Genomic DNA, 57,423 nt, shown 5'->3' on the forward strand with positions numbered 1-57,423 from the left:
AGGGTGGGTGGGAGGGCATGGGTAGTCAGGTGTCGACGAGGATGTCGTAGTTCGGATGGAAGATGGAGTTCTCGCGGACGCCGCGGTAGTGCGGGACCGCGCGCCACTCGACTGCGGCGTAGTGTTCCTCGCGGGCGCGGACGTACCGGGTCGCACCGTCGCCGGTAAGTCGGGGGCGCTCGCCGGGGGCGAGCACGTAGAACTGCTCGACGCGTTCGGTCTCGCCGTCGTCGTCGAGGTCCTCGCGCACCCAGTACGAAAGCTCGTTGGTGAAACCCGCGGCCCCGACGGTGTTGACGAACGCTTTGTGGTGTTCCGGGTAGGCGTCGGGGGAGTAGCCCCACGTCACCGCGACGCCGTCCTCGGAGAGGTGGGTCCGGACGGAGCGGTAGAACTCGGTCGAGTAGAGCGTGAGCAGGTCGTCGTCGGTCGCGCCGGGCACGTCGAGCAACACGAGGTCGTACGTCTCGTTCGTCTCCTGGAGGTAGCGGTAGCCGTCGGCGACCGTCGTGTTCAGCCGGTCGTACTCGTAGGCGTCGTCGTGCCAGCGGCCGAAGAACGGGTCCGTCTTCGCGTCGCGCATGAACTCGCCGTCGAGGTCGACGTGGTCGACGGTGACCCCGTACTCCCGCAGGTGGTCGATAGCGATCCAGTCGCCGCCGCCGACGACGAGCACCTTGGTGTCGGGGCCGGGGTCGACCAGCGACATCGGCACGTCGACCAGCCCTTCATGGTAGCTGTCGGCCCAACTCTCGCAGAGTTGGACGGCCGCGCCGAGGCGGAGACACCGCTCTGTCCGCCCGTCGAAGTGCGGGTTCGGGCCGGTACCGGTCCACGTGCGGTTGTACCGGATGACGTGCTGGTAGGCGGTCGTCTCCTGCGAGGTGACCGTCGCGCGCATCGCGCCCGGCGGGTACTCGTTTTCTATCTGTTGTTCGAGGTAGAGTTGCGACAGGCGCTCGTCGGCGGCGTCGTGCTTGGCGACGACGCCCGCGTAGGTCGCCGTCAGGAGCAGACAGACGACGAGGAGCGCCTTCGAGACGCGGGCGGCCGAAAGCGAGCGGTCGGCTCGGGCGCTGTCGGTCGTGTCGGTCGCGTTCCCCCCGGTGGCGGCGCTTACGGACGCGCCGGCGTCGCTGAAGGGCCACCACGACCACTCGCCGAAGTGAGCGACGAAGACGAGCGCGGCGACCCCGTTGAGGAGCGCCAGCACGAATATCGTCGGGATGAGGCCGATACCCGGGTAGAGGACGCGGGCGTAGACGACGGCACCGGCGAGGCCACCGACGTAGTCCATCGCGAGGATGACGGAGAGCCCGCTTCTGCGGCCCTCCGTCCGCTCGACGGTCCAGAGGGTGCCAACGGCGGCCACGACGAAATCGTGGATTCGCGTGCCGGCGGTTCGGAGCCACGAGGGCGTCGCCGACCCGTCGTCGTCGAGTTCGTCGAACATGCGGGTCAAAAGCGGGAGTTCGAACCCGGAGAGGAACCCGACGACGACGACGGGAAGGCGGGCGACGGTCCAGATGACCTCCGCGGGCACCGCCTGCGGGATGCGGACGCTGTTGAGGCCGACGATGAGCAGGAAGCCCGCGGGCGCGGCGGCCGCGAGAAGCACTTCAGTGCGGAAGAAGTTCCCGCCGAGGTTCGCGCCGTCGAGGTCGTCGGAGAGCGCCGCGCCGATGCCGAGGCTGAAGAAGTACAGGCCGACCGTGATGACGTACTGGGTGACCGTCCCGCCGTACATCACCGTCAGCAGTTCCGAGTAGACAAACTCGTAGGCGAAGCTACAAAAGGACACCACGAAGGTGAGCGTCAGGAGCGTCGCCGTGTCGGTTCGTGTGTCAGACATCGATGGAGGGCAAGTCGGTCGCGGCGGGTGCGACGACGCCGCCGCGGCCGTTGTCGTGGTTCGTCCCGCTCAGATGCGCGGGGAGACTTTCCACTCTTCCTCGATGGAGTACCCCGCGTCGCCGATGCCGTCGGTGACTTCGAGGTCGTAACACTCCCAGCGGAAGTCGTGGTTCACGTCGTCGCCGACGATGTGCGCGCCGACGCGGTACCAGCCGTCTCGACCGAGTTGGCTCCCGTCCGACAGGTCGTACTCGGCGGTGCCGCTCGGGTCCTGTATCTCGCGGTCCCACGGCACCGGGCCGGCCTCGGGCGCGTCGTCGCGCATCGCCGTGGTCGACCCGAGGTAGGCGATGCCGAGCGCGGCGACGCCGACGGGGAACCGGCTCACTTGGTTGGCGTTGTTCTCGTACCAGTCGTCGGCGTAGTCGCCGCCGTGGTACCACGCGTGGCCGTGGACCGTCCGCGGAGCGGAGGCGTACCCGCCCGTGCCGCGACCGGTCGCACCACGGCCGCCGCCGCCGCCGCCACCGCTTTTCGCCGCGCTCGCGACGCCGACGGGGCTGAGCGCGGCCAGCGACTGGGGACTGAAGCCCGACAGCGACGACTGGTCGGCGGCTTCGTAGCGCGACATCACCCACGTCTGGTCGGCGAGGTCGACGACGAGCGAGCCGTCGGACACCTCGAAGTCGGAGACCACGCTCGACTTTCGCGGGGGAGGGGAGTTCGAGCCGAGACAGCCGGCGAGTCCGCCGGCGGCCCCGAGACCGGTCAGTTGGAGGAACGTGCGGCGCTTCATGGGGACTCTCGTCTCTGTCAATCAGAAAACTAGGATAACAGTCTTGTGGTTCGATACGTCTCGTGAGAAAGAAAATCCCGTCGGCTGACGAGTTCTACGGGAGAACCGCCGCGAACGCGACCCTGACGCTCCCCACGAGGAGCCTGTCGAGCGAGTGCGTCGCCGCGCCGAACGCGACGAAGAAGACGACCATCGCGAGGAACTCGACGAGCGGGAACGCGCCGACCGGGAATACGCCGACGCCGACGCCCGCGACGAGTCGGATGAGCGCGATGCCCGCGTCGACGGCGCGGTCGAAGGTGAACGCGGCGATAGAGCCGCCGATGGCGGCGACGACAGCGTAGACCAGAAGCCACGGAATGGACGGGACCACCCGTCCCGACCCGGCGCGGTCGGCGCGCCCGCTTTCTCCGGCGACGACGCCGAGCGCCGCGAGTTGTCGGCGGAGTTGGTCGAGCGTCGTCACGACGAAGATGAACCACAAGAACGCCGCGAGACCGAAGCCGACCGCCGACGCCGAGAGCCCGGGGACGACGCCCGTCATGATTTCGACGATAGTCGGCGTGGCGCGCTCGACGAACAGGTAGAAGACGACGAACCCGAGCGCCGCGTCCACGGGCCCGTACGCGGGGAAGGGCCCGTGTTTCCGGGTGCGGTCGGGGCCGGTGTTCGCGTGCGCGTTCATGCGCGAGAAGACGCGCCGTGAGCGCATCAATCGGCGACTCGATTGTCACGGCGCGGGAGCCAGCCCCCGGAGGGTCGTCGGCGACCCAGACCGCGGCCCGAGGGCGGGGCGACCACGAGAGAGAACGCCCGACTGCGACGGTTCACGGCCGATCAAACACTCGCACTACGACACCCCCAACGGTTCGCTACGCGGCGAGCGGGATGACGATGACGAGGAGTTTCGCGTAGACGACCATGAACAGGAGCGCGAAGGGGTAGGTGTTGCCGTAGCCCGCCGCGACCTCGTCTGCGCCGGTGGCGTCGACGGCGGCCGCGAGCCCCTTCGTGTCGGTGTGCCCGCCGGTGATACCGCCGGCGGCGCTAATCCAGTCCATCCCCCAGACGTACCGCGTGAGCGCGAGGCCCGCGAGGATGGCGACGAAGCTCGTGAGCGCCGAGGCCGCCACGATTTGGAGACCGTACTCGGCGATGGTCGCGAGGAAGCCGCCGCCGGCGCCGATGCCGACGACCGCGAGGAACATCGCGAGCGTGAACGCCCGAATCTCCGAGAGGATGGTCGTGTCCATGCGCGTCGGTACGGGACCGACCCGGCCGAAGTAGCCGAAGACGAGCGCGGCGACGAGGACGCCGCCGGTCGTCCCGAGCGAGGGCGTTCCGAACGGCCCCATCGGAATCGGAATCGAGCCGACGACCGCGCCAGCGACGATGACGAGCGCGTAGCCCATCACGCTGAACGTCACCTCTGAGACGGACGACTCCGACGCCGCGTCGTCGTCGGTCCCGCCGATGGCCTCGTCGAAACGGCGTTTTTCGTCGTCGAGGTTCAGTCGGGCGATGACGGGGTACAACTGCTGGAACACGACGATGACGAGGACGCCGACGACGTAGCCGACGGAGTGGCCGATTTGGTAGTCCTGCCGGGCGGCCGCGGGGAGGGCCTCGATGGCCGACCCCAGCCCGGGACTGCTCGTCAGCGCGCCCGAGAACGACCCCATGATGAGCGGCGTGGACGCGTTGGGGAAGACGAACTGCGTCCAGACGTAGGTGAGCGCCAGCGCGACGGTCGGCATCAGCACCGCGACGGCGACGAAGTTGAGCCCGTACGCCTTGACGGTCCCCTCGATTTCGTGGGCCGCGATGAGGCCGACCGCGGCGACGAACAGCGCCAGCGTGAGGCCGCTGTACGCGTCGGGGACGGTGAAGCCGAAGTGGCCGAGCACCAACCCCGCGAAGAGCGGGCCCGCGACGCCGAACTTGACGCCGCGGATACTGATTTTGCCGAGACCCATCCCGACGAGCACCGCGAGAAACAGGACGAACAGCCCGTTTCCGACGAGCGACTCGATTACCGCCACGGGCGCTCACCCCCGGTCCCGAGACGGTGCACGCGGGCCGTCGGGCCGGCCCCGGCCGAACGACGTGAACGATGATGACAAAATTGTCTTCTCGATGACATACAGGTGGAGGTTCGCGGCTGCGATGGATAAGGCTTGATTCGATTCCCACGAGGTGGCGATGCACAGAATCGATAGACAGTACCGCCAAGTACGCTGTATTTAGCGGGATATTATTTGGGGTCACTCCAGGAACGATGCGGTCCGAACGGCCCGCGATTAATCATCAGATATGTGAAAAGATTCCCGGAGTTCGCTCGTAACGCGGTTCATATCCAGATGTTCGGGGAGGTCGTTGCGCCCGTCGTGTTCCGTGAGCGAACCGGATTCGAACGCGGGGTTGCGCTCTTCGACCGTCTCCAGCGCCACCTTGGTCGTGACGGCGAAGTGCTCGACCGGAGCGACGAATCCCCAGAGCGCGCCCGCGGTGTTGAGGACGACGAGAATCGGCGTCCACGGGACCGCGAGGAGCGTGAGTTTCGACTCGGACCAGTAGCTTGCGACGCCGACGCCGGTGACGACGAACAGCGTGGCGAACTCGAGGAGCGAGCCGATTCGATAGAGCATCAGGTCGGGCAGCGCGCCGGGGACGAGGAACGTGATGAGGGTTATCAGCGGGATGAGCGGCGAAAAGCCCCACGCGACGAGGCGGAACTGCAGGAACACCTGATAGTGGAGCGGCAACAGGTCGGAGTCCTGCCGCGTCCCCGAGAACCACCGCCGGCGCTGTTTGAGCATCGTCATGACCGACGGCGGGGCCTGATTGCGGAACTTGCAGTTCAGCACGTTGAAATCGAGGTCGGTGTCGGCTGCCGCGCGCCACGCGAAGTCCGTGTCCTCGGTGATGGTCTTCGAGTCCCACGTGATGCGGTTTTCGAGACTCGTCCGAACCGCGATGCCGCCGCCCCACGCGTACAGCGGGAAGCTGAATCGGCCGAACGCCCGCTGTTCGCGCTGGTAGCCGATTCGGAACACCTCCGAGAGATACGTCACCCACGACCCGGTGTACAGCGGGAGTTCCGTAATCTGGACGATGTCGCCCTCCGGCAACCCCTCGAAGTTCGCCATCAGCGTGTCCTCGTCGAGGTAGAGGACGAACTCCTTGTCGCAGGGAATCTCGCGGCGCGCCCATTCGAGCGCACGGCCCTTGTGTGACGCCGTGCAGGTGAACTCCTCCGGAACGGCGTGGACCGTCGCGCCGTCGACCGAAATCGGCTTCTCGGCGACGACCCGAACGTCGTCGAGGCCGTCGGGGACGGCGTTGACCGTCGATTGGACGATGTTGGCCGCGTCGATGGTGATGATGCGCACTTGGATGTCGTCGTAGCCGTAGGCGACGTCGCCGGCGGCGATAGTCTGTCGCCACGCGAGGACGAGCACCTCGACGAACCACGTGAAGACCGACGCCGAGTAGAGCACGAAGACGGTCCAGACGAGCATCAGGAGGACGAATATCGCCAGCTCGGACTGGACCTCGAACATGTAGATTAGAAATACATTCTTGGAATAATGAATGTACGGACTCCGGAATCGACCGACTCGGCGCGAGTCGACGCACGTTCCGTCTCGGTTTAAAAGAATTAATCACCGAAGGTTACATACATCGTTAGAGTAAACCGATATCGGACTAGTGAGTACGCATGCACGCACAACACGACCGGTCGGGGCCGGTGATCCCCCTCTCCGAGCCGATTCTCGTCCGCGGCGACAGCAGCGTGACGCTGTCCGGCCCGGAGCTACGCGGGTTGCCCGCCGAAGACCGAACGGTGACGGTCGCGTGCGCGTCGGGGACGCGGCACACCGCGACGTGGACCGGGGTTCCGGTCCTCGACCTCTTCGAAGCCGCCGGTCTCGACGACGAGACGACGCATCTCGTGGTCGAGAGTACCGACGGCTATCGGGTCTGCATCGACGTGTACGCCGCCCTCGACGCCGTCGTCTCCTACACCCGCGACGGGACGCCCATCGGGGAGGAACACGACTACGAGACGCGCTTTATCGCGCCCGACGTCGACGGGTCGCGAACGGTGAAAGGCGTCCGAGCCGTCGAGGCGCGCGCCCTCGACCCCGCCACCGACCCCGAATCGCTCGAAGACATCTTCAAGAAGCCCTGACCAGATGACGCGAGACAGACGGAACCGACCGAGCCGAACGAACGCGGCGGTGAAGACTAGCGAGCCCGCGAACGGGTCGAGCAGACGGGCGTTTCTCGCATCCGTCGGCGGGGTCGCGGCGACCGGCCTCGCGGCGACAGCGGGCTGTCTCGGACGCGCGGGGGCGACGCCGACCGTGTCGATTCTCGCCGCCGGGAGCCTCCAGCAGGCGCTCACCACCGAGTTCGAAGCGCCCGAGGGAACCCGCGTCGAGGTCGAGGCACACGGCTCCGCGCGCGTGGCTCGGATGGTCGCCGACGACCAACGCGACCCCGACATCGTCGCCCTCGCGGACCCGACGCTGTTCGACGCGCCGCTTTCGGTCCCGTGGTACGCGACGTTCGCCAACAACGCGCTCGTCGTCGCGTACAACCCCCAGACCACCGGCGGGACGCGGGTTGCAGAGGCCACGTCGTGGCCCGACGCCCTCCTCGACGACGACGTCAGCCTCGGGCGAACCGACCCCGACCTCGACCCACTCGGCTACCGGACGCGGTTCGCGCTCGCGCTCGCGGCCGACTACTACGACTGGCCGGCGCTCGCCGACGACCTGCTCCGCCGCGACCAGATTTACCCCGAGACGCAACTGCTCGCGCAGTTCGACGCCGGCGGCATCGACGCGGCGTTCGTCTACCGGAGCATGGCCGTCGAGCGCGACTACCCGTACCTCGAACTCCCGGCCGAAATCAACCTGAGCGACCCCGAACACGCGTCGGCGTACGCGTCGGTCTCCTACACGCTCCCGGAGGGCGTCACCGTCCGCGGCGGCCCCATCCGGTACGCCGCGACGCGCCGCACCGACGCGACGGCGGCGAAGTCGGTGTTCGAAGCGCTCGTCGGGACCGCCGGCGAGCTCCTCGAACCCTCCGGGTTCACCGTGCGCGAGAGCCACCCACACTACTTCGGAGATGTCCCACCGAGAACGTAACCGCCGCGAGAGCGGCGTCACGCGACTCCTGCCCGAGACGTGGCGAGGCCTGACGCTGCTTCTCGCCGGGATGCTCCTCGTCTACTACCTGCTACCCATCGGCGCGCTCGTCCTCGCGCAGTCGCCGGCGTCGCTGGTCGGCGACGTGACGAGCGAGGTCGTCCTGACCGCCGCCACCAACTCCGTCGTCGCGGCGACGCTGAGCACGCTGGTCGCCGTCGCCTTCGGCGTCCCCTTGGCCTACTGGCTCTCGCGCACGTCGTTCCGCGGCCGCGACGTGATTCTGGCGACGGTGATGCTCCCGCTGGTGCTCCCGCCGGTCGTCAGCGGGATGTTACTGCTCAAACTCGTCGGCCCCGCGGGCCTCGGCCAACTGACGAGCGTCCCGCTGACGCGCTCGCTGGTCGGAGTCGTCCTCGCGCAGACGTACGTCGCCTCGCCGTTTCTGGTCGTGACCGCGAAGACGGCCTTCGACGGCGTGGACCGGCAACTCGAAGCGGCGGCCCGCTCGCTCGGCGAGGACCGCGTCGGGAGCGTCCGGCGCGTGACGCTCCCGCTGGCGAAGCAGGGCATCCTCGCCGGCGTGACCCTGACGTTCGCGCGGGCGATGGGAGAGTTCGGCGCGACGCTCATGCTGGCGTACTACCCGCGGACGCTCCCGGTGCAAATCTGGGTGTCGTATCTCTCGACCGGCCTCGACGCCGCGTTCCCGGTCGCGCTCGTCCTCGTCGCCATCGCCGTGGGGGCGATTCTGCTGGTCCACGCGCTGGGGACGAACCCATGGGAGTGAGCGGACTGAAACCCACCGTCGCGCCGCACCCGAGGATTGAGTGCGGCGGCCATCGAAGCGACCGTATGCCAGTCGCGACCGTCGGCGACCGCGCGGTATCGGAGCGTTCCGTGACCGAGGAGGCAATCGACCGATTCGCCGAGGTGTCGGGCGACGAGAACCCGATTCACCTCGACGAGGAGTACGCCGCCGAGACGATGTTCTGCGGGCGCATCGCCCACGGGATGCTCGCCGCCTCGGTCGTCAGCGCCGCGCTCGCGCGGCTTCCGGGCGACATCATCTACCTCTCGCAGGACCTGCGCTTCGAGAACCCGGTCCGTCCCGGTGACACGGTCGTCGCAGAGGTCGCCGTGGTCGAATCGCTCGGCGGCGACCGACTCACCGTCGAGACGACCGCGACCGTCGGCGACGAGACGGTCGTCTCCGGCGAAGCCGTCGTGTTGTCGGTGCCGCACGACGGGGCGTGAGAGGAAGAGACGGAGAGACGAGGTGGGTCACCGACCGCAGTTCGCTCTCAGACCGGCGTCGTCCGGCTTACAGCGGGTAGTCGCGGGGTTCGTGCTGGAGCGAAATCCACTTCTCCTCCGTGATTTCGTCGAGGAAGGCGTCGCTGTTGTAGGTGCCGACGCCGGAGGCTCCGATACCGCTGAACGGGACGTGCGCCTCGTCGTTGATGGGTTGGTCGTTGACGTGGACGTTGCCGGTCTCCATCCGGGTGGCGATTTCCTTGCCGGTGGCGAGGTCGCCGGCGTGGACCGACCCGGAGAGCCCGTAGTCGGTCTCGTTGGCGAGTTCGACCGCCTCGTCCACGTCCGAGAACGGGATGACGGGCGCGATGGGCCCGAAGTGCTCGTTGCAGGCCGCGGCCATGTCGTTCGTCACGTCCGAGAGGACGGTCGGTTCGACGACCAGCGAGTCGTCGACGCCGTCGATATCGGCCGTCGAGCCGCCGGTTTCCAGCGTCGCGCCGGCGTCGACCGTCTCCTCGACGTAGCCCAGCATCTCGTCGCGCTGGGACTCGTCGATGATGGGGCCGACCACCGTGTCGTCCTCGTGGGCGGTGCCGACGGGTAGCTCCGCGGCCCGCTCGGCCAACTTCTCGACGTACTCGTCGTAGACTGACTCGTGGACGATGTGGCGGTTGATGGAGATACAGACCTGTCCCTGGTGGACGAAGCTCCCGAAGACCGCGGCGTCGACCGCCCGGTCGACGTCAGCGTCCTCGGTCACGACGTGGGCGTTGTTGCCGCCGAGTTCCATCGCGGGCACGGCGAGGTTCTCGCCGGCGATGCCCGAGACGCGCTTGCCGACCTCGGTCGACCCGGTGAACGCCACCACGTCGCTCTCGGGGTGGCCGGCGACGCGGTCGCCGATTTCGGAGCCGCGGCCGGTGACGACGTTGACGACGCCCTCGGGGAGGTCGGTCTCCTCGAACAGTTTGGCGAACAGCAGCCCGCCCGTGATGGGGGAGTTGGTCGACGGCTTCAGTACGACCGCGTTCCCCGCGGCGACGGCGGGCGCGACCGCCCGCATCGACAGATTCAGCGGGAAGTTCCACGGCGAGATGACCGTGACCACGCCCTTCGGGTTCTTCTGAACGATGTTCTCCTTGCCGGGGACGTTGGAATCGACGTGTTCTCCCCGCATCCGTCGGGGCAGCGTCGCGGCCTCACTCGCGTGGTCGGAGGCGATTTGGATGGACGTCTCGCCCATGATGCGCGAGCCACCGACCTCGTGTGCGAGCAGGTCGATGATTTCCTCTTCGTACTCGTTCAGCGCCCCGAGGAACTGCTCGACGACCTCCTGTCGTCGTGCGGGCGGCGTCTCGGCCCACGATTCCTGTGCTTCGGCGGCCGCTTCGTAGGCGGCATCGACGTCATTCTCCGTCCCGCGAGGGACGTGCGAAATCGTCTCGCGGGTCGACGGGTCCTCGACTGCGATGCTCTCACCGCTCTCACTCTCGGTCCACTCGCCGTCGATGTACAGCGCGTTCCAGTCGGCGGCGGTGGCAATGTCGTCGACCATGTGCAGTCGCGAGTTGGGGACTGCGGAATAAGTGGGGCCGTAAAGCAGAGAACCCCTCGCGTTGCGACAGCCTCAAATTCCGTTGTCCCTACGGCGCCCGATGCGCGGTCACAGTATAGAGACAGCAAATATCCGACAGTTATGGCAGTTGCCACAGAAATCAGTCCCTATGGAGCGAACCAGAGCGCTCACCGTCTACCTCATCGGTCCGTGTCTGCTTTACGCTGCCGCGTTCGTAATCGTGTTAACTCAGTTTTCGGATGTCGTTGCGACCAGCACGCTGAGGATGTCACACACGATATTCGCAGCGGTTATCGCGGTGATTCTTCTCGTCAAAAGAGACGAACTGTCCGCCGATAGGTAAGCACGCTCTGTCGAGGAGTCATGAAGGATTTTGTGCTGTAGTGAGTCACGGGTCGGAGTCATCCTCCGAGTTTGTGTCGTCATCCGTACGCCTCGAATTGGCCCGTTCGACGGCGATACTTGGAAGCAGCAGAAGCACTGTCCCGGCCACGAATAGGAGGGCAACAAAGAGATACAAAGCCCAAGTGAGCAACAAATCAATCATTAGTCTACGAGGAGCGATGGAGGCAGACGCGTCTGTAAACGAGCGAGAGCCGACAATATACCCTTCGTAAGAAAACTGAGGGGGTAGCGTGCTCCGATAGAGCGGAAAAACGGCTCTCCGTGTGCAGTCTCTGTCTAGTGCGCCAGCATCACCAGACAGGCGGTGTCACGGAGTCGGTAAGCGGAGCGCAACGGCGAGATTGCGCCGTTCCGCGAAGCATCCGAATCGGCACCCACCTTCTTTACGGAGCGTTCCGTGGTCGCGAATAGAGGACTCGATGACATCGAAACAGGGTGGACACACACCGCTTTCTCCTCGCGCGACGCGAGCGTTCGAGCACCTTCGGCCCCTCGTCGCCGACCGCGACGCCGGGATGCCCGTGACCGACGCGCGCCGCCGGGTGCGCTCGGCGGGCGAAGACCCCGAAGCCGTCGACGAACTCCTGAACAAGGGGTATCTCTACGAAGTCGAAGGCGACGTGTACGTGACGTGAGGGCCGTCGAGCCGACCTGAGCGGCCTGAGCGAAGGCGGACCACCGAACCGGACGCGACGGAGTGCGAGGCCCCACGCCGACCCGCGACCCGCTCGCGGGAGTCAGGGGCGGCTATCCTGTGACACGCGAAGATTTTCGACTATATAGCTCCCGTTCGGCTCGTGAGACGCACGTATCCGTCACGAGAATCGCGAGACTGGGAGGCCACGAGATACTTAGACCGCGAGCGAGACGTGCGGCGTGCATCATGAAGAAGGTCCTCGCACGAATCGGAATCGGCAACGCGACCGTCGATACCGTCCTCCCCTCCGACACCGTCCGCCCCGGCGAGACGGTCGACGCAGAGGTTCGCATCGAAGGCGGGTCGACGGAACAGGAAATCGGGAAGATTCGGTTCGAACTGGAGACCCGCTACCGGACCGAAGAGGGCTACCGAGAGGTCGATATCGCACAGTACACCCTCGCGGAGAGCCTCACCATCCAACCGGACGAACAGGAGACGCGAGACGTGTCGCTCGACATCCCGCACGGAACGCCCGTCACCCTCGGGAACGTCGACGTGTGGGTCGAGACCGAACTCGACATCGAACTGGCCGTCGACCCCGAAGACAAAGACTACCTGAACGTCCAGCCGACGCCGCGGCTGCAGGCCGTCTTCGACGCGCTCGACGACCTCGGCTTCTCGCTGCACAGCGCCGAGTGCGAGGCCGACCCCCACGGCTTTTTCACCTCGACTCGGCGCTTCGTACAGGAGTTCGAGTTCCGACCCACGTCGGGACCGTTCGCCGGTTCGTTGGACGAACTCGAAGTCGTGCCCCGGCCGAGCGAAGACGCGCTGGAACTGTTCCTCGAAGTCGACCGCCGCGGCGGCGTCCTGAGCGAGCTTAGCGACCTGGACGAGCGGACCGTCCAGACGACGGTTCGGACCACCGACGCGAGCGAGGTACGCGACGAACTGGAGTCGCTGATTCGCGCCAACGCCTGACGGCGGCGCACGGGACGAATCACCCCGACTCACTTCCGGCTACCCAACGCTTTTGCGTCGATTCGGCGTATCTCTGCGGGCATGACGACACTCGAAGACATCGACCTGGACTTCGTGCCGTTCGGCGAGACGGGCCTCCAGACGAGCGAACTCCAGTTCGGTACCTGGCGGTTCGGCAAGGAGACCGAACAGGGGAACGTCGAAATCGGCGAGGAGCGCGCGCACGAACTGCTCGACGCCTACGAGGCGGCCGGCGGGCGCTTCATCGACACCGCGGACATCTACGGCGGCGGCGCGAGCGAGCGCTGGATCGGCGACTGGCTCGAAGACCGAGACCGAGAGCGGTTCACTATCGCGTCCAAAATCTACTGGCAGATTCGCGACGGCGACCCGAACAGCCGCGGGACGAACCGGAAGAACATCCGCCATCGTATCGACGCCCTGCTCGACCGCCTCGACACCGACTACGTGGACGTGCTCTACATCCACCGCTGGGACGACGAGACGCCCACCCGCGAGATGATGAAGACGCTCAACGGCCTCGTCGAAGACGGGAAAGTCCACTACCTCGGCGCGTCGACGCTCCGACCGAACGCGTGGAAGGTGGCGAAGGCGAACGAAATCGCCCGCGCCGAGGGCTGGGAGCCGTTCACCGTCGCCCAGCCGCGGTACAACCTCGTCGACCGCGAAATCGAGGGGGATTACTTGGAGATGACCCGCTCGTACGGCATCGCGGTCTGTCCGTGGAGTCCGCTCGGGCAGGGCTTCCTCACCGGGAAGTACACCCGCGAAGACGGCCTCACCGGCGAATCCCGCGCCGCGGAGTCCAGCCGGTTCGAGGAGTCGTATCTGACCGAGGAGAACTTCGACGTGCACGACGAACTCGACGCAGTCGCCGAGGAAGTCGATGCGACGCCCGCCCAGACGGCGCTCGCGTGGCTCATGCACCGCGACGGCGTCACGGCCCCCATCGTCGGCGCGCGCACGATCGAACAACTGACCGAGAACCTCGAAGCCGCCGCTATCGACCTCTCGGACGAGCAGGTCGACCGCCTGACCGAGGCGAAGCCAGACCCCTACGCGGGGCTCTAACCCGGGGCTGGCTGGGCAGTCACACGCCCTCGCGAATCGTTTTGTAGAGATGCGCGAGCGTCTTCATCCCCGCCGCGTTCCGTTCGAGGCTGTAGAAGGGGTGGAGTTTGGGGTTGAACTTCGCCTTGTATCGGTTGATGCGGCGGTTGTTCGCGCCGACGAGGTCGTAGGTCGTCCGCCCGCGGTCCATCGCGTCACGCATGATGTGCCAGTCGAGCAGGTCGTTGACGGCAAGGTCTGTCTCCACGTCGGTCCGCACGCCGCCCTGCCACCGCGACACCGTCCCATTGTAGTCGACGACGAGAATCCCGCCGACGAACTCGCCGTCGATTCGGAGGACGTAGGGGCGAATCTGCCCCTCCGGGAGGGAGGTGTAGAGGTCCCTGACGAACTCCGGTGACGACCGATAAGAGATGCCCTGGGCTTCGTAGCGCGAGGCGACCTGTTCGACGATTTGCTCGATTGCTTCGGGTCCGCCCTCCTCGATGGTGTACGCGTCGTCGGGCGCGTTCCGGACGTTCGACCGGGCGTCGCTACTGAAGCTCATGAGTACGTCGTCGACGCCCGGCGAGAGGTCGACGTGGTAGGTGTACTGCGGCGTTATCGTGTAGTCGTTCCACGAGAAGGCTCTGAGGTCGTCGTACCGACCGTCGAGCCGGATGTGGGTGTAGCGCGGTCGAATCTCGTCGCGGACCCATTCGAGGCAGTCGTCGATGAACTCGTGGTGTCGGCCCTCGCGCTTTCGCTGTTTCATGTGGTCCATGTTCAAGAGGACCGGACCGAGATACGCGACGCGAAGCTCCGGCGGTGGCGAGAACACCGTCGCTATCGGTCCCTTGTCGATGCGGAACATCGGGAACAAGCCGACGACTTCCTCGCCTTTTCGTCCGACGAGCGGAACCAACTCCGCGCCGGCGTGCGCCGCCTGAATCTCCAGCGCGTCGTACTGATGGAACGCGTTGCCATGCGGGGACTGTTCGACGAACGCGTCCCAGCCGTGGACGTCGTCTCCAGTCGCCCGCCGAACCTCGATGCTCATGAGTAAGGTGCCTGAACTGTCGCGTCCGACCCCTTTGTTATGCACCCGTTATGAGGGTTATTTCGGCTGATTCGGACGAATGACAACCGCGTTCCGGCTGGCGTTAGGAATAACTAAACAGAACAAAGAGAGGACATGAAATCAGAGGGTTCGGGTGTTCACGGAGCAAGGAAGGGGGACGGAGGTTGTCAGAACCGGCTGTGCCCGCCGTCGCGGGGACTACCCTCGCGTTTGTAAAACCGGGCCGAAGCCATCGTTTTACGCCGAGAGACCGATATCCGAGTATGACTGGCCTCTCCGAACGCGCCGCGTCGCTCGTGACGAGCGAACCGCTCATGGCGCATCTCGCGACCAGCGTCGACGACCGACCCCACGTCGCTCCCGTCTGGTTCGACTACGTGGACGACCGCGGGGTAATCGAGGTGCTCACCACGGGCCGGAAACTCGCCAACATCCGCGAGAACCCGCGCGTCGCGCTCTCCATCCAGAAGGACGAGAAGGGACAGGCGCAATGGAAGGTGACGGTTCTCGGAACGGCCACCGTCGTCGCCGACGAGGACGCCCTGCGAGACGCCACGCGGCGAATCAACCGGAAGTACGGGGCGGAAGAGTCGGCGTGGCCCGAGAACGAACTCGTCCGAATCTCGGTGGGAACCGCGACGGTCAGCGAGTACTGAGGCGGGGAGTCGAGATACAGAGGCGGGGGAGTCAGACGATTCCGCGTCAGTCGGACGACGGCGCGTCGGTTCGGCCGTCGTCGAACCGCCGAATCTCCCGCGAGAGCCGACCGAGGTCGAACCCGGCGTCCGTGAGTCTGGCGACGACGAGCGACGCCGCCGTCGACACCACGAACGCCCCGCCGAAGGAGGTGAGATACAGCGGGTCGGCGGCGGGGAGCAGCCCGCCGACGACCGGAATCGACGTGATGACGCCGCGGAGGTCGGGGAAGAACGCGAGGCCGACGGCGAGCCCGGTGAGACTGCTCGCGAGCGCGCCGAGGCCGGTGATTCGCGTCGAGTACAGCCCGTAGACGAGCGGGAAGGCGACGGCCGCGCCGAGCAGGTCGGCGAAGAAGAACAGCCGGAGAACGCTCTGGGCCCGGAGACTGACGTAAATCGCGGCGACTGCGACGGCGATTGTGAGCGCCCGTGACCCGAGCGCGAGGCGGCGGTCGCTCGGCTCCGCGAGCAGGCGGGCGAGGTCCGCGGTCACGAGGCTCGAAAGCGCGTTGAACAGCGTGTCGATGGAACTCATCACGAGCAGGAGCGCGAGGAGGACCGCCGCGAGGACGAGCCACTCGGGGAACGCTTCGCCGAGGAGGACGAAGAAGGCGGCGTCGGCGTTGTAACCCGCGCTCGCGGGGTCGGTGACGACGGCGGCGTTGCCGACCGCGACGACGCCGAAGAAGGCGGTGACGAACACGATGGCACCGTTGGCGAGCGCCGCGGTCCGGAAGCTCCGCCCGACCGTCTCCGACGAGTCGGCCGCGTAGATGCGTTGCCACCACGTCTGATTGATGAGTTCCGCGCCGAGGATGGCGAACGCGAGCGCGAGACCGAACTGGAGGCCGGCGACCGCGCCGAGGTCGAGGAGCGCGGGGTTCGTCGCCGTGATACCGTCGATGGCGGCGGCGGGACCGCCGAGCGCGACGAGCGCGCCGACGAACGCGAGCAGTAAGAGTGGGATGACGACGGCCGCCTGGACCGCGTCGGTCGCGATGCTGGCACGGAGGCCGCCGTAACTCGTGTAGAGCAGGACGAAGCCGCCGACGAGGAGCGCGGTCTGCCACTGCGGGACGCCGGCAACGAGCGCGAGCGCGCCCGCGATGCCGGTCAGCTCGGCGGCGAGGAAGATGAACATGTAAAGCGCGCTCACGAGGAGGACGAAAGCGTACATCGCGGTCCCGTAGCGGGCGTGGGCGTACTCGGTCAGCGAGTGGCCCTCGGGGATGAGTTCCCGGATTCGCGGGCCGAGGCGGGCGTAGACGAGCATCGGGACGGCCTCGCCGACCGCGTAGCCGACGACGGCCGCGATACCGAAGCTCGCACCCGCTTCGGGGGCCGAAAAGAGCACCCAGACGCCCATGACGGACGCGACGAGCGTCGCCGTCGTTCGCCGACTCCCCGTAGAGTCGCGGGCGCTGATGAGGTCCTCGACGGAGCCGACGCGGCCGCGGGAGAACCACACGCCGACGCCGGTAAACGCGACGAGCGTCGCGACGGTCAACCCGAGCGCGACGGTCGAACTCACCATCGGCCGTCACCCGGTTGGGAAGACCCGTCGGTCGAGTGTGAGGACGCGGCCGAGGTTGCAGTCGCGGTCGAATCGCCGGACGGAGCCAGTTCGTACGCCTCGTCGAAGAACGCGACCTCCAGTTCGACCGTGCGGCGGAACAACTGTTCGAGCCGCCGTTGTCGGCGCGGTGACGCGGCCGCGCCCTCGCGGTCGAGTTCGGTCCGGAGCCACTCGACGAACGCCGCGAAGTCGTCGATTGCGTGGAGGTCTATCCACTCGGAGAGGTAGAACCGCGAGGGCGATTCGCCGGGATGGGTACCGGCGTCGGCCGCGTCGGTCGCCCACGACAGGTAGACCCACTCGGCAGGGACGAGTACCGCCAGCGTCTCCGCGTACCCGCCCTGCCCCGCGGCGCGTTCGAGGAGGTCGATGAAGGCGCGCGTCGTCGGCGTCGTCTTCGGGTCCGAGTAGACGGACTGGGGCACGTCGAGCGCGTCGAACGCCCGCAGGAAGTAGTCGTCCTCGTCGTCGGTCAGGACGCCGAGGAACGAGACGAGTTCCGACTTCGACTCCATGGTCGGCGCGGTGCCGACGGCGTGGCCGAAGACGCCGACGAGCGTCTCCACGAAGGCGTAGTCCTGCACGAGATACTGCCTGAACACGTCGTCTGCGAGTTCGTCGGCGGCGAGTTCTCGCGTCAGTCGGTGAGCGGTCGCGTCGTCCCACGAGTCGCCCGCGCGCTCGCGGAGCCAGTCGGTAAAGCGCGGGTCCGACCGCGACGCGGCGAACTCGTCGTACGTCTCGGGGGTCGATGAGTCCGCGTCGGGTGAGTCGGGCGAACCAATCGAGTCTGACTGGTCGGCGTCGGTCATAGCGGCCACTCCTCCCGCCGCCACGCGGCGTCCCAAAACAGGTACTCGTACTGCGCCGACGTGCGGAACAGGTCGCGGTAGCGCTCGCGGTCCGACTCGGTCGCGCTCGCGGCCACGTCGTCCATGAGCGCCTTACACCAGTCGGTGAGTTCGGTGAACTCGTCGCCGGCGTACATCTCGACCCACGCGGCGTACTGGTCGTGATCCGGGGTTCCCGCGTCGGCGAGTCGGAGACCGGTCTCGTTGAACCCCCACATACACGGGAGGAGGGCGGCGACGATGTCGCCGAACGAGCCGAGCGTCGCGGTGCGAACGAGGAAGTCCGTGTAGGCCCGGGTCGTCGGTGACGGCGTCGTCGCTTCGAGTTCGTCGGGCTCGATGCCGAACTCGGCGGCGTAACTTCGGTGGAGGTCCATCTCCTCGTTGACAGTCGATTCGAGGAGGCTCGCGAACGTCCCCATCGAGTCGAGCGTCGGAGCCTTCGCGGCCCCGAGCGCGAAGAGGCGGCTGTACTCGACGAGGTAGACGTAGTCCTGCCGCACCCAGTAGCGGAACGGCTCCTCGTCGAGGCTCCCCTCCCCGAGTCGGACGACCATCGGATGGTCGAGGATGGCCGACCAGAACTCGTCGGCCTCGTCGCGAATCGTGTCTGTGAACGCCATGGCGAGTAATCGAAGAAGACGCTGAAAAGAATTATGATAGGGTGGTATTCATTAGTTATTCACGCGGGAGAGCGGGTGTCTCGGGCCATCGTATCGGCTTTGTTCGGCGGGTTCGCCATTCGGTTCGGCTGTTGTCAAGTCCGGATTGTTGGCCAGTTTCGACTGTTTCCGGCCACCGGTGGGTTAGTCGCCCGATTGTCCAGTTGTCCGGTGATTAACGGGGGTAAACGACCCCGGTAGTTTAACACAGATGAGTGTCAACAAATTCACAAGATGTCGCACGTGAACGCCGTCGGGTCCATCGAGATTCAGAACGTCGTCGCTTCAACGGAAGTCCCGGTCGAACTCGACCTCGAACGACTCTCGCTCGACATGAACGGGACCGATTACGACCCCGAGAACTTCCCCGGACTCGTGTATCGAACCCGAGACCCGAAGTCGGCGTGTCTCGTCTTCCGGTCGGGAAAAGTCGTCTGTACCGGCGCGGACAGCGTCGGCGACGTGAGTACGGCCATCGAAACGCTGTTCGACGAGTTCACCGAACTCGGGATACCGATTCCCGACGACCCGGACATCACCGTCCAAAACATCGTTTCGAGCGCCGACCTCGGGGCGGCGCTCAACCTGAACGCGCTCGCTATCGGCCTCGGTCTCGAAGCCGTCGAGTACGAACCCGAGCAGTTCCCCGGACTCGTCTACCGCCTCGACGAACCGAGCGTCGTCGTCCTCATGTTCGGCAGCGGAAAAATCGTGATTACAGGAGCGAAGCGGATTGCCGACGCCGAAGCGGCGCTCGAAGTCGTCGACGAGGACGTTCGCGAACTCGGACTGCTCGGGTGAGCACTCGGCAGGTACTCGGTGGTCGTTGAGAGACGGGGTGGCGTACTGACGTGTTGACGTGGCTGGGAAGACGGTAAACCGGAGGCCGATTCCGTCTCCTTTAGTCTCTGATTCGTTGTTTGTGGTTGTGTTGTTGTATTGTTATGTTATCGTGTTATTGTATTGTTGTGTTGAGTGAGAGAACTAGTAGTTTAGCTACTAGTGATAGTTTGGTGTGTCAGTCGGGAGAACGGCATCACGTCGTTCGATGCGTGTCGAGATGTTGAGGTGCCGAGGTGTCGAATTGCTGATGTGTCGGAGTGTGGTGGCTGTTCTTCGAGAGGCGGGTGTTGTTCACAATTCGTCCGTCTTCGCTCGGGAGGACACACACACCCCCCTCGCGTTTGTAACGGCTACGCCAGTCCCTAGGGGAATTCGACACACCCCCCTCGCGTTTGTAAATCTAGGGGCAAAACCAACCGACAACACCCTGCTCTCCGACCCACCCCCACACCGATTCGCGTTACATTCGCGAGGGTGGTGTGTCTGCACCGCCGCTCCCACCACTCGACGTTACAAACGCGACGGTACTCCCCCGCTCGATTACAAACGCGAGGGTGGTCTCTCGGAGACCGAGTTACAAACGCGAGTGTACCCCCACCGACCCCATCTTCCTCGTGACCGTTTCGGCCGTTACAAACGCGAGGGTGGTGTCTGACGGTCTTACTTGCGCGATGCTACTCGTTGATCGTCGAATCCAAAACCGGGTCCGAAGTACCGTTCAAACGGCCGTATTTGTCGCTGTTACAAACGCGAGTCCACCCCTTCACCTTTATTAGGGGTGAGTATGAATACCGAACTCACATGACATCGGACGAGAGCGAGGGTGGGACTCGCGACCCGTTGTTCCGCTACGACCAGCCCATCTTCGCGAACGAGGATATCCTCAAAATCTCTCATCTCCCCGGTCCCGACAAGATTGTCGGCCGCGACGAGCACATGTCGAAAGTCGCACAGGCGCTCAACCCCGCCATCTTCGGACGCGAACCGACCCATCTGTTCATCTTCGGGAAGACGGGGTCGGGCAAGACGCTCACCGCCCGCCTCGTGAGCGAGCGACTCCAACACGAGGCGGTCCGCGAGGACGTCGACGTCCGAATCGCCGTCATCGACTGCGGCGAACAGCACACCGAGGCGTCGGTCATCAAGACGCTCGCCTCGCAGGTCAACGACCCGTCGAAAAGCGGGATGACGATTCCCGAGCGCGGGCTGTCGACCGGCGACTACTACAACCGACTGTGGCAGGTGCTCGACACCTGCTCCGACGTCACCATCGTCATCCTCGACGAGATCGACATGCTCCGCGACGACGAGGTGCTTCGGAAACTCTCGCGCGCGGGCGAGAATCAAAAGATAGTGGACTCGCGTATCGGCATCATCGGCATCTCGAACAAGATCGACTACCCCGAGGAACTCACGGAGCGCGTCAAATCGAGTTTCGCCCACGACGAACTCGTCTTCCCGTCCTACGACGCGAATCAGCTCCGCGAAATCCTCGAAAACCGGAAGGACGCGTTCAAGCCGGGCGTCCTCACCGACGACGTGATTCCCCTCGCCAGCGCGCTCGCCGCCCAGGAACACGGCGACGCGCGGAAGGCAATCGACATCCTTCGGAACGCCGGCCGCATCGCGCGCAACGAGAGCGCCGAGACCGTCACCGACGACCACGTGCGGGCGGCGAAAGAAAAGAGCGAGGCCGACCGCTTCAGCGAACTCCTCGAAGGGACCGCCACGCAGTCGAAGGCCGTCCTCTACTCGCTCGTGCTCCAGACCGGCGGCCGAAAGACCGCCGAAATCACGACGAACAAGATTTACCGACAGTATCTCACGGTCGCCGACGACCTCGACATGGACCAACTCTCCGAGCGCCGCGTGCAGGAACTCCTGCAGGAACTCGACTTCCTCAACGTCATCCAGTCGGAGGTCCGCGGGCGCGGCCGCGGGCAGGGCGTCCACGGGACCCACCGCCTCCTCGAAGACCCGGACATCGTCAAGCGGGTGCTCCTCCGGGACAGCCGTATCTCCACGCTCGAATAGCGGCGCGCGACACGCGACGCGCACGTTCGTACGAATCCTTCGACGCCTGCGCCCGCGTCGGAAAAAAGCTACCGCACGAACCCTTAACACACGTCCGTCTCTGTCGATAGACGACCGAAACCATGGACGAGGAGTTACTCTCGTTGCTCACGAGTCTCGTCGAAATCGAGACCGAGAACCCACCGGGAGACGAGGCGGCGGCGGCGAACTTCGTGTACGACTGGCTCGAATCCCGAGGCGTCTCGGCGACGCTCATCGAGGAACCGTTCCCCGACCGACCGCAGGTCGCGGCGCGCGTCGGCGACGGCGAGCCCTCGGTCGTGCTCAACGGCCATCTCGACGTGGTCCCGGCGGGCGACCGTGACAAGTGGACGCATCCGCCGTACGAACCGACCGTCAGAGACGGCAGACTGTACGGCCGCGGGAGCGCGGACATGAAGTGCGGCGTCGCTCTCGCGATGCTCGCGACGGTCGAGTTCGCCGACGCGTTCGATTCCGAGGCCCTCGACGGCTCGGTCGTGTTCCACGCCGCCGTCGGCGAGGAGACGGCCGAACCGGGAACGAAGACGCTCCTCGAACGCGGCTACGACGGTGAGTACGGCGTCGTGCTCGAACCGACGGCGCTGCGGACCGCGACGAGCGCGAAGGGGCTCGGATGGTACGAGATTTCCGTCGGCGGCGACCCGTCGCACGCGAGCCGGCCCGACGAGGGGGACAACGCGATTGGGAACGCCCGGCCCGTTCTCGACGCGCTCGAAGCGTACGACGAGGAGATTCGAGCGCGCTCGGACTCGCTCGTCGGCCGCCCGACTGCGACAGTCACGCGGTTCGAGGCGGGGACGAAGGAGAACGTCGTCCCGGAGAGCGCGACGATAACGGTCGACCGGCGGTTCGTTCCCGCGGAGTCCGTCGAGGAGGTCGACGCCGAAATCGACGCACTACTCTCCGACGTCGCGGCCGAACACGACCTGCGCGTCGAGTGGACGCGAACGCGGGTCTACGAGTCCGCGGCGGTTCCGACCGACAGCGACATCGCGACGCGCTTTCGGGACGCGGCCGCCGAGCAGGCGGATATCGACCCCGAACCGTGGGGTATCCGGGCGGCGACCGACGTTCGGAACCTCGTCAACGACGCCGGGATGGACGCGATTACGTGGGGGCCGGGGTCGATGGCGCAGGCCCACGCCTACGACGAGTACATCGAACTATCGGAGGTCGAAGCCGGGTACGACATCCTCCGCACGGCGCTCCGCGGGCTGTTCGAAGCCGGCGGGAACTGAGCACTCGCCCGTCGGACGGGCGGCCCGAAAAAAAGCGGCTGACGGCGACGCCGGTTATTCGACGAGTTCTTCGAACCGCTCGACCGCGGCACTCGCGACCGCCATGTCTTCGGACACCTCGCCGCCGCTGACGCCGACGGTCCCGACGATTTCGCCGTCGACTTCGAGGGGATAGCCGCCGCCGAAGACGACGAGTCGGTTCTCGTCCGTCGTCTGGAGACCCCAGAGCGACTCGCCGGGCTCGGTCGCCTCGGCGAGTTCGTGCGTGGGTGTTTTGAGCGCGGCCGCCGTGTACGCCTTGTTCCGAGAGATGTCGACGCTCGCGAGCCACGCGTCGTCCATTCGGTGCTGTGCGATGAGGTTACCCTCCGGGTTCGCGACCGTAATCACCATTCGCAGCCCCATCGACTCGGCCTCCGCTTCGGCCGCTTCGATGAGTACCTTCGCCGTCTCGAGATTGATTGCATCGGACATATCGCTTCGTCGAAACCGGTCTCGACGGTCCTACTTATACGTGCGCCGCGGGTCTCGGACGGCCTGACGATTTCGCTTCTTTCTCCCGATTTCGGGCGTCTGAGTGACTCTCGAACCACTCGAACGAGAGAACAACAAAAGTAAGAATTTTTATGATTCGTGCCGGCCTCTGGCGAGACTCCATCGGGAAGACGTTCGGTTCGAGGCGAACCGACCCGGTGTCCGGTCAGTCGTACAGCGGGTACTCGTCGGTCAGTTCGTCGACCTTCTGGTCGACGAATCCCTTGACCGACTCGTCGTGCGGCGCGTCGACGATTTCGTAGATGAGGTCGGCGACGGTCCGGCAGGCCTCCTCGTCGAACCCGCGGGTCGTCAACGCGGGCGTGCCGGCGCGAATCCCGCTCGGGTTGAACGCCGAGCGACTCTCGCCGGGGACCGTGTTGGCGTTGAGGACGATACCGACCTCTTCGAGGGCCGCTTCCACGTCTTTGCCGGTCGTGTCCGGGTGGGACGGCCGGAGGTCGACGAGGACCAGGTGGGTGTCCGTGCCTCCGGAGACGAGTTCGAGGCCGCGCTCCTGTAGCCGCTCGCCGAGGGCGGCGGCGTTATCGACGACCTGCGACGCGTACTCCTCGAACTCGGGGGTCAGCGCCTCGCCGAAGCCGACGGCCTTGCCGGCGACGTTGTGCAGTATCGGTCCGCCTTGGAGTCCGGGGAACACCGCGGAATCGACGTCGTCGGCGTGTTCTTCGTCGCACATGATGATGCCGCCGCGACCCGATCGAATCGTCTTGTGGGTCGAACCGGTGACGAAGTCCGCGGTGCCGACGGGAGACGAGTGTTCGCCCGCGGCGACGAGGCCCGTGATGTGGGCGATGTCCGCGAGGTGGTACGCGTCGACCGCGTCGGCCGCGGCCTGCACGCGCTCCCACTCGACCTCTCGCGGGTACGCGGAGTAGCCCGAGATGACGATGTCCGGGTCGAACTCCTCGGCCTTCTCGGCGAGTTGGTCGTAGTCGACGTAGCCGGTCTCGGCGTCGACCTCGTACTGTTCGACCTCGTACGTCTTCCCCGCGACGTTCACCGGATGGCCGTGGCTCAGGTGACCGCCGTGGGTCAAATCGAGCGAGAGAATCTTGTCGCCGGGTTCGAGCACGGCGAGGAACACGCCCATGTTCGCCTGCGACCCCGAGTGCGGTTGGACGTTGACGTGGTCGGCGCCCCAGAGTTCCTTGGCGCGGTCGATGGCGAGCTGTTCGACCTCGTCGGCGTACTCGCAGCCGCCGTAGTACCGGCTTCCCGGGTAGCCCTCGGCGTAGTTGTTCGTCAGTTCCGAGCTTTGGGCCTCCATGACCGCCTCGCTGACGTGGTTCTCGCTCGCTATCATGGCGAGCGTATCGTTCTGCCGCTGGCGTTCGCCCGTCAACGCGTCGGCGACGGCCGGGTCGGTCTCTCGAACGGTGTCGTAAGGCATCGTGGGTGCATCTCGACTCTGCGGTATAACGCTTCGCCGACCCCCCGAGACGACGGCGGAACGACACACTAGAACCACAACGTGACAAGACACGTATGTTCTGTGTTCGGGTCGATACGCGTGGTAAGTGCCGCTTGGATATCTTCGAAAGATAACCCGAACTGGGTTCGCTAACGGCCAAAATCGACGTATTATCTGTTCAGTTTCCGCCAAGACGAGCGCCGGCTAGCGATAGCTCTATATTGGAACTTCGTCACGTTTCTCACATACCGTGCTAAGAACTATCACAGACTACGGAAAGTCCAGGAATCGAGGGGACACGCGCGTGTCGTCCCGTCGCGCCGTTCGCCCGGTCGCCGAGGTGAGCCGCCGATGAGTGAGGCCGAGTCTCTCCCGGTACAGTACAGCGACATCGAGCGCGCGCGCGAGCGACTCGAAAACGAGCGCGTCGTCAAGCGGACGCCGATAGAGCGGAGTACCTCGCTCGGCGACCTCGTCGGCGCGGACGTCTACCTGAAGATGGAACACCTCCAGTGGACGGGGTCGTTCAAGACGCGGGGCGCGTACAACAAGATTCGACAGGATACCGACCGCGGAATCGACGAGTTCGTGGCCGCGAGCGCCGGCAACCACGCGCAGGGCGTCGCGCTCGCGGCGACCGAGTGCGGGGCCGACTCCACGGTCGTGATGCCGGAGAACGCCCCGCAGACGAAAATCGACGCGACGCGCGACTACGGCGCTTCGGTCGAACTCGTCGGCGAGGACTTCCAGGAGACGATGGCGTACGCTCAGTCGCTCGCCGAGGGGTCGGACGCCGAGTTCGTCCACGCGTACGACGACTGCGACATCGTCGCCGGGCAGGGAACGCTCGGCGTCGAGATGTACCACGACCTCCCCGAGATGGACACGGTGGTCGTCCCCATCGGCGGCGGCGGTCTCATCTCAGGTATCGCCACCGCCATCAAGCACCACGACCCCGACATTCGCGTCGTCGGCGTGCAGGCCGAGGGCGCGGAGACGGTCCACGAGAGCCTCGACAAAGGCGTCCCCGTGACGCTCGACGACACGAACACCATCGCCGACGGCATCGCCACCGGCGGCATCTCCGAGTTGACGCTTCGAACCATCGAGGAACACGTCGACGAGGTCGTCACGGTCTCAGACGGGGAAATCGCGGAGGCAATCCTCCTCTTGCTCGAACGCGCCAAGCAGGTCGTCGAGGGCGCCGGTGCCGCCTCCGTCGCCGCCATACTGAGCGACGACCTCGACGTCGAGGGCGAGACCGTCATGCCGCTTCTCTGCGGGGGAAATCTGGATATGACGATGCTCCAGACGGTGCTCGTCCACGCGCTGACCAGCCGTCGCCAGACGCTCCGTCTCCGGGTTCGAATCCGGGACGAACCCGGCGAGATGGCGCGGCTCTCCCGGCTCATCGCCGACCGCGACGCGAACATTCACGACGTTCGCCACGTCCGCGCCGTCGACGCCCTCGACGTCGGCGAGGCACACCTCCTGTTCCGCATCGAAACGAAAGGGGCCGAACACGCGGCGGCCGTCGTGGACACGATAGAAGACGCGGGTTACGCGGTTGACGACGTTTCGGCCCGGCGATAGCCTCGCGTCGGCCATCGGGCTCGGTCTCGGTCTCTTTCCGCCGCTTGCCTACAAAAATAATATTTTTGACACGTTGTGTGAGTCCGGACGGAACACACCTTGAACGACGGGCGTACCGACGCCCTCCCCACGAACCGAGTCATCCACCGGACGACGCGCCCGCTACGTCTCTCCGGCCGATTGCCTGATGCGCGCCACGACGTCCTCTCGACTCACGTCCGGGTCGTCGTCGGTCGTGAGTCGGCCCATCACGAATTCGAGCAGGTCGAGGTCTTGGAGCAGGTCGAGCGCGTCCATGCGTTCGAGGTCGAGCGCCTTGCCGAACTCGTAGACGGTCTTGGCGTCGTTGGCGGCGTCGGCGAGTTGGCCGATTGTGACGGACTCGGGGAGGCCGATGCCGTCGGCGAGCGCCTCGGGAGACCCGTCGCCGTCCGTCGCGGGCGTCGGTGGTCGCTCGACGCCCGTCGGTTCGCCGGCGAGCGACGTTTCGTACGACGAGGGCTCGTGGACGCCCTGGTCGATCATGTACCTGCGGACCGTCTCGTCCGTCACGTCCATCTCGAAGGCGTCGGCCATCCGCTCGAACGTGTCGTACCGCGCGTACACGGCTTCGAGGTACGTCGTGTCTTCGAACGCCGGCACGTTCGGATTCCGAACGGCTTCGGGTAGTTCGGTATCTGCATCGGCATCGTCGTCGGCTGTCTCGGTTGAACTCGTCGTCGGCGCATCGGTCGCGACCGTGACGACGATCGCCGGGTCGCCGTCGAGCGAGACGTCCGCGGCGTCGACGGCGACGTGCTCGTGGTCGCTCGGCAGGACGTCGTCGACGCCGAGCGTGAGGCCAATCGACCCGTCGGATTCGAGCGAAGCCCCGTGGATTCGAACGGGCGCGTCGCCGTCGGCGTCCGACGAGAGCGCGAACTCGACGTCTGCGGACGCGCCCGAGTCCGTAACCGCCACGGACGACTCGCGGACGCTCGCGGCGTCCGTCCGCTCGCACTCTTCGAGGAATTTGCCCAGTCGCCGAAGCGATGTGCCCACACTCATTGTCCGTCTCGACGGACGCGCCGGGCCCCCCTGAAAAGCGGTGTGGAATACTGAGTCAGTTTATATAGCCCCACAGAATATGCGGCGAAAACTATAAACAAGGATCTGATGTTCAAACTACTATATCGTGCCCATGAGACACGCTTCTGTCGCGAACGTCGAAACAACTTCGCGAAATTCAATCGAACCGGCAGTCTGGTTCTCCCGGTGTCGAATCTCTTTATCTACGAGGTGATGATACGATGAGTCTGATAACCGTTGCCGACATCGCGCACGACGACCTCGCGCTGACGCCGACGATTCAGTCGGAGGCCGCGAGCGAGATAGACGTCATCTCTCAATCCGCAACTGACCCCGAGACCGGCCTGTTTTTCTTCGTCGTGAAGGGCGCGGACGTCTCGGCGTTCGAAGCGGCGTTAGAGGTTGACCACACGGTCAGCGACTGGCAGCTCGTCTCCGAGCGGGAGGAGTCGGCGGTGTATCGCATCGGACACACGTCGGACACGATTCTCCTCTCGCCTATCATCACGGAACTCGGCGGGCTCATGCTCGACGCGTGCAGCAACGACACGGCGGGCTGGCGGGTCCGGCTCCAGCTCTCGGACCGCGAGGCGCTCTCGGAGCTGTGGGAGTACTGCGAGTCGAACGGCATCACCTTCGAGCTGAACCGGATGTTCCGACAGGACGGCTGGATGAACGGCGAGCCGAGCAAACTGACCGACGCCCAGCGCGACGCGCTCGTCGCCGCCTACGAACACGGCTACTTCGAGGAGCCCCGAGAGGCGGCGCTAGACGACCTCTCGGAGGTACTCGACATCTCGCCGACGGCCGTCAGCGGACGCATCAGGCGGGGGACCGCGGAGCTGGTCGAGTCGATTCTCCTCGACGAGTGACGGGGTGACGCCCCGCAGAAAAGGTGTGGGCGTCAGACCACGAGGACGTAGTCGTCCCGCGGTTCGTATATTTCGCCGCTCATCCGCAGGTCGCGGACGGCGTCGAGCGTTTCGCCGATGGCGACGCCGTTGTCTGCGAGCGCCGCGGCGAGTCGCCCGAGTTCGACGCCGTCGGGGTGGGTCTCACCGAGTTCGGTGAGCGCCGTTTTCACGTCGCTGCTCTCGGCCTCGACGTCGAACGCGACGCGCTCCCACTCGACGTCGTGGCCGGTGACGTTCGCGTGTCGCCGGTACAGTTCGACGGCGTCGTTCGGCTCCGTGACGGAGACGTGGAGGTCGCACGCCGGGCAGGTGACGACGCCGGCGCGTGGTTTTTCGGCTAGTTTGGCATCCTCGTCGTCAGGCATTGTAAGCGTCCTGTGCGAGGCGGTGCAGTTTGTGGACGGTGTGTTCGTTCGGACCGAGCTGTGCCTGCCCGAGCGCGCCAGACGTGAGTCCCTCGTACTGCCGTTCGACGAGTTCGAAGTCCTCCTCTTGGAGCTGTCGGCTCGTCTGGACGAACTTCTCTTCTTCTTCCGACAGGTCGGAGTCGCGGAAGTAGTAGTCCGCGATGAGTTGGAAGCGCCCCTCGTCGATGGGGTCGATGATGTACGTGCCGTAGCCGTCGGCGGTGCCGTACATGTTGACCGTGAAGTTCGGCCAGAAGTAGTAGAACTTGGCCTCGTGTTCGGGGTGGATGCGCATCTCGTCGTCGACGTCCTCTTTGTGCTTGTAGTGAAGCACCCAGTGGTAGTCGTTGACTTCGAGTTCGGACTCCATGAGTTCGAGCCCCTGCACCCAGTCTTGGTGGTTCGCCTGACAGTGGTCGCACTCGGAGTAGTTCCCGCTGAACGTCTTCCAGTTGCACTCGACTTCGGAGACGTAGCGCCGGGCGTGTTCGTACTCGCCGAGCGGCAGGTCCTCGAGTTCCGTCTTCATCGACCCGGCCTGTTCGGCCAGCGAGAGGCTCGGTTCGTCCTCGAAGTTGACGAACACGAGCGGCCCGATGGCGTCCGTGTTGACCTCCATGAGCCCGTTTTCTTCGGGGTCGAGTTCGCTGACGGCGTCGTCGTCGAGGTCCGGGTTCAGGCTCGCCTCCTCGAAGCTCTTGGGGGTGCTCTGGAGCGACCCGTCGAGTTCGTACGCCCAGAGGTGGTACGGGCAGGTGATTCGATTGAGGGTTCCGGTGTCGGTCATCGGCGTGTCGTCGAGCATCTTCGACCCGCGGTGGGCACAGACGTTGTAGAACGCCCGCACGTCGCCCTCGCCGTCGCGGGTGACGATTATCTGCTTGTCACCGATGGTTCGCGTGAAGTAGTCGCCGGCGTCCGGGATGTGGGTCTCGTGGCCCGCGTAGACCCAGTACTGACCGAACACTTTCTCCTTTTCCATCTCGTGGACCTCCGGGTCGGTGAAGTACCTCGCCGGCAACGCGTTCGTTTCCGCGGTGATGTCGGCACTTACCGCACCGATCTCGTCACGATTGTTGTTCCACCGTGTCATGGGAGGAAGAAACACACATCTGTGGAAAAGGATTCGTCGGGAATAGTTGACCCGTATAAGTGGTGGTGGATATCCGAGAGCGGTCGCCGTTCGGCCGCCAGCGTCGCTCTCGGCGGGCCGGGCGTCGCTCCCTTGAAAAAGGGGCTCCGTGATACAGGTCAAGAGTGAAGGGGGGATGTTCCGAAGCGTCGGACACAATGAGTGTCCGCGACGACCGATACGACGTCGCCGTCGTCGGGGTCGGCGGGATGGGAAGCGCGACCGCGTACCACCTCGCCGACCGCGGCCTCGACGTCGTCGGTCTCGAACGCTACGACATCCCTCACTCGCAGGGATCGTCTCACGGCATCACCCGCATCATCCGCCGCGCGTACTACGAACACCCCTCGTACGTCCCGCTCATCGAGCGGGCGTACGACCTCTGGGACGACCTCGCCGAGGAGACCGGCCGCAAGGTCATCCATCGAACCGGCTCCATCGACGCCGGACCGGAGGACAACGACGTGTTCGCCGGCTCGAAACGCTCCTGTGAGGAACACGACATCCCGCACGAGGTGCTGACCGGGGCGGAGGTCAACGAGCGGTTCCCCGGCTACGAACTCCCCGAGGAGTACCGCGCGGTCTATCAGGAAGACGGCGGGTTCATCGTCCCCGAGCAGGCGATTATCGCGCACACCGAGGCGGCGCAGGCCCGGGGTGCCGAGATTCGCGCCCGCGAACGGGTCGAAGACTGGGCGGAGACGAACGACGGCGGGGTGCGCGTCCGCACCGACCGCGGCGTGTACGTCGCGGACGCGCTCGTGCTCGCCGCGGGCGCGTGGAACTACAAACTCGCCGACGCGCTCGATGGGCTCGCAATCCCCGAGCGACAGGCGCTCGCGTGGTTCCAGCCCGAGTCGCCGGCGACGTTCGCGCCCGAGGAGTTCCCCGTCTGGAACCTCAGCGTCCCCGAGGGCCGGTTCTACGGGTTCCCGGTCCACGACGTGCCGGGGTTCAAACTCGGCAAGTACCACCACCGCGACGAGGAGGTCGACCCCGACGACTTCGACCGCGAGCCGAACCGCGCCGACGAGGCGATACTCCGGGACGTCACGGAGAAGTACTTCCCGGAGGCCGCGGGGCCGACGATGTCGCTCGCGACGTGCATGTTCACGAACTCGCCGGACGAGCACTTCATCCTCGACACGCTGCCGGACCACCCGCAGGTCGCCGTGGGAGCCGGCTTTTCGGGACACGGCTTCAAGTTCGCCAGCGTCATCGGCGAAATCCTCGCCGACCTTGTCGTCGAAGGCGAGAGCGACCTGCCGCTCGACATGTTCTCGCTCGACCGGTTCGAGTGACGACGGGCGGCCGAGCTTGCCGCTCGTCAACCGATTCGGCGATATAACTTTCGTAACTTTTCTTCATTTGCGTATAAATGCCACTATTATCGAAGCCGACTTGTTATGATGTGTAATACCGATGGGATGGTTGAATCGTGAGGGGTGTGGTCTCGTGTCATGGTCAGAGCGGACGCGTCGAAGCCGATGCGGACCGTCTCTCGACGGTGACAGCGGGTGGCCCCAAAGCGGGGAAACGATATGAACGAACACGAACTCAGGCGGCGGTTATCAACGGAGGCTGTATCGAATGACGAATAGCAACGATTCGTCCGACCGGTCGACGAACGACTTGCAGGCGGACGTATTCTACCCCGAGACGGAGCGCGAACCCGGCGACGGAAACATCCAGCGGTGGGGGCTCGATATCCATCCCGTCGTCTTCCCGGCCGCGCTCTTGGTCATCGGCGTCTTCGTCGCGGCGACGCTCATTCTCGGCGAGCAGGCGGCGAGCGTCTACTCGGCCGTCAGGGGCTTTTTCGAGGGTAACTTCGGGTGGTTCTTCCTCCTGTCGGTGAACCTCTTTATTGTGGTCTTGGGGTACTTCGCGCTGAGTAAGTACGGAAAGATAACGCTCGGCGGTGTCGAGGCCGAAAAGGAGTTCAGCGACTTCTCGTGGATGGCGATGCTGTTCAGCGCGGGCATGGGTATCGGGCTCATGTTCTACAGCGTCTCGGAGCCGCTGTACTACTTCACCAACGTCCCCGGCTTCTTCGACGCCGAGGCCGGGTCCGGCGGTGCGGGCATCGCGGCGATGACACAGACGTTCTTCCATTGGGGATTCCACCCGTGGGCAATCTACGGTCTCGTGGGACTGGGGCTCGCGTTCTTCTCGTTCAACAGGGGGCTCCCGCTCACCTTCCGGTCGATTTTCTGGCCGCTCCTCGGCGAGCGAATCTACGGCTGGCCGGGCCACCTCATCGACCTCGTGTCGGTGTTCGCGACGCTGTTCGGCCTCGCCACGTCGCTCGGCCTCGGCGTCGCACAGATAAACACGGGCCTGTCGTACATCCTCGGCGAGAGCATGCTCGGCGTCCTGAGCGTTCCGAACAACACGGGGATGCAGATCGGGCTCATCGCCGTGATTACTCTCATCGCCACCGCCTCCGTCGCGGCCGGCCTCGAAGACGGCATCCGGCGTCTGAGCACGCTGAACGTCTTTCTGATGTTCGTCCTGTTGGCGTTCGTGCTCGTCGCCGGCGCGACGATGAGCATCTTCGGCGCGTGGGTGCAGGGTCTCGGGAACTACTTCAGCGACTTCCTCTCGCTGGCGTTTTTCACCGGGACGCTCGGCGACGGCGCGTCAACCGTCAACGGCTGGACGGTGTTCTACTGGGCGTGGTGGATTGCCTGGTCACCGTTCGTCGGCATGTTCGTCGCGCGCATCTCGAAGGGGCGGACGGTCCGCGAGTTCGTCTTCGGCGTGTTCGTCCTGCCGTCGCTGTTCTCGACGGTCTGGCTCTCGGCGTTCGGCGGGAGCGCGCTGTTCAACTCGCTTCAGGGTAACGGCGCGGTCCTCGCGACCTACGGCGAGGCCGGACAGACGGTCGCGATGTTCGCGCTCCTCGAACAGTTCCCGTTCAGCGCCGTCACGGGACTGCTCGCCGTGACGCTCGTGGTGACGTTCTTCGTCACCTCCTCCGACTCGGGGTCGCTCGTCGTCGACCACCTCACGTCGGGCGGCAAGCACAACGTGCCGCGGACCCAACGCATCTTCTGGGCGGTCGTCGAGGGTCTCGTCGCGTCGCTTCTCCTCTACGGCGGCGGCCTCGGCGCGCTCCAGACGGCGGCCATCGCGACGGGGTTCCCGTTCGCCGTCGTCCTCGTCGTCATGTGCTACACGGTCTATCTCGGTCTCGACAAGGAGTACGAACTCCTGCAGTCCGAGGAGTTCGCCGAGCGAATCGAGAACTTGGCGGACGATGACATCGACATCGACGTCGGTCGCTCTCGGATGTCGGTCGTGACCAACGTCCAAGAGAACCCCGGCACGACGGACGACTAACGACGGGGTCACCGAACCGATGACTCGATACTATCGATGAACGCGCTCGCTGTCGTTTCGGCGGCGTTCGCGGTTCTCCTTTTCGTCGTTGCGCTGTTCGCGATGACGGTCGGTGAGCTACGGGGCGCGGGTCTCGCGTTCCTGAGCGCCAGCCTCGTCATCTACCTCAGAGAGAAGTACCTCGTCGGCGAGTGACGCTCGTCGGAGAACGCGCCCCGTTGGCGAGTGACGCTCGCTGACGAACACTATTCGTTGGCGAACAATTCTCGCCGGTGAACGTTCCTCGTCCCGTGCCGAGACCCGGCTCTCGTCACCCCCCGGTACGTATACACCTCAGATAGTGGACCCGGAGAGATATCCGGGGGCCGCGGTCACTACTGTTTGGTATATGAGCACATGGTCTACGTTTCCCGAACGCGCCGGAACGGTCGTTGTCGGGGCCGGCTGTGTCGGTTGTAGCGCGGCGTATCACCTCGCCGAGTCGGGTCGCGAAGACGTCGTCGTCCTTGACCGGGGTCCGCTGTTCGAGACGGGGGGGTCGACCTCTCACGCCCCCGGTCTCGTGTTCCAGACGGCCGGGAACAAACTGATGACGGAGATGGCGTCGTACACGCGCGACCTCTACGACGGGTTCGGCGACTTCCGGACGTGCGGTGGAATCGAAGTCGCCTACTCCGAAGCGCGCTGGGACTTCCTCAAACGCAAGCGCGAGTGGGGACAGTCCTACGGCATCGACGAGGGCGAACTCCTCACGCCCGAGGAGGTCGAAGCGCGCGTCCCGCAGATAAACCCCGACGTCATCTACGGCGGGTACTACGTCCCGTCGGACGGGAAGGCTGACGCCGTCAGCGCCGCCGAGTCGATGGCGGAGGAGGCGCGCGAGGCCGGCGTCGAGTTCTACGGCAACACCGAGGTCACGGACATCGACATCTCTGACGGCAGTATCGACGCGGTCGACACCGAACACGGCCGAATCGAGGCCGACGAGGTGCTCGTCGCCACGAACATCTGGGGGCCGCTGTTCGGCGAGATGGTCGGCACGGACATCCCGCTCGTTCCCTGCGCGCACCAGTATCTCGTCTCCGACGAACTGGACGAACTCGAAGGCGCAGAGCGCGAAATCGAACAGCCGCTCCTCCGGCATCAGGACCACTCGCTGTACTACCGCCAGCACGGCGAGAGCTACGGTATCGGCTCGTACAACCACGAGTCGCTCCTCGTCGACCCGGCGGATATCTACGGCCCGGACAAGCTCGACGACCTCGGACTCGAATACCCGTCGCTCCGCGAGTTCACGGAGGAGCACTTCTACGAGAACACCCACCCGGACCACGACCGGTCGGCCTTCGACGCCGCCAGCGAACTCGTTCCCGGCTTCGAGGACTGCGAGTGGACCTCCGCCATCAACGGCATGTTCTCGTTCACGCCCGACGGCATGCCCATCCTCGGACCGGACGAGGACACGGACGGACTCTGGTGGGCGCTCGCCGTCTGGGTCACGCAGTCCGGCGGCGCGGGCGACATCGTCGCCAGCTGGATGGAAGACGGAACGCCGCGACTCGACGGTTCCCGAGTCAACGCTTCCGGCGCGCACGTCTCCCGGTTCCAATCGCACACGGGCAGTCGAGAGTACACCTACGGGCGCGGCGCACAGCAGTACCGCGAGGTGTACCAGCTCATCCACCCGCGCGAACAGCCGGACGGACAGCGGGCCCTCCGCCGGAGCCCGTTTTACGACCGGCAGGCCGACCTCGGCGCGGAGTTCTACGACAGCGACGGCTGGGAGGTCCCGCAGTGGTACGAGTCCAACGAGACGCTCCTCGAAACGTACGACGTTCCGGACCGTCCCGACTGGCTCTCGCAGAACTGGTCGAAGGTCCACGGCGCGGAACACCAGCACCTCCGCGAGAAGGTCGGCATGGTCGATATGACGACCTTCACGCCCATCGAAGTGACGGGGCCGGGCGCGCTTGAGTTCCTGCAGGGGCTCCTGACGAACGACATGGACGTCACGCCGGGCCGGATGCGCTACTCGGCGATGCTCAACGAAGACGGCGGCGTGCTCGCCGACCTGACGGTCGCTCGCCTCGGAGACGAACGGTTCGTGCTGTTCACCGGGGGCGGAAGCTCGGCGACGCTCCACTCGCGGTGGGTCAAAGAGCACGCGCCCGACGACGGCTCCGTCGACGTGACCGCGCACGTCTCCAGTCGGACCGGCATCGGCGTCTTCGGACCCGACTCCCGGAAGGTGCTTTCGGATCTCGTCGAGGCCGACCTCTCGAACGACGAGTTCCCGTTCTACTCCGCACAGGAGACCTACCTCGGAAGCATCCCCGTGACCATGCTTCGACTCTCGTACGCCGGCGAACTCGGCTGGGAAATCTACGCCCCGACCGAGTACGGGAGCCAGCTCTGGGACGCGATTCGAGAGGCCGGCGAGGAGTACGACATCGCACCCGTCGGCTGGGCCGCGCTCGATTCGACGAGCATGGAGAAAGGATTCCGTCTCTGGGGGACGGACCTCACGCCCGAACACAACCCGTACGAGGCCGGCATCGGCTTCGCGGTCGACCTCGATACCGACTTCGTCGGGAAGGCGGCGCTCGTGGAGGACAAAAACGACGACAGCCCGAGCGACCGAATCGTCCCGATAACGCTCGACGAGGAGGAAGCCGTCGTCGACGCGGGCCACCCGGTGTTCGCCGACGGCGAGGTCATCGGCTACTGCTGCCGGGCGGACTACGGCTACACTATCGACGCCGGCATCGCGTACGCGTACCTCCCCGAGGAGTACGCCAGTTCGGGGCAGGACGTCGAAATTCGGTACGAGGGCGACGCCTACCCCGCGACGGTCCGGTCGGGGCCGCTTTTCGACCCCGACCGCGACAAGATGATTCGGTGAGCGCCGGTTCCTCTCGCGTCACCGTCTCCGCTTTCCTTTGAATCGTCGGCCCCGTCGAACCCCTCCGTCGCTGCTACCGTATTGCGGCCGTGCTGACGTCGGGATGCGTGGAAATCACACACTAGTGTTACACTACTCTAGCGCTGTCACGGTCGGTGCGCTCCCGCTGTCGTTCCGCACGTGTTCTGTCCGGCGCTAAGAAGTTTGACAGAGACGGATTATCTGAATTATTCGGAGCTCTCGTCCTCGACGCCGCGCTGTTCGAGGACGCGTTCGACGATTTCTTCGGGATGTTCGGTCGCCACGCCGAGCGCGGCGTTGTGGAGTTCGCTCTTCGTGACGCCCTTGAGTCCGTGGTCGCGGGTCAGTTCGCGCTCCACGTCGTAGGTGATGATGTCGTCGAACTCGTCGGCGACCGCTTCGAGCACGTACAGCGCCTTGTGGACGGTCTCGTCGAACTCGAAGGCGGGGAGCTCGCGGGGGTCGGCCGACTCGACGGACTCCGACGCTGACTCGTCTTCCGATTCGGCCGCGTCGTCGGTGCCGGCGTCTTCGGTCGCTGGTTCGGGTTCAGGTTCGGGTTCCGACGCGGATTCCCCGCTTCCCATCGCGGCGTCGAGGTCGCCGAAGGGGTCTTCGCTCATCGGGCCACCTCGCCTTCTTCGACGATTTGCGCGAGTTCGTCGTAGCACGCCAACTGGTCGCAGGTGCTGTCGTAGTCCCGCAGCGGCATGTGCTCGCGAATCGACGCGTCGATGGCCGAGCGGTGCCGAATTCCGGGCTTCGGCAGGTCGCCGTCCCACTCACCGTTGTCGATGGCCTCGAACACCTCCGGGTCGGTGTACGCGAAGTTCGGGAGCTTCGAGGCGATGTTCGGCTTCGAGACGAGCTCCTCCACGAGCCGTCTCGTCGGGCGGTCGTGGTCGATTCGGTCCCGTAGGTCGGTCGGCACGACCGCGAGGATTTCGAGGTCGAAGTGTTCGCGCGCGGGCGTGATGAGCCGCTTGACGGTCTTTTCGAGCCCCGAGAGCGCCCCCGACTCGGGGCGCATCGGCAAGACGAGGTTCTGCGTGGCGTACAGCGCGTTGTCGTTGAGCTTCCCCCGCGCCGCGGGGCAGTCCACGACGACGTAGTCGTAGTCGTCGCCGAGAAGCGGGTCGATGACGCGCTGTTTGAGCCGCGCCGACCCCATCATCACGCCGCCGAGATCGGACTCGACCTGTTCGATGCGGTCGTTCGACGGGAGGAGGTCGATCTCGAACTCGGTCTCCAAGATGAGCTCTCGCGGCTCCAACTCGGCGTCGTCGAGGAGCACGTCGCCGAGATGCGCTTCCGAGTAGAACTCCTCGCCGAAGCCGAGGCCCGTCGTGGTGTGTCCGTTCGGGTCGAGGTCCACGAGCAGTACGTCACTTCCCCGGTGTGCGAGTTCGCGGGCGAGGTTGATGGAGGTCGTCGACTTGCCGATACCGCCTTTGAGGAGACAGACGCTGACTGCACGTGACATGATGGGGATATCCGTGATAGCGAGATTCTCGGCGTAGTTGAAATAATTATGGTTACTCCCGCTCTTTGAGCAACTCGGATTATCTAAATAAGCCAAATAATCTAACTTTGGAGTTGCGCCGGTTCGCCCTTGCCTCGGCTGGCGGCCCGAATTGTCACCGGCAGTAGCTATTTGAGTCCGTTGTGTGCAGGTGAATTCGTGACAGATTGGTTGCCCGACCGAGGTCTGCGCACCCCCGAACTCTCGTCGCAGACGGTGACGCTCGCGGTCGCCGCCGCCCTGCTCTTGGCGGTCGTCGGCCTCCACCCCGTCTCCGTTCTCCCGGTCCGGTCGCAGTACGCGCTTTCGGTTTTCGTCGTCGCGCTCCTGCTCTGGTTGACCAAGCCGGTTCCGTACGCGATTTCGAGTCTGGCCTGCGTCTCCCTGTTGTACGCCCTCGGCGTCGTGGACTCCTTCGAGGCCGCGGTCAGCGGCTTCACCTCCTCGCTCGTGTACTTCCTCCTCGTGTTGTTACTCCTCGGCAACGCGGTCCGGTCGGTTGGGTTGGACACCCGGTTAGCGAACCGACTGCTGTCCCCGGACAGCACCCCCCGCGGGACGTTTCGCTCCATCGCGCGGAACGTCCTCGTGCTGGCGCTGTTCATGCCGTCGGCGATGGCCCGCGCGGTCGCGTTCATCCCCATCGTCGAGGAGGTGACTGAGGAGTTCGACCTCCCGTCGGGAAGCGGGTTCGAACGCGCGACGTATCTCCTCTTGGGCCACATCAACCCCATCGCGTCGATGGCGCTCATGACCGGCGGCGGGATGGCGCTCGTCACCTCGGGCATCCTCGCGACGAGCGTCCGACCGCTCTCGTGGGTCGAATGGGCGGTCCTGATGGTTCCGCCCACGGTGGCGCTCTACGCGCTGGCCGCCGCGGCCGCCGGTCTCCTCAACGCCGTCGACGCCGACTCGACCGTCGACCCCGGCGCGTCGGGGATTGCGGATGCGTCCGCCGACGGCGAGTTGACTCGCGAACAGGGACTCGTCGCCGCGGTGATGGCCGGGACTGTCCTCGCGTGGGTCGTCGGGTCGTTCGTCGGGATTCCCGAGATTCTCCCGGCGGTCGCCGCGGTCACCGTCCTCGCGCTTCCGGGGGTCGACGTCATCGACGCCGACGACGTCAAGGGACTCAGCTGGGGCGTCCTCTTTCTCATCGGCGCGACGCTGTCGATTCTGGACGCCTTGGAAGCGACCCAAACCATCGCGCTCGTCGTCGACCTCCTCGCGCGGTTCGTCCCGTTCGGGGCGTTCAGCCACTGGCAACTCGTCGGACTGCTCCTCGGGTTCGCGGTCGCCGTCCGCGTGCTGTTTTCGACCGGGTCGGCCGCCATCGTGGTGATTCTCCCCATCGTACTGCGGTTCGCGGAGACGTTCGGCGTGACGCGGCTCTACCTCGGACTCGCGGTCCTCCTCGTCGTGGGGTCGACGACGATTCTCCCGTTCAACACGACCGCCGTCCTCGTCTCGCTGGACCGCGGCCCGCTGACAAACCGGGACGTGACGCTGTTCGGACTCGTGACGATGGGCCTGTCGCTCGTCGTCGTGACCCTCTCGTGGCTCTTCTACTGGCCGCTCGTCGCCTGAGTCGGCGACCGGTCCGCGCCCGTCCGCGTGAACCCGCCCGGTATCGCCGCCCGTTGCGGCAACCACCTGGCTATTTGTGGGTGAACGGTATCTGCCCGGTACGGGTGAGTTCGCATCTTACGTGTTGAGTTTACGACGGCACCGACCGGCGTCATGTCGAAGATAGACCGCCGTCTGCGAGACGCCCGGAGCATCGAGTTGGACAACGCGTTTTACGTCGAGGACGGGACGTGGATCGAGTCGCTCACCATCGCCTCCAACGGTCCCTTCGACGTGGAGTCCCTCCTCGCCGACATCTCGGGCGTGACCGTCTTCTACGACGAGGAGATTCCGACCGCCTCGACCGACGTGCAGATACGCCGAGTGACGATTCTCGCCAACGAGTCGTACCCGTTCATCCTCGGACTGGTGCTCAGACAGGAGACGATTCCGAACCGCATCGTCCTCCAAGACGGCGTCTTCGAGGTCGTCGCCACCGCACAGGACTGGGACCACTTCAGGGAACTCGCCGACGAGATTCAGGAGACGCTCGGGGAGTTCGAACTCCGCTCCGTGACGCAGGACGAAACCCCCGGCGAACCGCTCGACAGCGGCCGATTAAAGGAGGTGTTAATCTCCAAGTTGACCGACGACCAACTCGCGGTTCTGGAGACGGCGTTCAACCACGGCTACTTCCACATTCCCCGGGAGACCTCTGAGACCGAACTCGCCGACGAACTGGGCATCGCTCAGTCCACGCTGAGCGAACGACTCCGGACCGCGGAGCGAAATCTGCTCGAACTCATCTACGGGCCGCGACAGGAGTAGCGTTGCACGTGCTGGTGAATGTTGCCGCTTTTCACCGGCCCAGTATATAAAGAACGATAGATATCGGGGCGTATCGGGAACAGCACCATGGAAGATACTCCATAACAAGCGGTCGCAATGTCGGAGAAAAATCGTGATAGTTCGGGTGTCGAACGTGGAACTGGCCTCACGCGGCGCGACTACGTGGCGGCGACGGCGACCGCCCTCGGCGTGACCGGACTCGCGGGGTGTACCGGTGGCGGCGGCAACGGGAGCGGCGGGAGCGACGGCGGGTCGAGTCTCACCCCCGACGTTCCGTCCGGGACCCCGGAGACGGTCGAGACGAAGTACTGGCGCGAGTGGGAGACCATCGACGCCGACGAACCGCCGCTCGACTACAGCGCGACCGCCGGCGCGGTGTTGGACCCCGTCCCGCTCGAATTTTCGAGCGAGGACGACCCGTGGATGCGGGAACACGCGCTCATGGTCCAGCGCGGACTGGACGCGCTCGGTATCGAGACGCAACTCAACGACCGACCGCTGAACCAACTGTACGCCCAGAGCTGGGACACGAAGGGGCTCGAAGCGATCATCTCGATGAGCACCCACGGTCCGGACCCGCAACGCGGGCTGGACCCGAACCCGCTTTTGATGCGGCGGACCGAGACGAGCCTCTCGAACTACGACAACTACTACCACCCCGACCTGCAGGAGGTGCTGACGGAACAGAGTCGGGCGACCGACCGCACCGAGCGCGAGGAACTCGTCGCCGAGGCCCAGCGCATCTTCAGCGAGGACGTGGGCGCGCTCATCACGCTGTTCCCCGATATCATCACCGCGGTCAACACGGAGCGCTGGAGCGGCTACGTCCAGACGCCGGGGAACGGCCCGACGAAGGACTCGTTCGTCTGGTCGGAGGTGAACCTCCAACCCCAGACCGACGACCGGGCCTACATCAAGGGCGTGACCACCTCGATGAACTCGCTGAACCTCCCGTGGGCCGCCGGCGGCGCGGAGGCGAAGCGACTGACGTTCATCTACGACGGCCTCTTCGACGCCACGCCGGACCTCGAAGTCGTTCCGGCGCTGGCGACCGGCGGCGGGTTCGTCGACGACACCACCGTCGAACTCACTCTCCGCGAGGGCGTCGAGTGGCACGACGGCGAACCGTTCACCGCGGAGGACGTGAAGTTCACCGTCGAACTGTACAAGGAACACTCCTCGACCAGTCAGACGCCGTTCTACGAGCCGGTCGAGTCGGTCGAGGTGCTCGGCGACCACGAGGTTCGGTTCAATCTGAAGGGCCCCGACGCGGCGTTCATGACCCAGCGCGTCGTTCGCAGCGTCATCATCCCCAAGCACAAGTGGGAAGACGTGGAGAACCCGTCCCAGCACAACCCCGAGTCTCCCGTCGGCACCGGGCCGTTCACGTACGAAAACTGGGAGCAGGGGACCCGCTTCGAGGTGTCGAAAAACGAGGACCACTGGATGTTCGACGACGACTGGCGGGCCGACGTGCTCGGCGACCAGGCCACGACCGGCGAGGGCGTCGAGCGCGTCATCTGGATAAACGTCGGCAACATCGACTCGATGATCGGCTCGCTACAGGGCGGCGAAATCGACGCCATCGGGACGACGCTCTCGAACTCGCAGGCCGACCGCGCCGCGAGCACCGCCGGCGTCGAGAAGATGACCTCGGGCAACTTCGCGCCGCTCGACACGAAGCTGATGTTCTCCTGTCCGCTCGTTCGCGACAAGGAGTTCCGCGTCGCTCTCGCCAAGTCGGTCGACACCGAGGGCTTCGCCACCGACGTGTTGCAGGACCGCGCGACCGTCCCGAGCGGGGAGAACCCGATTTCGGACCTCACGCCGTGGCACACGTCGGACACGACGCACTACGAGTTCGATATCGACGGAGCGAAATCGAACCTCGAACGGGCCGGCTACACGTGGGACGACGACGGAAACCTCCGGTTCCCCAACGGGGACGCGTGGGCCGCCTTCGTCGAGCGCATCCAGCCCGGAAACATGCACCAACGCCGCGACGAACTCGGACAGGCGGACTTCTCGTGAGGTGACGAGCATGTCGAACACTACCCATTCGCGCCGTCGGGGGGCCGACCATGAGTGAGTTCCAGCGCTTCCTCGCGAAGCGACTCGCCATCTCCATCCTGCTCACCCTCGTGGCCGTCTCGGTCATCTTCGTCGTCCTGCGGCTGCTGCCGGGAAGCCCGTTCGAGTCGCTCGTCACCGCGGGCAACCTGAGCCAGCAGCAAATCACCGAAATTCGGGCGATGTACGGCCTCGACCAGCCGATGTGGCGGCAGTACCTCAGCTACCTCCAGAGCATCCTGCTGTTCCAGTTCGGCTACTCCATCCTGCGGAGTCAGCCCGTCTGGGGTGTGTTGGCCCCGCGGCTCGTCAACACGCTCATCCTGCTCGTCCCCGCGTTAGTGACGACGGCGGTCCTGAGTTCCCTCCTCGGGATGTACGTCGGCTGGAACCGCGGGAGCAAACTGGAGAAGCTCAGCATCATCGCCACGACGTTCCTCCGGTCGACACCGGTGTTCATCACGGGCATCCTGTTCGTCATCGTCTTCGCGTACAACCTCGAACTGGTGCCCGCCTTCGGGATGCGCTCTATCAGCGCCTCGCCGGAGGGCTACGTCGAGACGTTCGCCTCGCTCGACTTCCTGCACCACTACATCCTGCCGTTTACCGTGTCGGTGCTGTACTACAGCGGCGACTTCCTGCTGTTGGCGCGCAACGGCGTCGTCGAAAAGCGGGGCTCTGAGTTCCTCAAACTCCACCGCGCCAAGGGGCTCTCGGAGATGCAGCAGCTCGCGCGGGCGGGTCGGAACTCCATGCTGCCGATTCTGACCTACTTCGCGCTGCGTCTCGGGATGATATTCCAGGGACTCATCCTGCTCGAAGTCGTCTTCGGCTGGCCCGGCATCGGCCGCGAACTCGTGCTCGCCATCCAACAGCAGGACTACCCGCTGGTGCAGGCGGCCGTGTTCATCATGGCGCTCGCGGTCATCGTGGCGAACCTCGTCGCCGACGTGCTGTACGCCTACTTCGACCCGACCGTCTCGACCAGCGGAGGTGGTGCCGCGTGAGCACCGAGACGAAGCCCGAAGCCGAACTGAAAAAGCGCGTCGAAGGGGTCGCGGAGACGCTCCGCGACCAGTTCACGTTCCTGCGGCGCGACCGCCTCGCGTTCGCGGGCGTCGTCATCGTCGCCGCGTTCGTCTTCCTCGGCCTCCTCGGACCCGCGCTCGCCCCGCACGACCCCATCGAGCACACCGTCCGCGACGACGCCGGGTCGATGCTGCGGCTGTCCGAACCGACCGGCGCGGCCCCGTTCGGGACGACCGCCTACGGGAAAGACGTCCTGAGCCAGTTCCTCGCCGGCGCGCAACCGACGTTCATCGTCGGACTGTTCGGCGGCATCGGAACCGGCGCGCTCGGCTTTCTCGTGGGGCTCGTCAGCGGGTACTACGGCGGCTGGGTGGACGAGGTCCTCATGCGACTCACGGACCTCACGTTCTCCCTGCCGTTCACGCCGATGGCGCTGTTGCTCCTGACGTTCGTGACGCCGAGCGTCTGGCTCATGACGGGCATCATCGTCGCGTTCCTCTGGAAGATGCCCGCGCGCGTCGTCCGCTCCGAGGTCCTCTCCGTCAGGGAGCGCACCTTCGTGAAGTCGGCGCGCGCCAGCGGCGCGAGCGACCTGCGGACGATGCTCTACCACGTCGCGCCGAACGTGCTCCCCATCGGCTTCCTCTACACGGCCTACGGTATCGCGTGGGCAATCGCCGCGCAGGCCAGCCTGGCGTTCCTCGGATTCGGCGACCCGACCGTCACGAGTTGGGGCCGGATGCTCCGACAGGTGTTCGAATCGGGCAACATGCGCGTCGCTTGGTGGTGGGTGCTTCCGCCCGCACTCGGCATCGCGGCCATCACCACCTCGGTGTTCCTCATCGGACGCGCCTACGAAGAAGTCATCAACCCGGAAATTCAGACCGAACAATGAGCCTCCTCGACATCACAGACCTCACGGTCACCTACTCGACCGACAGCGGAACCGTCCACGCCGTCAACGACGTGTCGTTCAGCATCGACGAGGGCGTCAACTACGGCCTCGCCGGCGAATCCGGCTCGGGGAAATCGACGCTCGCCGAGGCCGTTCTCGGCCTCCTCCCGGGCAACGGCTCCGTCGAATCCGGGAGCATCGAATTCAATGGCCGCGACCTGACCGGCCTCAGCGAGCGCGAGCGCCGCGACGTGCTCTGGGAGGATATCGCGTACATCCCCCAGAGCGCGATGGACTCGCTCGACCCGGTGATGTCCACCGGCGCGCAGATTCGGCAGGCGATTCAGACCCATCGGAACGTCACCGACGACAAGGCCCGCGCGCGGGTCCGAGAGCTGTTCGAAATCGTCGGGCTCGACCCCGACCGCATCGACGACTACCCCCACGAGTTCTCCGGGGGGATGCGCCAGCGCGTGACCATCGCGATGGCGCTCGCGCTCGAACCGGACCTCATCATCGCCGACGAGCCGACCACGGGGCTCGACGTCATCGTCCAGGACAAGATTATCGACAAGATTCTGGAGATACAGGACCGGATGGACAGCTCGCTGCTGCTCATCACCCACGAAATCGGCGTCATCGCCGAGACGTGCGACGAGCTTTCGATACTCTACGGCGGGAAAGCCATGGAGCAGGGAAGCGTCGACAACGTCCTCGTGAACCCCACGAACCCCTACACGATGGGGCTGAAGAACTCCTTCCCGGAGATTGAGGAGGGCGACCAGGACCCCGTCTCGATTCCGGGGTCGCCGCCGAACCTGAGCGAGGAACCCAGCGCCTGTGTCTTCAAGGACCGGTGTCCGTTCGCCACCGAAGAGTGCGAGGCGTCCCATCCGGACCTCGTCGACCTGCCGAACCGCAACCACCGCTCGGCGTGCCACCACGTCACCAAAGCCGCCCAGATGCGGCGCGACGCCACCGACCCGGAGACGTGGGGCATCCCCGACAGCCACGACGAATCGGACCGCGGCGAGGTGCTCCTCGAAACCGACGGCCTCGAGAAGTACTACGAACAGAGCCAGCCGCTCCTGGATAAACTCAGGGGGAACGACCCGAACTACGTCCGCGCCGTCGACGGCGTCTCCCTGCGCGTCCGGCGGTCCGAAATCCTCGGTATCGCCGGGGAGTCGGGCTGTGGGAAGTCGACGCTCGGCGAGACCATCGCGCTCTTGAAACAGCCGACCGGCGGCGAGTTCGTCTTCGACGGCGAGCCCTACGAGCACTACGCGGACGGGAACATGCGCGAGTTCCGCCGGAAGGTCCAGATAATCTTCCAGGACCCCTTCGACTCGCTCAACCCGAGACAGACGGTTCGGCAGTTGGTCGGCGAACCGCTCACCATCCACGACTACCGGACCGAAGAACGGGAACGGGCCATCGTCGAGACGCTGGAGAAAGTCGGGCTCACGCCCGCGAAGAAGTTCCTCGACCAGTATCCCCACCAGCTATCGGGGGGCCAACGCCAGCGCGTCGCGGTGGCCAAGGCGCTCGTTCTCGACCCCGACTTCCTCATCTGCGACGAGCCGGCGTCGATGCTCGACGTGTCGCTGAAGGTGAACCTGCTGAACCTCCTTCGGGAACTCGCGGACACAGAGGACATCGGCATCGTCTACATCTCTCACGACCTCGCCAGTCTGGTGCAGGTGTCGGACCGCCTCGCGATTATGTACCTCGGGCGGGTCATCGAGGAGGGCGACGTCGAGTCCATCGCGGCCGAGCCGAAACACCCGTACACCACCTCGCTCCTCGCGGCCGCCCCCGAGAAGGACCCGACGGTCGACCGCGACCGCGTCCTGCTCGACGGTGAGCCCCCGGACCCGGTCAGCCTCCCGTCCGGTTGCGTCTTCGCCCCTCGGTGCCCGAAAGCAGAAGACGCGTGCCGGGAGAGCGAACCCGGACTCGATACCGTCCGTGACGGCGACCACCGCGCGGCGTGTTACTTCCCGGACGGCGAGACTCCCGACGCTGACGGCCTCGCCGACGACCGCTCGGATTCCACGTACGGGGACCCCGAGTTCTCGCCGCCGGCCAGCGGCGACTCGGCCAGCGACTGACGCCGCCCTTCGACTCTCCTCGCTTCGTCTCTTTGGCGACCTCCCGGTAGCGCCGCGTCTCGATTCGGATTCGAGGCTCGACTCGGTGCATTAGTATTGCGAAAAATAAAAAATTCTATCGAAGAAAATACCCGAACAGTTTTCAAATTATTGGGATCAAAGGCCAATAAAATTCTGTAAAACAATTTCAAATCCGCACATCACCTATTCTATTTAGGTAATATGGAAAAGATACGCCGACTCCTTTCTAGAACGATTTTAAAACGCCGAAATTGCGCTATATCTGTGTATTAGCGGTTGAATAGCAGAAATCCTTACAAATAATATTGTAGAAAATTTAATTTACTGCCTCTGTCTGAACTGCTTTCGACCGAAACTCCCCTTACGCCAACTCCGAGATGTCGAACACCGGTTTGCACGTCCCGCCCTCGATGAACGTCTCGAAGGCCTCGTCGGCCTCGAACAGCGAAAACCGAGTGTCGACGAACGTCTCGCAGTCCACGTCGCCGTCGCGAATCAGGCGGAAGGAGCGCTCGAAGTCCTCGTACATGGACGCGTACGAACACTGGAGGTCGATTTCGGCCCGGACGAGCGGGGAGTAGGGCATCGAGGTCTCGCCGGTCTGGCCGACGAGGACGATTTGGCCGCCCTTCCGGACTTCATCGACGGCCGTCGTGAGCCCCGAGGGGTGGCCGGTCGTGTCGAACACCACGTCGTAGCCGACGCCGCCGGTGTGGCGCTCGCGGCGCGCCTCGGTGTCGTCGTCGGCGACGTTGACCGTCTCGAAGCCGAGTTCCTCCGCGAGCGGGAGTCGGTAGTCGGCGTCCTGTCCCACGCCGGAGACGACGACGGTACCGCCCTGCGCGGCCGCGACTTGGGCCGTCAGCAGACCGATTGGACCGGGCCCCTCGACCAGCACGCGGTCGCCCGCGCCGACCCGAGAGTTCTCGATGACGGCGCGCGCGGCGATGCTCGTCGGCTCCGCGACCGCGGCGTGCTGCTGTTTCACGTCGTCCGGAATCGGGTGGAGGGCGCGCTCGGGGACGGCGATGAACCGCTCGTAAGCGCCGTCGTGGTCGACGCCGGTGATGACCGCGTCCTGGCAGACGTTCTCCTCGCCGATGCGACACTGATAACACTCGCCGCAGCCGCGAATCGGACGCTCGACCACGCGGTCGCCGACGCCGAACTCCGTCACGCCGTCGCCGACTTCGACCACGCGACCGGCGTACTCGTGACCGATGACCGTCGGGAGTTCCATCCGTTCGAAGGCGGATTCGAACTCGTAGATTCCCGCGTCGCTCCCGCAGAGACCGGCGTAGTCGACCTCCACGAGCACTTCTCCCGCGCCCGGCTCCGGTTTCGCTCGCTCGACGAACTCCATAGCGCCGGAGCTACGCTCTACTTTGGCAAGTCCTCGCATGACAGCACATGTGGGACGGGTCCGTAAAAACGTACTGCATGCGGCACTTCCATCGCGCGTTCCGCAACTATCATGTCGGTACCGTGTGGAGTGGCACCATGGTCGCATACGAGCACACGCCAGTCTCCGTCAGCGACAAGCGCGTAGTCGTCGTCGGCGGGACGAGCGGTATCGGACAGGCAATCGCCCTCGGATTCGCCAGCGAGGGCGCGGACGTACTCGCAACCAGCCGACGCGAGTCGGCGGTCGACGAGACGGCCGACGCAATCGAGGAACTCGGGGCGAACGCGGTTCGGGAGACGTGCGACGTGACCGACTCGGCCTCGCTCGAACGCGTCCGCGAGCGCGCCGTCGAGGAGTTCGGCGGCGTCGACGTGGTCGTCGCCTCGCAGGGCGCGATTTCCCGCGAGACGGTCCGCGACATCGACGACGACGCCTGGGACCACGTCACCGACATCGCGCTCGGAGGCGTCCGTCGGGTGACGCAGGAACTTGCCCCGGCCGTCGCCGACGGCGGGTCGATTATCAACATCTCCTCTTTGGCCGCGCGCCTCTCGATGGCGAACCTCCCCGCCTACTCGGCGGCGAAGGGCGGCGTCGAGGCGTTCACCCGCGCGTCCGCGAAGGAACTCGCCCCCGAAATACGCGTCAACGCCATCGCGCCGGGCTTCGTCATCACCCCACAGAACGCCGACACCTACGCCGAGGGGACCGAAAAGCGCGAGCGAATCGACGAGCGAACGCCGCTCGGTCGGGTCGCGGAGCGAGAGGAAATCGTCGGCGCGGCGGTCTTCCTCGCGAGCGACGCCGCCTCGTTCGTGACGGGTGAGGTCGTCACCGTCGACGGCGGGTTCGCTGACAGCGCTTTCTAACCCGACGCTCCGCTGTTAGCGGACTCACCGTTCGCGAGCGTCGTTCCCTTCGGACGCGCGTCTCTCACCCTCGCTCGTCAGCGCGGGCCGTCTTCGGTCGGCATCGTGCTACTGAGCGCAAATTCTGTAATAGGGAACGCCCTTTCCGGGCTGAACCGCCGTCTCCCCGTCTCCGCTCCCCGCCCCGATGACTCGGCGGTCTCACCTCCCGTTCCCCGGTATCGGCCGTTCTAGATTACAAGCGTACGCGTGTAATCTTTCGCCTAATCGCCGTACATCGAGCGAGCAGTCCCCGTACGCGTCCGTTCGAACCCCGCCCGACTCCGTTCTGTAATAGAAAATACAAACGTCTGACAGCCATTCCGACTCGGCTGTGACCGAATATCGCCGGAGACGCGTTGCGACGGTCGAACTCCCCGCTCTCCGGAGTCGCTCCCTGAGAACTCGGCTGTCCGCTCTCGTCGAACTACGCCGGAACGGTCGCGTCTCCGCCGTTTGATTGATTCGTCTCGCTGTCTCGAAACGTTCTGTTACTGAGAATACCCATGTCGCCCTCCAGCACGGTGGTTCCGTGTTGCGTCGGCCGCGTCGCGTAGAGTCGCCCGTGCCGCGCCGGCGACCGTCTTCCCCATGTCCCGTCCTTCCCACGGCCGCCGGCGCTCGTCTTCAGCCAACGACCGACTGCGCTCTCCCGGCGTTTCGAGACCGAACTCACCGTGGTCTCGCGGTTTTTGCGTCCTCCCCCGCGTCGCGCCGCTCGCGCCGGGACGTACTTTTATAACAATCGATGGTAATGAGACTACTGAATGCACTACCACCAGCTAGCGGTGTCGGGAGAGCGCCGGCTCACGGTGAGTCGCGGCTCCACGACGTACGACCTGACGAGCGCCGACGCGGACCTTCGGACGTTCGGGGACTTGGCTCGGGTGGCGAGTATCGCCCGGACTTCTATCGACCGTCTGGCGTCGGAACTGACCGAAGACGCCGACGTGGTTGACGAGGGGTTCGTCGACCAGCACGCGACGGTCCCGGTCGACGCCGAGGAAGTCTGGGCCGCGGGCGTCACCTACCAAATCAGCGAGCAAGCGCGCGAGGAGGAGAGTTCGATGCCGGACATGTACCTCGATGTGTACGACGCTGACCGACCGGAGATTTTCTTCAAAGCCACGCCATCTCGGACCGTCGAACCGGGCGACGCCATCGGCGTCAGAGAAGATTCCGAGTGGGACGTGCCCGAACCGGAACTCGGTATCGTCCTTCGTCGCGGCGAAATCGTCGGCTACACCGTCGGCAACGACGTGAGCAGTCGGTCGATAGAGGGCGAAAACCCGCTGTACCTCCCGCAGGCGAAGGTCTACGACCGTTGTTGTTCTATCGGCCCGTGTGTGGTCACGCCCGAAGACGTGGACGACCCCCACGAGTTGGAGATGAGCATGACCATCGAACGCGACGGCGAAATCATCTACGACGACGCCACGAACACCAGCGAGATGGTCCGCAGTTGCGACGAACTCGTGTCGTACTTCACGCGCCACAACACGGTACCCGAACTGGCGGTCATCCTCACGGGCACCTCGCTCGTCCCCGAACAACCGTTCGACCTCCAAGCGGGCGACCGCGTCGATATCACCGTCGAGGGTATCGGCACCCTCTCGAACTCCGTCACCACCGTATGAGCTCTGCACCCACCGACATCGTCGAAGAATTCACGCGCCGCGACTGGCAGGGCGACGACGTGACGGGCACCGTCAGGGTCGCCATGATCGGCCTCGGCTGGTGGACCCGCGACGAGGCGATTCCCGCGGTCGAGGAGTCCGAGTTCTGCGAGACGACGGTCGTCGTCAGCAGTTCGAAGGAGAAAGCCGAGGGCGCGACGGCGTTGGCCGAGTCGATAACCCACGGACTCACCTACGACGAGTTCCACGAGGGCGTCGCCGCCGACGCCTACGACGCGGTGTACGTCGTCACGCCCAACGGGCTACATCTCCCGTACGTCGAGACCGCCGCCGAGTTGGGGAAGGCGGTCCTCTGCGAGAAACCGCTCGAAGCGTCGGTCGAGCGGGCGGAAAGGCTCGTCGCCGCCTGCGACCGCGCGGACGTGCCCCTGATGGTCGCCTATCGGATGCAGACCGAACCGGCCGTCCGGCGCGCCCGCGAACTCGTCGAGGCCGGCGTCATCGGCGACCCAGTGTTCGTCCACGGCCACATGTCCCAGCGCCTGCTCGACGAGGTCGTCCCCGACCCGGACCAATGGCGGCTGAATCCCGAACTCTCCGGCGGGGCGACCGTCATGGACATCGGGCTCTACCCGCTGAACACCGCGCGGTTCGTCCTCGGCGCAGACCCCGTTCGCGTCAGGGCGCGCGCCCGCGTCGACGACGAGGCGTTCGAGGCCGTCGGCGACGAGCACGTCAGTTTCGGCGTCGACTTCGACGACGGCACGCTCGCGGTCTGCACCGCCAGCCAGTCGGCCTACCAGTCGAGCCACCTCCGAGTGACCGGCACCGAGGGGGAACTCGAAATCGAGCCCGCCTTCTACAACCGCCAGCGACGCGGCTTCCGGCTGTCGTGGGGGGACCAGTCCGCCGACTACGACTTCGAGCAGGTGAACCAGATGACCGAGGAGTTCGACTACTTCGCCTCCCGGCTCCTGACGGAGACCGACCTCGAACCCGACGGCGACCACGCCCTCGTGGACATGCGCGCGATGGACGCGATTTACGCCGCGGCGGAGCGCGGCACCGACGTCGCCGTCGACGCCGACCACGACCCCGCTCTCGACGGAGCGTAGCGACCGATTCGACGCGTTTTCGCCCGGAGTTTTATTATCGGGGTCGCCGCACCTCCCCGCATGCAGTTTGGTATCCTCGGCACCGCAGGTATCGGCGTCGAATCGGTGATTCCGGCGATTCAGGCGAGCGACCACGCGGCGGCCGCCATCGCGTCCCGAGACGAGGAGCGGGCGAGCGCGGTCGCCGACGAGGTCGGTATCCCCACCGCCTACGGCAGTTACGAGGCGCTGTTGGCCGACGACTCCCTCGACGCGGTCTACATCCCGCTTCCCAACAGTCTCCACGCCGACTGGGTCCGGGCGGCCGCCGACCACGGTCTGCACGTGCTCTGCGAGAAGCCGCTAACCGCCAGCGCGGACGAGACCGCCGCCGTCTTCGACTACTGCGAGGACGCGGGCGTCACGCTGATGGAGGGGTTCATGTACCGCTTCCACCCGCGGACCGAGCGGGCCGCGGAACTCGTCGCGTCGGAGCTCGGCGAGGTCGTCTCGGTCACCTCGAACTTCTCGTTCCGCCTGCCCGACGGGGCGGAGAACATCCGCATCGAGCCCGAACTCGCCGGCGGGAGCGTCATGGACGTCGGCTGTTACGCCATCAGCGCGGCGCGGCTCTTCCTCGGGACGCCCGACCGGGTGTACGCGACCACGACCGACACCCGTGACTGCGGCGTCGACACGCGGATGTCGGGCGTCTTGGAGTACGACTCCGGCGCGAGCGCCAGCGTCGAATCGTCGTTCGACACGCCCGAGACGCAGTACTACCGCGTCCAGACCACCGACGGCTGGCTGGAGGCGAAGACCGCGTTCAACATCGAGCCGACGGCGTCCGCCGAACTCACCTACGCCACCGACGGCCGGGTCGTCACGGAGACGTTCGACCCGATAGACAACTACCGCAGCGAGGTCGAGGCGTTCGCCCGCGCCGTCGAGACCGGCGAGACGCCGCGAATCGACCGCGAGGAGTCCGTCGACCTCATGCGAACCATCGACGCGATTTACGAGAGCGCCGACAGCGGGCGCACGGTCGAGTTGGACTGACGGCCCGCGGCCGCCGTCCGTTTCGACTCAGCCCAACCGAACGTCGGAGCGAAACTCGGGGCGACCGGTCGCCTCCACGTCGAGACGGAACAGCGCACCCGCGTCCTCGTCCTCGCCTGCTCCGCCGTCCGGGTCGCCGCCGGCGGTCGTCACGTAGAGCGAATCGAGGTCGGGCCCGCCGAACGCGACGCTCGTCACCTTCTCCGTCGGCACGTCGAACCGGTCGAGTTCGGTTCCGTCGGCGTCGTACTTCACCACACAGCCTCCTTCCCAGCGGGCCGACCAGATGTGGCCCGCCGAATCGACCGTCATCCCGTCCGGCAACCCGGGCGTCGCCGGCGATTCGACGAACCGCTCGCGGTCCGAGACGGCCCCCGACTCCTCGTCGTAGGCGTACCGATAGATGGTGTGTGCCTCGGTCTCCGTGAAGTAGAACCGCTCGCGGTCGCGGGTGAACCCCATCCCGTTGGGGATTCCGACGCCGGTCTCGACCGTCGTCACCGTCGCGTCGGTGCCGAGGCGGAACAGCCGTCCACCCGCGGACTCCGAGGGCATCGTCCCGCAGAACACCCGCCCGGCGGGGTCGGCGATAACGTCGTTGAACCGGGTCGGTGAGTCGACGATTTCGGTCACTCCCGTGAGTTCGCCGTCGACGACGCACCCGACGCGGCCGCGGTCCATGAACGCCAAGAGCGACCCGTCGCGCTGAATCGTCACGCCGGCCACGACCGACGTTTCGACCGGACAGTCGTGCGCCCCCGTCTCGGGGTCGTAGCGGTGGAGTCGCCCGCCTTCGATGTCTACCCAGTACAGCCGCTTTTCGTCGGGGTGCCAGACCGGGCCCTCGCCGAGTCGGCACGACGTGTCGACCACTCTCGTGACGGTCATGGGCGTCCGTTCGGAACCGACCGCAAAATACGCTTCCCCCGAGTTCGTGGGGGCCGCCGCCACTTCCGTCGCCGTCTTCAGAAGTGCGAGAGCTTGTCGCGTCGGTAGAGGTCGAGCGACAACACCGTGTTCGGCGACCGCTGGCGGACCGCGTAGGCGATGGCGTCGGCGACCTCTATCGCCTCCGTCACCGAGCCCTCCTCGAACGACTCTTCGAGCGTCTCGCCGCTCTCGGAGCCGAACTCGGTTCGCACCTCGGTCGGGTTGACGCAGGTCACGCCGACGTTCTCCTCGCCGATGCTCCCCTGCAGGCTCGACGCGAACCCGCGGACCCACCACTTCGTCGCGGCGTACACCGGGTTGTGGGGTCGCGGGTGGTTCCCGGACATGCTCCCGAGGAAGACGAGGTTACCTTCCGACTCTTCGAGGTGCGGAATCGCCTCTCTGGCCGTGTAGAACATCCCGTCGACGTTGACGCCGGTCATCAGGCGATACTCCTCGTCGGTCAACTCCGCGACCGACTTGTCGATGCCGAGGCCGGCGTTGCAGACGACGATGTCGAGCGAGCCGAACCGTTCGACGGTCGCGTCGACGAGCGCCCGGACCGCGTCGGGGTCGGTCACGTCCGTCGGCACGACGCTCACGGCTGCGTCCGTCGCCTCGCGAATCTCGTCCGCGAGCGATTCCAGCCGTTCGACTCTGCGGGCGGCGAGGCACACGTCCGCGCCGTCTTCGGCGAGCACGCGCGCGGTCGCCGCGCCGATTCCCGAACTCGCGCCCGTGACGAGCGCCGTCCGCCCGTCGAGCGGGTCTTCCAAAGCGGTTGGTCGGTCGACCATACGCCGTGATTGTGACCCTGTCGCATACGTGTTTTCCCCGTGGCAATCCGGCGACGGGCGCTTGGAACACGTTTATTAGACTCCCGTCGATTGTCATCGTATGGCACGTATTGCGGTCACCGGAGCGGCTGGAAACGTCGGGAGAGTCACGGTCGAGACGCTGGACTCGGACCACGACGTGACGCCCATCACGCATCGCGAGCGCGAGGGACTCGACAGCGTCATCCTCGACGTGCGCGACGAAGACGCGCTGACGGAGGCGTTCGAGGGCCACGACATCGTCGTCCACCTCGCGGCCAACCCGAACCCCGACGCGGCGTGGGACAGCGTCTACGAGGTCAACATCGGCGGCACGTACAACGTCTACGAGGCGGCGCTGGCGGCCGATATCGACCGGCTCGTCTTCGCCAGCACGAACCACGTCCACCAGATGTACAACATCGCGGACGCGACCCGACCGGAGACGCTGGCGGCCGAGGCCGAGGCGGTTCGGGTGTCGGACCCGCCGCGCCCCGACTCGTACTACGGCGTGAGCAAGGTGTTCGGCGAGGCGCTGGGCAACTACTACGCGGACCGACACGGGTTGGAGGTGCTCAACCTCCGCATCGGGTGGCTCCTGACGGTCGACGAGGTCCGAGAGAAGATGGACGAAGAGGAGTCCGTCGCGCGCTACGTCCGCGCGATGTGGCTTAGTCCCGACGACTGCGAGCAGGGGATGCGGCGGGCCGTCGAAGCACCGCTTCCCGACTCGCCGCTCGCCGTCAACCTCATCTCGGCGAACGACGACCGGTATCTCTCGCTCACGGAGGCGATGCGCACCATCGGTTATCGCCCGCGGGACAACTCGGCGACCGTCGTGGAGTGAGCGAGAGCGTCGTTACCCGAGCGACTGCGACGTGACGTACGCGGCTGTCGACCGACCGTGAGACGGCGTCGCGGGCGAGGACGATCGCCCCCGGACAGCGTTTCGTTCGGCTCTCGAAAACGCCTTCTTTTCGGTGCTCACGGTTTTCGCCCCGAGCGCGCCGCAGCACGCGTTGACGAAACCCCGCCCCTTTTATATCATCATCTGTCATTCACAACTTATATATGCGGGTAGCTAACATGGGTACTACATGGTCGAGCATGACAGTAGCGATGGAAGTGTGAACCGTCGAAAGTACCTGAAGGCCCTGACCGTGGGTGCCGCCGCCGGCCTCGCTGGATGTACCGGTGGTGGCGGCTCCGAGACCGAGGCCACCGAAGGAGGGAGTGGCTCTGGTGGCTCCGGCGACGACACCGAGACCGGCGGGAGCAGTTCGGGCAGCACGTGGGACTCGCAACTGGAAGTGCTCCACGGCTGGGCCGGTGGCGACGGCGAGGCGGCGGTCACCGCGCTCATCGAGGCGTTCGAGGAAGAGCATCCCGAGATGGACACGAACTTCCAGGCGGTCGGCGCGAGCGCGAACGTGAACCTCAACGCGACGATTCTCCGGCGACTCGCGAACAACAACCCGATGAGTTCGTTCGCCAACTGGCCGGGGAAGAACCTCGAGCGCTACTCGGGCGCGCTGATGGACCTCGAAGCCGACGTGTGGGACGCCGAGGGCTTCAAAGACACCATGCAGGCCCGCGCGGTCGAACTGTGTAAGTTCAACGACAAGATGCCGGCGGTCCCGCTCGGGTCCCACCGGATGAACAACCTGTTTTACAACACCGCCGTGTTCGAGGAGGCCGGCATCGACGCGTCGAGCCTCGACAGCGTCGACGCGCTCCTCGACGCGCTCGAAGCTATCGACCAGAACACGGACGTGACGCCGATGGCGCAGGCGATGGTCGCGCCGTGGACGAACCTCCAGCTCTGGGCGCAGATTCTGACGAGCCAAAGCGGCGTCGACGCGTACACGAACTTCATCGAGGGCAACCCCGACAGGGCGGCCGTCGTCGAGGCGCTCGAAGCGCTGAAGACCATCAACGAGAACTACATCACCGCCGACGCCTCGTCCATCAGCTTCACGACGGCGGGCCAGAAGGTCATCTCGGGCAACGCGGCCACCATTCACCAGGGGAACTGGGTGTACGGCATGTTCCGCGCCGACGACAGTTTCAACTACAAAGAGCAGTGGGACTGGATACCGTTCCCGGGCACGGAGGGAATCTACTTCTACCACGTGGACTCCATCGTCGCGCCGAGCAACAACCCGAGCCGCGAGGAGACCATCGCGTGGCAGAAGTTCGTCGGCACGAAGAAGGCCCAAATCGCCTTCAACAACCCCAAGGGGTCGGTTCCGCTCCGCACCGACATCGACCCGAGCGAACTGACCGACTTCCTCGCGATGACCTACGAGGACCTCACCGACTCGGAGGCGTACCCGCCGACCATCGCCCACGGTCTCGCCGTCACGCCCAAGACGATGGGCGCGTGTAAGACCGCCTTCGGCGACAACTTCATGGGGCCGTTCAAGGTCGAAGCCACCGCTGACGCGCTCATCGAAGCGGTCTCCGAGTAAGGCTTCGGTCGAAACTACACCTTTATCACCCACAAATAAAATATAGGTATATCGATGGCTACACACGATAACACGGAGCACGTCGCCGACGCGACCGACGAGGCGGTCGGGTGGGAGTCGAAGCTCCGGTATTTCCTCAACAGCGACTTCGTTCGCTCCGCGCCGTACTGGGGAATCCCGTTCGTCCTCATGAGCATCGCCGTTTACGGTGGCATCGGCTACAACTTCGCCATCTCGTTTACGGACTACGAGGGCCTCGGCACCCCCGATTACTCCGCCCTCGACCTGGAGATGTACGCCCAGGCGCTGTCGAGCGACGCGTTCGTCTCCGCCGCGCAGAACAACTTGGTCCTCCTCGTGGCGTTTACGACCGTCTGTCTGATACTCGGCCTGTTCCTCGCAATTCTGTTGGACCACGGCATCCGCTTCTCGGAGAAGTTCCAGACGGTCTATCTCCTCCCGATGAGCCTCTCGTTCGTCGTCACCGCGCAACTGTGGCTCTGGATGTTCAACGTCGAAAGCGGCATCCTCAACCTCGTCGTGACGACTCTCGGGTTCAACCCGGTGGACTGGCTCGGAAATCCGTCAATCGCGCTCGGGGCGGTGATATTCGCCCTCATCTGGCAGTTCAGCGGGTACACGATGGTCGTCTACCTCGCGGGGCTCCAGTCGATTCCGAACGACCAGTTCGAGGCCGCCCGCGTCGACGGTGCGAGCATCACCCGGACCTACCTCCGCATCATCGTCCCGCAACTGAAGGAAGCGTCCGTCAGCGCGGCCGTCGTGCTGATGGTGTTCGCGCTGAAGGCGTTTACCTTCCTGTACGCGCTCGTCGGCCGGTACCGCCCGCCGAACGGGACGGACATCCTGGCGACGCTCATGGTGCGCCGCGCGTTCAAGTTCGGTGAGTGGGCCTA

Annotated in this window: 51 protein-coding genes (1 of these 51 only partly in view); 31 read left to right on the plus strand and 20 right to left on the minus strand. The window is 65.4% G+C overall.

Features of this window, described 5'->3' with window-relative positions; genetic code table 11:
* Window positions 1-25 precede the first annotated feature (25 nt).
* The 5 genes from AUR65_RS14945 to AUR65_RS14965 all read right to left on the minus strand — a co-directional run bounded on the left by AUR65_RS14945 (window position 26) and on the right by AUR65_RS14965 (window position 6,213).
* A complete protein-coding gene (locus tag AUR65_RS14945) occupies window positions 26-1,852 on the minus strand; it encodes a spermidine synthase (protein ID WP_058567622.1) in 1,827 nt (608 codons plus the stop codon).
* Window positions 1,853-1,921: 69 nt separating this feature from the next.
* A complete protein-coding gene (locus AUR65_RS14950) occupies window positions 1,922-2,650 on the minus strand; it encodes a hypothetical protein (RefSeq protein WP_058567623.1) in 729 nt (242 codons plus the stop codon).
* A 94-nt stretch (window positions 2,651-2,744) separates the two neighbouring features.
* Window positions 2,745-3,335: a hypothetical protein gene (locus AUR65_RS14955; RefSeq protein ID WP_233194385.1), complete on the minus strand. Its 591-nt coding sequence runs from the start codon at window positions 3,333-3,335 to the stop codon at window positions 2,745-2,747.
* A 187-nt stretch (window positions 3,336-3,522) separates the two neighbouring features.
* Entirely contained in the window at window positions 3,523-4,692 is a 1,170-nt protein-coding gene (locus AUR65_RS14960; protein ID WP_058567625.1) for an aspartate-alanine antiporter-like transporter, read from the minus strand.
* 258 nt (window positions 4,693-4,950) lie between these two features.
* Entirely contained in the window at window positions 4,951-6,213 is a 1,263-nt protein-coding gene (locus AUR65_RS14965) for a glycosyltransferase family 2 protein (RefSeq protein ID WP_058567626.1), read from the minus strand.
* Window positions 6,214-6,371: 158 nt separating this feature from the next.
* On the opposite strand from AUR65_RS14965, the gene AUR65_RS14970 reads away from it, so the two are divergent.
* From AUR65_RS14970 to AUR65_RS14985, 4 genes are all read left to right on the plus strand, one after another.
* Window positions 6,372-6,845: a molybdopterin-dependent oxidoreductase gene (locus AUR65_RS14970; protein WP_058567627.1), complete on the plus strand. Its 474-nt coding sequence runs from the start codon at window positions 6,372-6,374 to the stop codon at window positions 6,843-6,845.
* A gap of 4 nt (window positions 6,846-6,849) precedes the next feature.
* The gene (locus AUR65_RS14975; RefSeq protein WP_233194386.1) at window positions 6,850-7,812 is read left to right on the plus strand and encodes an extracellular solute-binding protein; all 963 of its coding nucleotides are present in this window, start codon (window positions 6,850-6,852) and stop codon (window positions 7,810-7,812) included.
* A complete protein-coding gene (locus tag AUR65_RS14980) occupies window positions 7,793-8,602 on the plus strand; it encodes a molybdate ABC transporter permease subunit (protein WP_058567628.1) in 810 nt (269 codons plus the stop codon). Before AUR65_RS14975 ends, AUR65_RS14980 begins: the two co-directional genes overlap by 20 nt.
* 65 nt (window positions 8,603-8,667) lie before the next feature.
* The gene (locus AUR65_RS14985) at window positions 8,668-9,069 is read left to right on the plus strand and encodes a MaoC/PaaZ C-terminal domain-containing protein (RefSeq protein ID WP_058567629.1); all 402 of its coding nucleotides are present in this window, start codon (window positions 8,668-8,670) and stop codon (window positions 9,067-9,069) included.
* Between the two features lie 67 nt (window positions 9,070-9,136).
* Here AUR65_RS14985 and AUR65_RS14990 read toward each other — a convergent pair whose 3' ends face one another.
* Entirely contained in the window at window positions 9,137-10,627 is a 1,491-nt protein-coding gene (locus tag AUR65_RS14990) for an aldehyde dehydrogenase family protein (protein WP_058567630.1), read from the minus strand.
* A 169-nt stretch (window positions 10,628-10,796) separates the two neighbouring features.
* On the opposite strand from AUR65_RS14990, the gene AUR65_RS14995 reads away from it, so the two are divergent.
* From AUR65_RS14995 to AUR65_RS15010, 4 genes are all read left to right on the plus strand, one after another.
* Window positions 10,797-10,991, plus strand: coding sequence for a hypothetical protein (locus tag AUR65_RS14995; RefSeq protein WP_058567631.1), 195 nt, complete (start codon window positions 10,797-10,799; stop codon window positions 10,989-10,991).
* Window positions 10,992-11,472: 481 nt separating this feature from the next.
* A complete protein-coding gene (locus AUR65_RS15000; RefSeq protein WP_049917787.1) occupies window positions 11,473-11,688 on the plus strand; it encodes a hypothetical protein in 216 nt (71 codons plus the stop codon).
* A 248-nt stretch (window positions 11,689-11,936) separates the two neighbouring features.
* Window positions 11,937-12,674, plus strand: a complete 738-nt coding sequence (locus AUR65_RS15005; protein WP_058567632.1) for a sporulation protein — start codon at window positions 11,937-11,939, stop codon at window positions 12,672-12,674.
* 81 nt (window positions 12,675-12,755) lie between these two features.
* Complete coding sequence (locus AUR65_RS15010; RefSeq protein WP_058567633.1) at window positions 12,756-13,766, plus strand: aldo/keto reductase; 1,011 nt, start codon at window positions 12,756-12,758, stop codon at window positions 13,764-13,766.
* A 19-nt stretch (window positions 13,767-13,785) separates the two neighbouring features.
* On the opposite strand, the gene AUR65_RS15015 is transcribed toward AUR65_RS15010, so the two are convergent.
* Window positions 13,786-14,805, minus strand: coding sequence for a lipid II:glycine glycyltransferase FemX (locus tag AUR65_RS15015; RefSeq protein ID WP_058567634.1), 1,020 nt, complete (start codon window positions 14,803-14,805; stop codon window positions 13,786-13,788).
* Window positions 14,806-15,089: 284 nt separating this feature from the next.
* Here AUR65_RS15015 and AUR65_RS15020 point away from each other — a divergent pair, with 284 nt between their 5' ends.
* On the plus strand, window positions 15,090-15,482 hold the full coding sequence (locus AUR65_RS15020; protein WP_058567635.1) for a pyridoxamine 5'-phosphate oxidase family protein: 393 nt from the start codon (window positions 15,090-15,092) through the stop codon (window positions 15,480-15,482).
* A gap of 46 nt (window positions 15,483-15,528) precedes the next feature.
* Here the strand turns inward: AUR65_RS15020 and AUR65_RS15025 are convergent, their stop codons facing one another.
* Genes AUR65_RS15025 through tenA form a run of 3 tightly spaced genes read right to left on the minus strand, consistent with a single transcriptional unit; the run spans window position 15,529 to window position 18,574 of the window.
* On the minus strand, window positions 15,529-17,058 hold the full coding sequence (locus AUR65_RS15025; RefSeq protein WP_058567636.1) for a sodium:solute symporter family transporter: 1,530 nt from the start codon (window positions 17,056-17,058) through the stop codon (window positions 15,529-15,531).
* Window positions 17,052-17,912 carry a TenA family protein gene (locus AUR65_RS15030; RefSeq protein ID WP_058567637.1) on the minus strand — a complete coding sequence of 287 codons (861 nt, stop codon included), beginning with the start codon at window positions 17,910-17,912 and terminating at the stop codon, window positions 17,052-17,054. Before AUR65_RS15030 ends, AUR65_RS15025 begins: the two co-directional genes overlap by 7 nt.
* Entirely contained in the window at window positions 17,909-18,574 is a 666-nt protein-coding gene (gene tenA, locus AUR65_RS15035; protein WP_058567638.1) for a thiaminase II, read from the minus strand. Before tenA ends, AUR65_RS15030 begins: the two co-directional genes overlap by 4 nt.
* Window positions 18,575-18,847: 273 nt before the next feature.
* Between tenA and AUR65_RS15040 the strand changes: the two genes are divergently transcribed.
* From AUR65_RS15040 to AUR65_RS15050, 3 genes are all read left to right on the plus strand, one after another.
* The gene (locus AUR65_RS15040; protein WP_058567639.1) at window positions 18,848-19,414 is read left to right on the plus strand and encodes a TATA-box-binding protein; all 567 of its coding nucleotides are present in this window, start codon (window positions 18,848-18,850) and stop codon (window positions 19,412-19,414) included.
* Window positions 19,415-20,257: 843 nt separating this feature from the next.
* Window positions 20,258-21,490, plus strand: a complete 1,233-nt coding sequence (locus AUR65_RS15045) for a Cdc6/Cdc18 family protein (protein ID WP_004041152.1) — start codon at window positions 20,258-20,260, stop codon at window positions 21,488-21,490.
* A gap of 122 nt (window positions 21,491-21,612) precedes the next feature.
* Window positions 21,613-22,770 carry a M20 family metallopeptidase gene (locus tag AUR65_RS15050; RefSeq protein WP_058567640.1) on the plus strand — a complete coding sequence of 386 codons (1,158 nt, stop codon included), beginning with the start codon at window positions 21,613-21,615 and terminating at the stop codon, window positions 22,768-22,770.
* Between the two features lie 54 nt (window positions 22,771-22,824).
* Here AUR65_RS15050 and AUR65_RS15055 read toward each other — a convergent pair whose 3' ends face one another.
* On the minus strand, window positions 22,825-23,244 hold the full coding sequence (locus AUR65_RS15055) for a GlcG/HbpS family heme-binding protein (protein ID WP_058567641.1): 420 nt from the start codon (window positions 23,242-23,244) through the stop codon (window positions 22,825-22,827).
* Window positions 23,245-23,470: 226 nt separating this feature from the next.
* Window positions 23,471-24,718, minus strand: a complete 1,248-nt coding sequence (gene glyA, locus AUR65_RS15060; protein WP_058567642.1) for a serine hydroxymethyltransferase — start codon at window positions 24,716-24,718, stop codon at window positions 23,471-23,473.
* 372 nt (window positions 24,719-25,090) lie between these two features.
* Between glyA and ilvA the strand changes: the two genes are divergently transcribed.
* The gene (ilvA, locus tag AUR65_RS15065) at window positions 25,091-26,332 is read left to right on the plus strand and encodes a threonine ammonia-lyase (RefSeq protein WP_058567643.1); all 1,242 of its coding nucleotides are present in this window, start codon (window positions 25,091-25,093) and stop codon (window positions 26,330-26,332) included.
* 162 nt (window positions 26,333-26,494) lie between these two features.
* On the opposite strand, the gene AUR65_RS15070 is transcribed toward ilvA, so the two are convergent.
* Window positions 26,495-27,379: a hypothetical protein gene (locus AUR65_RS15070; RefSeq protein ID WP_058567644.1), complete on the minus strand. Its 885-nt coding sequence runs from the start codon at window positions 27,377-27,379 to the stop codon at window positions 26,495-26,497.
* Window positions 27,380-27,621: 242 nt separating this feature from the next.
* On the opposite strand from AUR65_RS15070, the gene AUR65_RS15075 reads away from it, so the two are divergent.
* Window positions 27,622-28,272, plus strand: a complete 651-nt coding sequence (locus AUR65_RS15075; protein WP_058567645.1) for a helix-turn-helix domain-containing protein — start codon at window positions 27,622-27,624, stop codon at window positions 28,270-28,272.
* 32 nt (window positions 28,273-28,304) lie between these two features.
* On the opposite strand, the gene AUR65_RS15080 is transcribed toward AUR65_RS15075, so the two are convergent.
* A complete protein-coding gene (locus tag AUR65_RS15080) occupies window positions 28,305-28,679 on the minus strand; it encodes a hypothetical protein (RefSeq protein ID WP_058567646.1) in 375 nt (124 codons plus the stop codon).
* Entirely contained in the window at window positions 28,672-29,814 is a 1,143-nt protein-coding gene (locus tag AUR65_RS15085) for an aromatic ring-hydroxylating oxygenase subunit alpha (protein ID WP_058567647.1), read from the minus strand. The genes AUR65_RS15080 and AUR65_RS15085 overlap by 8 nt, the downstream gene beginning before the upstream one ends.
* Before the next feature lie 197 nt (window positions 29,815-30,011).
* Here AUR65_RS15085 and solA point away from each other — a divergent pair, with 197 nt between their 5' ends.
* From solA to AUR65_RS15100, 4 genes are all read left to right on the plus strand, one after another.
* Window positions 30,012-31,154: an N-methyl-L-tryptophan oxidase gene (solA, locus tag AUR65_RS15090; RefSeq protein ID WP_058567648.1), complete on the plus strand. Its 1,143-nt coding sequence runs from the start codon at window positions 30,012-30,014 to the stop codon at window positions 31,152-31,154.
* A 289-nt stretch (window positions 31,155-31,443) separates the two neighbouring features.
* Window positions 31,444-33,198, plus strand: coding sequence for a BCCT family transporter (locus AUR65_RS15095; protein ID WP_058567649.1), 1,755 nt, complete (start codon window positions 31,444-31,446; stop codon window positions 33,196-33,198).
* Window positions 33,199-33,234: 36 nt separating this feature from the next.
* On the plus strand, window positions 33,235-33,393 hold the full coding sequence (locus AUR65_RS20065; RefSeq protein WP_199180618.1) for a hypothetical protein: 159 nt from the start codon (window positions 33,235-33,237) through the stop codon (window positions 33,391-33,393).
* A gap of 193 nt (window positions 33,394-33,586) precedes the next feature.
* Complete coding sequence (locus tag AUR65_RS15100) at window positions 33,587-36,100, plus strand: GcvT family protein (RefSeq protein ID WP_058567650.1); 2,514 nt, start codon at window positions 33,587-33,589, stop codon at window positions 36,098-36,100.
* 227 nt (window positions 36,101-36,327) lie between these two features.
* On the opposite strand, the gene AUR65_RS15105 is transcribed toward AUR65_RS15100, so the two are convergent.
* Together AUR65_RS15105 and AUR65_RS15110 are read right to left on the minus strand one after the other, a co-directional pair.
* Window positions 36,328-36,744 (minus strand): hypothetical protein, encoded by a 417-nt coding sequence (locus tag AUR65_RS15105; protein WP_058567651.1) that lies wholly within the window; start codon window positions 36,742-36,744, stop codon window positions 36,328-36,330.
* Entirely contained in the window at window positions 36,741-37,604 is an 864-nt protein-coding gene (locus AUR65_RS15110; protein WP_058567652.1) for a ParA family protein, read from the minus strand. The genes AUR65_RS15105 and AUR65_RS15110 overlap by 4 nt, the downstream gene beginning before the upstream one ends.
* Window positions 37,605-37,859: 255 nt before the next feature.
* Here AUR65_RS15110 and AUR65_RS15115 point away from each other — a divergent pair, with 255 nt between their 5' ends.
* From AUR65_RS15115 to AUR65_RS15140, 6 genes are all read left to right on the plus strand, one after another.
* Window positions 37,860-39,230 (plus strand): SLC13 family permease, encoded by a 1,371-nt coding sequence (locus tag AUR65_RS15115; protein WP_058567671.1) that lies wholly within the window; start codon window positions 37,860-37,862, stop codon window positions 39,228-39,230.
* A 153-nt stretch (window positions 39,231-39,383) separates the two neighbouring features.
* Window positions 39,384-40,037, plus strand: coding sequence for a helix-turn-helix domain-containing protein (locus AUR65_RS15120; RefSeq protein WP_058567653.1), 654 nt, complete (start codon window positions 39,384-39,386; stop codon window positions 40,035-40,037).
* A 183-nt stretch (window positions 40,038-40,220) separates the two neighbouring features.
* A complete protein-coding gene (locus AUR65_RS15125; RefSeq protein ID WP_084816469.1) occupies window positions 40,221-42,089 on the plus strand; it encodes an ABC transporter substrate-binding protein in 1,869 nt (622 codons plus the stop codon).
* Between the two features lie 50 nt (window positions 42,090-42,139).
* A complete protein-coding gene (locus AUR65_RS15130; protein ID WP_058567655.1) occupies window positions 42,140-43,135 on the plus strand; it encodes an ABC transporter permease in 996 nt (331 codons plus the stop codon).
* On the plus strand, window positions 43,132-44,052 hold the full coding sequence (locus tag AUR65_RS15135; protein WP_006600034.1) for an ABC transporter permease: 921 nt from the start codon (window positions 43,132-43,134) through the stop codon (window positions 44,050-44,052). The genes AUR65_RS15130 and AUR65_RS15135 overlap by 4 nt, the downstream gene beginning before the upstream one ends.
* Window positions 44,049-46,166: a dipeptide ABC transporter ATP-binding protein gene (locus tag AUR65_RS15140; RefSeq protein WP_058567656.1), complete on the plus strand. Its 2,118-nt coding sequence runs from the start codon at window positions 44,049-44,051 to the stop codon at window positions 46,164-46,166. Before AUR65_RS15135 ends, AUR65_RS15140 begins: the two co-directional genes overlap by 4 nt.
* Before the next feature lie 382 nt (window positions 46,167-46,548).
* Here AUR65_RS15140 and AUR65_RS15145 read toward each other — a convergent pair whose 3' ends face one another.
* On the minus strand, window positions 46,549-47,589 hold the full coding sequence (locus AUR65_RS15145) for a zinc-dependent alcohol dehydrogenase (RefSeq protein ID WP_058567657.1): 1,041 nt from the start codon (window positions 47,587-47,589) through the stop codon (window positions 46,549-46,551).
* Window positions 47,590-47,687: 98 nt separating this feature from the next.
* Between AUR65_RS15145 and AUR65_RS15150 the strand changes: the two genes are divergently transcribed.
* The 4 genes from AUR65_RS15150 to AUR65_RS15165 all read left to right on the plus strand — a co-directional run bounded on the left by AUR65_RS15150 (window position 47,688) and on the right by AUR65_RS15165 (window position 52,290).
* The gene (locus AUR65_RS15150) at window positions 47,688-48,461 is read left to right on the plus strand and encodes an SDR family NAD(P)-dependent oxidoreductase (RefSeq protein WP_058567658.1); all 774 of its coding nucleotides are present in this window, start codon (window positions 47,688-47,690) and stop codon (window positions 48,459-48,461) included.
* A gap of 806 nt (window positions 48,462-49,267) precedes the next feature.
* Entirely contained in the window at window positions 49,268-50,137 is an 870-nt protein-coding gene (locus AUR65_RS15155) for a fumarylacetoacetate hydrolase family protein (RefSeq protein ID WP_058567659.1), read from the plus strand.
* On the plus strand, window positions 50,134-51,252 hold the full coding sequence (locus AUR65_RS15160; RefSeq protein WP_058567660.1) for a D-xylose 1-dehydrogenase: 1,119 nt from the start codon (window positions 50,134-50,136) through the stop codon (window positions 51,250-51,252). The genes AUR65_RS15155 and AUR65_RS15160 overlap by 4 nt, the downstream gene beginning before the upstream one ends.
* A gap of 60 nt (window positions 51,253-51,312) precedes the next feature.
* A complete protein-coding gene (locus AUR65_RS15165; protein ID WP_058567661.1) occupies window positions 51,313-52,290 on the plus strand; it encodes a D-xylose 1-dehydrogenase in 978 nt (325 codons plus the stop codon).
* A gap of 27 nt (window positions 52,291-52,317) precedes the next feature.
* On the opposite strand, the gene xacC is transcribed toward AUR65_RS15165, so the two are convergent.
* Together xacC and AUR65_RS15175 are read right to left on the minus strand one after the other, a co-directional pair.
* Complete coding sequence (gene xacC, locus AUR65_RS15170) at window positions 52,318-53,178, minus strand: pentonolactonase XacC (RefSeq protein ID WP_058567662.1); 861 nt, start codon at window positions 53,176-53,178, stop codon at window positions 52,318-52,320.
* A gap of 77 nt (window positions 53,179-53,255) precedes the next feature.
* Window positions 53,256-54,017, minus strand: a complete 762-nt coding sequence (locus AUR65_RS15175; protein ID WP_199180619.1) for an SDR family oxidoreductase — start codon at window positions 54,015-54,017, stop codon at window positions 53,256-53,258.
* Window positions 54,018-54,117: 100 nt separating this feature from the next.
* Here AUR65_RS15175 and AUR65_RS15180 point away from each other — a divergent pair, with 100 nt between their 5' ends.
* The 3 genes from AUR65_RS15180 to xacH all read left to right on the plus strand — a co-directional run.
* A complete protein-coding gene (locus AUR65_RS15180) occupies window positions 54,118-54,882 on the plus strand; it encodes an NAD-dependent epimerase/dehydratase family protein (RefSeq protein ID WP_058567663.1) in 765 nt (254 codons plus the stop codon).
* 313 nt (window positions 54,883-55,195) lie between these two features.
* Window positions 55,196-56,506, plus strand: coding sequence for an ABC transporter substrate-binding protein (locus AUR65_RS15185; RefSeq protein WP_199180635.1), 1,311 nt, complete (start codon window positions 55,196-55,198; stop codon window positions 56,504-56,506).
* 54 nt (window positions 56,507-56,560) lie between these two features.
* A protein-coding gene (xacH, locus tag AUR65_RS15190) for a xylose/arabinose ABC transporter permease XacH (RefSeq protein WP_058567664.1) crosses the window boundary here: on the plus strand, window positions 56,561-57,423 show its 5' portion. The gene runs 91 nt beyond the window's last position; the window shows 863 of its 954 coding nt (coding positions 1-863); it begins with the start codon at window positions 56,561-56,563; its stop codon lies off the right edge, out of view.

This window comes from Haloferax marisrubri, from assembly GCF_001469875.2.
In the GTDB taxonomy this organism is placed as follows: Archaea; Halobacteriota; Halobacteria; order Halobacteriales; family Haloferacaceae; genus Haloferax; species Haloferax marisrubri.

Excerpts from the sequence above, each read along its gene's own strand:
- AUR65_RS15160 (WP_058567660.1), top strand. The coding sequence starts at position 50,134 with ATGAGCTCTGCACCCACCGACATCGTCGAAGAATTCACGCGCCGCGAC.
- tenA (WP_058567638.1), bottom strand. The coding sequence starts at position 18,574 with ATGGCGTTCACAGACACGATTCGCGACGAGGCCGACGAGTTCTGGTCG.
- solA (WP_058567648.1), top strand. The coding sequence starts at position 30,012 with ATGAGTGTCCGCGACGACCGATACGACGTCGCCGTCGTCGGGGTCGGC.
- AUR65_RS14995 (WP_058567631.1), top strand. The coding sequence starts at position 10,797 with ATGGAGCGAACCAGAGCGCTCACCGTCTACCTCATCGGTCCGTGTCTG.
- AUR65_RS15155 (WP_058567659.1), top strand. The coding sequence starts at position 49,268 with ATGCACTACCACCAGCTAGCGGTGTCGGGAGAGCGCCGGCTCACGGTG.
- AUR65_RS15080 (WP_058567646.1), bottom strand. The coding sequence starts at position 28,679 with ATGCCTGACGACGAGGATGCCAAACTAGCCGAAAAACCACGCGCCGGC.
- AUR65_RS15015 (WP_058567634.1), bottom strand. The coding sequence starts at position 14,805 with ATGAGCATCGAGGTTCGGCGGGCGACTGGAGACGACGTCCACGGCTGG.
- AUR65_RS15120 (WP_058567653.1), top strand. The coding sequence starts at position 39,384 with ATGTCGAAGATAGACCGCCGTCTGCGAGACGCCCGGAGCATCGAGTTG.
- AUR65_RS15100 (WP_058567650.1), top strand. The coding sequence starts at position 33,587 with ATGAGCACATGGTCTACGTTTCCCGAACGCGCCGGAACGGTCGTTGTC.
- AUR65_RS14965 (WP_058567626.1), bottom strand. The coding sequence starts at position 6,213 with ATGTTCGAGGTCCAGTCCGAGCTGGCGATATTCGTCCTCCTGATGCTC.
- AUR65_RS15010 (WP_058567633.1), top strand. The coding sequence starts at position 12,756 with ATGACGACACTCGAAGACATCGACCTGGACTTCGTGCCGTTCGGCGAG.
- AUR65_RS15130 (WP_058567655.1), top strand. The coding sequence starts at position 42,140 with ATGAGTGAGTTCCAGCGCTTCCTCGCGAAGCGACTCGCCATCTCCATC.
- AUR65_RS15105 (WP_058567651.1), bottom strand. The coding sequence starts at position 36,744 with ATGAGCGAAGACCCCTTCGGCGACCTCGACGCCGCGATGGGAAGCGGG.
- AUR65_RS15145 (WP_058567657.1), bottom strand. The coding sequence starts at position 47,589 with ATGCGAGGACTTGCCAAAGTAGAGCGTAGCTCCGGCGCTATGGAGTTC.
- AUR65_RS15165 (WP_058567661.1), top strand. The coding sequence starts at position 51,313 with ATGCAGTTTGGTATCCTCGGCACCGCAGGTATCGGCGTCGAATCGGTG.
- AUR65_RS15180 (WP_058567663.1), top strand. The coding sequence starts at position 54,118 with ATGGCACGTATTGCGGTCACCGGAGCGGCTGGAAACGTCGGGAGAGTC.
- AUR65_RS14975 (WP_233194386.1), top strand. The coding sequence starts at position 6,850 with ATGACGCGAGACAGACGGAACCGACCGAGCCGAACGAACGCGGCGGTG.
- AUR65_RS15055 (WP_058567641.1), bottom strand. The coding sequence starts at position 23,244 with ATGTCCGATGCAATCAATCTCGAGACGGCGAAGGTACTCATCGAAGCG.
- AUR65_RS15025 (WP_058567636.1), bottom strand. The coding sequence starts at position 17,058 with ATGGTGAGTTCGACCGTCGCGCTCGGGTTGACCGTCGCGACGCTCGTC.
- AUR65_RS15070 (WP_058567644.1), bottom strand. The coding sequence starts at position 27,379 with ATGAGTGTGGGCACATCGCTTCGGCGACTGGGCAAATTCCTCGAAGAG.
- AUR65_RS14985 (WP_058567629.1), top strand. The coding sequence starts at position 8,668 with ATGCCAGTCGCGACCGTCGGCGACCGCGCGGTATCGGAGCGTTCCGTG.
- AUR65_RS15020 (WP_058567635.1), top strand. The coding sequence starts at position 15,090 with ATGACTGGCCTCTCCGAACGCGCCGCGTCGCTCGTGACGAGCGAACCG.
- AUR65_RS15075 (WP_058567645.1), top strand. The coding sequence starts at position 27,622 with ATGAGTCTGATAACCGTTGCCGACATCGCGCACGACGACCTCGCGCTG.
- AUR65_RS14990 (WP_058567630.1), bottom strand. The coding sequence starts at position 10,627 with ATGGTCGACGACATTGCCACCGCCGCCGACTGGAACGCGCTGTACATC.
- AUR65_RS14955 (WP_233194385.1), bottom strand. The coding sequence starts at position 3,335 with ATGAACGCGCACGCGAACACCGGCCCCGACCGCACCCGGAAACACGGG.
- AUR65_RS15045 (WP_004041152.1), top strand. The coding sequence starts at position 20,258 with ATGACATCGGACGAGAGCGAGGGTGGGACTCGCGACCCGTTGTTCCGC.
- AUR65_RS15150 (WP_058567658.1), top strand. The coding sequence starts at position 47,688 with ATGGTCGCATACGAGCACACGCCAGTCTCCGTCAGCGACAAGCGCGTA.
- ilvA (WP_058567643.1), top strand. The coding sequence starts at position 25,091 with ATGAGTGAGGCCGAGTCTCTCCCGGTACAGTACAGCGACATCGAGCGC.
- AUR65_RS15085 (WP_058567647.1), bottom strand. The coding sequence starts at position 29,814 with ATGACACGGTGGAACAACAATCGTGACGAGATCGGTGCGGTAAGTGCC.
- AUR65_RS14970 (WP_058567627.1), top strand. The coding sequence starts at position 6,372 with ATGCACGCACAACACGACCGGTCGGGGCCGGTGATCCCCCTCTCCGAG.
- AUR65_RS14980 (WP_058567628.1), top strand. The coding sequence starts at position 7,793 with ATGTCCCACCGAGAACGTAACCGCCGCGAGAGCGGCGTCACGCGACTC.
- xacC (WP_058567662.1), bottom strand. The coding sequence starts at position 53,178 with ATGACCGTCACGAGAGTGGTCGACACGTCGTGCCGACTCGGCGAGGGC.
- AUR65_RS15175 (WP_199180619.1), bottom strand. The coding sequence starts at position 54,017 with ATGGTCGACCGACCAACCGCTTTGGAAGACCCGCTCGACGGGCGGACG.
- AUR65_RS20065 (WP_199180618.1), top strand. The coding sequence starts at position 33,235 with ATGAACGCGCTCGCTGTCGTTTCGGCGGCGTTCGCGGTTCTCCTTTTC.
- AUR65_RS15140 (WP_058567656.1), top strand. The coding sequence starts at position 44,049 with ATGAGCCTCCTCGACATCACAGACCTCACGGTCACCTACTCGACCGAC.
- AUR65_RS14945 (WP_058567622.1), bottom strand. The coding sequence starts at position 1,852 with ATGTCTGACACACGAACCGACACGGCGACGCTCCTGACGCTCACCTTC.
- AUR65_RS15095 (WP_058567649.1), top strand. The coding sequence starts at position 31,444 with ATGACGAATAGCAACGATTCGTCCGACCGGTCGACGAACGACTTGCAG.
- AUR65_RS15110 (WP_058567652.1), bottom strand. The coding sequence starts at position 37,604 with ATGTCACGTGCAGTCAGCGTCTGTCTCCTCAAAGGCGGTATCGGCAAG.
- AUR65_RS15005 (WP_058567632.1), top strand. The coding sequence starts at position 11,937 with ATGAAGAAGGTCCTCGCACGAATCGGAATCGGCAACGCGACCGTCGAT.
- AUR65_RS15000 (WP_049917787.1), top strand. The coding sequence starts at position 11,473 with ATGACATCGAAACAGGGTGGACACACACCGCTTTCTCCTCGCGCGACG.
- AUR65_RS15030 (WP_058567637.1), bottom strand. The coding sequence starts at position 17,912 with ATGACCGACGCCGACCAGTCAGACTCGATTGGTTCGCCCGACTCACCC.
- AUR65_RS14950 (WP_058567623.1), bottom strand. The coding sequence starts at position 2,650 with ATGAAGCGCCGCACGTTCCTCCAACTGACCGGTCTCGGGGCCGCCGGC.
- AUR65_RS15050 (WP_058567640.1), top strand. The coding sequence starts at position 21,613 with ATGGACGAGGAGTTACTCTCGTTGCTCACGAGTCTCGTCGAAATCGAG.
- glyA (WP_058567642.1), bottom strand. The coding sequence starts at position 24,718 with ATGCCTTACGACACCGTTCGAGAGACCGACCCGGCCGTCGCCGACGCG.
- AUR65_RS15040 (WP_058567639.1), top strand. The coding sequence starts at position 18,848 with ATGTCGCACGTGAACGCCGTCGGGTCCATCGAGATTCAGAACGTCGTC.